Origin of the sequence: Propioniciclava sp. MC1683 (assembly GCF_014164675.1) — a bacterium.
Taxonomy (GTDB): Bacteria; Actinomycetota; Actinomycetes; order Propionibacteriales; family Propionibacteriaceae; genus Propioniciclava.
Map to the genome: position 1 here is coordinate 55,700 of NZ_JACJFX010000007.1, position 57,219 is coordinate 112,918.

The window sequence follows — 57,219 nt, forward strand, 5'->3', positions numbered from 1 at the left end:
GGACACCACCGAGGTCCGCTGGGCCCTGATGTACCCCGACGCCTACGAGATCGGTCAGCCCAACCAGGGCATCGCGATCCTGTACGAGATCCTGAACGAGCGCGACTGGATCCTGGCGGAGCGCACCTACTCGATCTGGCCCGACCTGGCGGCGCTCATGCGCACCCACGGCGTCCCGCAGTTCACCCTGGACAACCACCGCCCGGTGCGCGCCTTCGACGTGCTCGGCCTGTCCTTCTCGACCGAGCTCGGCTACACCAACATGCTGGCCGCGATCGACCTGGCGGGTATCCCGCTCCACGCGGCCGACCGGGGGATCGACGACCCGCTCGTCATCGCCGGCGGGCACGCGGCGTTCAACCCCGAGCCCATCGCCGACTTCATCGACGCCGCCGTGATCGGCGACGGGGAGGAGGCCTCGCTGCGGGTCTCCGAGATCATCCGTGCCTGGAAGGCGGAGGGCCGTCCGGACGGCCGCGACGGGCTGCTGCTACGGCTGGCGTCCGACGGCGTGGTCTACGTGCCGCGGTTCTACGACGTCACCTACCTGCCCGACGGCCGGATCCAGCGGGTCGCGCCGAACCGCCCCGGCGTCCCGTTCAGCGTGGCGAAGCACACGCTCATGGACCTCGACGCGTGGCCGTACCCCAAGGCCCCCATCGTCCCCATCGCCGAGACCGTGCACGAGCGCTACTCGGTCGAGATCTTCCGCGGCTGCACGCGCGGCTGCCGCTTCTGCCAGGCCGGCATGATCACCCGTCCCGTCCGGGAGCGGAACATCGAGACCATCGGCACCATGGTCGCCGGCGGGCTCGAGGCCACCGGCCTGGAGGAGGTGGGCCTGCTGTCGCTGAGCAGCGCCGACCACTCCGAGATCGGCGACGTCACCAAGGAGCTGGCCGACCGGTACGACGGCACCAACGTGTCGCTCTCGCTGCCCTCGACCCGCGTGGACGCCTTCAACATCGACCTGGCCAACGAGCTGTCCCGCAACGGGCGCCGCTCGGGGCTGACCTTCGCGCCCGAGGGCGGCAGCGAGCGCATGCGCAAGGTGATCAACAAGATGGTCACCGAGGACGACCTGATCAACACCGTCGCCACGGCCTTCGGCAACGGCTGGCGCAACGTGAAGCTCTACTTCATGTGCGGCCTGCCCACGGAGGAGGACGAGGACGTGCTGGCCATCGCCGACATGGCGGCCCGCGTCATCGAGACCGGACGCCAGGCGGCCGGCACCCGCGACATCCGCTGCACCGTCAGCATCGGCGGGTTCGTGCCGAAGCCGCACACCCCGTTCCAGTGGGCGGCGCAGGCCTCGGCCGAGACCATCGACCACCGCCTGTTCGCGCTGCGCGACAAGATCCGGGCCGACAAGAAGTACGGCCGGGCGATCGGCATGCGCTACCACGACGGACGCCCCGGCATCATCGAGGGCCTGCTCTCGCGCGGTGACCGCCGGGTCGGCGCGGTGATCGAGGAGTGCTGGCGCCAGGGCGGCCAGTTCGACGGGTGGAGCGAGCACTTCAGCTACGACCGGTGGGTGGCGGCCTGTGAGACCGCGCTCGCCGGCACCGGCGTCGACCTCGACTGGTACACCACGCGCGAACGCGAGTATGCCGAGGTGCTGCCCTGGGACCACCTCGACTCCGGCCTGGACCGCGACTGGCTGTGGGAGGACTGGCAGGACGCCCTCGACGAGCAGCCCGTCGAGGACTGCCGCTGGACGCCGTGCTACGACTGCGGCGTGTGCCCCCAGATGGACACCGAGATCCAGATCGGCCCGACCGGGAAGCACCTGCTGCCGATCACCCCGGTCCGCGGGTGACCGCGGGCCCGCGCCTGCTGCAGACTGGGGGGATGGCAGCCAAGGACCTGTGGACCACCGATCCCCGCGACGCCCTGCGCGTCGGACCCGACTTCGACCTCGCCTCGTTCGACCGCAACGGCCAGCCCGGCTGGGACGGGGACAAGGAGGACGGCGAGGCGTACCTCCCCGAGCGCGGGGAGGAGATGTCCGACCTGCAGGAGCGCCTGTTCGCCGAGGGGCGCGAGGGCGGCACCCGCTCGGTGCTGCTCGTCCTGCAGGGCCTCGACACCGCGGGCAAGGGCGGCATCGTCCGCCACGTCATGGGCATGGTGGACCCGCAGGGCGTGGCGCTGGCATCCTTCGGCGTCCCGACCGAGGAGGAGCGCGCCCACCACTATCTGTGGCGCATCGAGAAGAAGCTGCCCCCGGCCGGCCGCATCGGCGTGTTCGACCGCAGCCACTACGAGGACGTGCTCGTGGTGCGCGTCGACGAGCTGGTGCCCGAGGACGTCTGGCGCGCCCGCTACGACGAGATCAACGCCTGGGAGAAGAAGCTGGTCGAGGGCGGCACCACGATCATCAAGGTCGCCCTCATGGTCTCCTACGCCGAGCAGGGCGAGCGCCTCATGGAGCGCCTCGAGCGCCCCGACAAGCACTGGAAGTTCAACCCCGGCGACCTGGACACCCGCAGCAAGTGGCCGGCGTTCCAGGAGGCGTACTCCGACGTGTTCCGGCTTACGTCGACCGACCACGCGCCGTGGTACGTCGTCCCCGCCGACAAGAAGTGGTATTCCCGGCTCGCGATCACCGAGCTCCTGACCCGCACGCTGGAGGACCTGGACCCGCAGTGGCCCGTCGCCGACTTCGACGTCGAGGAGATGAAGAAGGCCCTGCTGGCCACCGGTGAGGACGCCCCCGCCTGAGTCCGCCCCCCCCCCCCCACCCCCGGGGGGCGCCCCCCGGGGGGGCCCGCCACAGGTGGTTGGAGGAGGCTCAGATGAGGCCGAGCTCCTTGACAGCGGCCTGCTCCTCGGCCAGCTCGGCGACGGAGGCGTCGATCTTGGCGCGGGAGAAGTCGTTGACCTCGAGGCCCTGGACGATCTCGTACTGGCCGTCCTTGACCACGCACGGGAACGAGGAGATCAGCCCCTCCTGGACGCCGTAGGAACCGTCGGACGGCACGGCCATGGAGACCCAGTCGCCCTCGGGGGTGCCCAGCGCCCAGTCGCGCATGTGCTCGATGGTCGCGTTCGCGGCCGAGGCGGCGGACGACGAGCCGCGAGCGGCGATGATGGCGGCGCCGCGCTTGGCGACGGTCGGGATGAAGTCGTTCTCCAGCCACTCCTGGTCACCCACGGCCTCGGCGGCGTTCTTGCCGGCGACCTCGGCGTTGAACAGGTCGGGGTACTGGGTCGCGGAGTGGTTGCCCCAGATCGTCATCTTCTTGATGTCGGTGACGGGGACGTTCAGCTTCGCGGCCAGCTGCGAGATGGCGCGGTTGTGGTCGAGGCGGGTCAGGGCGTTGAAGCGCTCCTTGGGGATGTCGGGGGCGTTGCTCATCGCGATCAGCGCGTTGGTGTTGGCCGGGTTGCCGGTCACCAGGACGCGGATGTCGTCGGCGGCCACGTCGTTGAGGGCCTTGCCCTGCGCGGTGAAGATCGCGCCGTTGGCGGACAGCAGGTCGCCGCGCTCCATGCCGGCGGTGCGCGGGCGGGCGCCCACGAGCAGCGCCATGTTCGCACCGTCGAAGACCTTGGTGGGGTCGTCGCCGATCACGACGTTGGACAGCAGCGGGAACGCGCAGTCGTCGAGCTCCATGACGACGCCCTCGAGCGCCTTCAGGGCCGGGGTGATCTCGAGGAGGCGCAGCTCGACGGGCTGGTCCTTCCCGAGCAGCTCGCCGCTGGCGATGCGGAACAGGATGCTGTAGCAGATCTGGCCGGCGGCACCGGTGACGGCAACCTTGACGGGTGCATTGCTCATGAGATTCCTCCACTTTGAAGACGGCTTCGGGGCAGGCCCTGTGCACCCTGAACCTAGCATCCACCTCCCTCCCGAATCACCTTCGCGTGGGCGGCCACCACCCGGCCCGAGGGGCGTGAATAGGGTGGGTGCATGCGCCTCTACCTCGTCCGCCACGGCCGCACCCCGAGCAACGTCGCCCGCCTCCTGGACACCGCCGTCCCGGGCGCCGACCTGGACGCCGTCGGGCTCGCCCAGGCCGACACCCTCGTCGAGCGTCTGGCCGGCCACCGGGTGGACGCCGTGTACGCGTCCGACCTGGTCCGCACCCAGCAGACCGTCGCGCCCCTGGCCGCCGACCGCGGGCTTGACGTGACCGTGCTCGGCGGCCTGCGCGAGATCCAGGCCGGCGAGGACGAGATGTCGCCGCTGTGGGAGCGCTACGTGGGCTCGTTGCGGTCCTGGGGCGAGGGCGACCGGTCCGCGAAGGTGCCCGGGGGCGAGGACGCGGTCGAGTTCTTCGACCGCTACGACGCCGCCGTCGGCGAGATCGCGGCCGCCGGGCACGACGCCGCCCTGCTGGTCAGCCACGGCGCGGCGCTGCGGATGTGGATCGCCGCACGCGTCGGGGGCATCGACCTCGCCGAGGTCGTCGGCCGCCGCCTGGGCAACACCACCGTGGTGACGCTCGAGGGGAGCCCGGAGGCGGGCTGGACGTTCGTGGACTGGGACGAGATCGACGAGCCCGACGAGTGGCCGGCGTCCCCGACCCCGACCCCCGAGCTGGTCGAGCTCACGCGGGCCGAGGCGTCCGCCGGCGCTCCCGGGTGGCGCCTGCTGCTCGGCGCGCTGCACCTCACCACCGACTGGCCGACCCCCGCGGACGCCGTGGCCTTCGTCGCCGCCGTCGCCGAGCAGGCCGAGGCGCTGGGCCACCACCCCGACGTCGACCTCCGCCACACCCGGGTGCACCTCGCCGCGCGAACGCACGACGTGGGGGCCGTCACGCCCCTGGACGTCGAACTGGCCAACCGGGTCTCGGTGCTGGTCCACCAGCGCGGGGGGCGTCCGGTCGCCGCCGCCCTGACGCAGGTCGAGATCACGATCGACACCATGGACGCCGCCACGATCATGCCGTTCTGGGCCGCGGTGCTGGGCTACGAGCCGGTCGAGGACGACGAGCTGGCCGACCCGCAGCGCCTCGGGCCGCGCGTGTGGTTCCAGCAGCTCGACGAGCCGCGCCCGGTCCGCAACCGGATCCACCTCGACGTGGCCGTGGCGCACGACGAGGTGGAGGGCCGCATCGCGCGCGCCCTGGCCGCGGGCGGGCGCCTGGTCTCCGACGACCACGCGCCGGCGTTCACGATCCTGGCCGACGCCGACGGCAACGAGGCCTGCCTGTGCACGTGGCAGGGGCGCGACGCCGAGGCCGACTGAGCCCACGGCGTCCGAAACGCCCCCGACAACCCCGCAGGGCCGCGACGACACGTGGTCGTCGCGGCCCTGTGGGTGAGTGGGGCCCGACTCAGTGGGCGATGGCCCCGTCGGCGCCGGCACCGGTCATGGAGCGGACCTCCATCTCGGCGGCCTTGCCGCGGTCCGACACCTCCTTGCTCAGGACGGTACCGAGCCAACCGGCGAAGAACGCCAGCGGGACGGACACGATGGCCGGGTTGTCGTACGGGAACCAGGCGAAGCTGGCGCCCGGGAACATCGCGCTCGCCAGCGGCTCGGCGCGCCCGATGGGCGTGGAGACCGCGGGGGAGAAGATGATCAGGCCCAGCGAGCTGATGAGACCCGCGTAGATGGACCAGAGCGAACCCTGGGTGTTGAACCGGCGCCAGTACAGGGAGTACAGGATCGACGGCAGGTTCGCCGAGGCGGCGACCGCGAAGGCCAGCGCCACGAGGAACGCGATGTTCATGCTCTTGGCGAAGATGCCACCGAAGATCGCCAGGGCACCGATCACGATGACCGTGTTGCGGGCCACCTTGACCTCGGCCGCGGGGTCGGCCTTGCCGTCCTTCATGACCGAGTTGTAGATGTCGTGGGCGAAGGAGGCGGACGCGGTGATGGTCAGGCCGGCGACGACCGCGAGGATCGTGGCGAAGGCCACACCGGCGATGACGGCCAGGAAGACCTGGCCACCGATGCCCTCACCGGGCAGGAAGTACGCGAGGGCCGGGGCGGCGGCGTTCGCCTTGCCGGGCAACTTGGCGATCTCGGCCTGGCCGCCGGGCACGATCGCCGCGGCGCCGTAGCCCAGGACCAGGGTGAACAGGTAGAACGCACCGATGAGGCCGATGGCCCAGGTCACGGACTTGCGGGCCTCCTTGGCCGTGGGCACCGTGTAGAAGCGCATCAGCACGTGGGGCAGACCGGCGGTGCCGAGCACCAGGGCGATCGAGAGCGAGATGAAGCCGATCGGGTCCTTGTACTTGTCGCCGGGGGCCAGCATCTGCGGGTGGTTGTTCTTGGCGACGGCCTCGCCCATGACGGCGTCGAGGTTGAAGCCGAACCGGGCCAGCACCCAGACCGACATGATGCCGGCGCCGGCGATCAGCAGCACGGCCTTGATCATCTGCACCCAGGTGGTGCCCTTCATGCCACCGATCATCACGTAGAGGATCATCAGGATGCCGACGATGACGATGACGATGTTCTGCGCCATCTCACCCGAAAGGCCGAGCAGCAGCGACACGAGGCCACCGGCGCCGGCCATCTGGGCGAGCAGGTAGAAGAACGAGATCGCGAGGGTCGAGAAGGCGGCGGCGAGGCGGACGGGCTTCTGCTTCATGCGGAAGGAGAGCACGTCGGCCATGGTGTACTTGCCGGTGTTGCGCAGGGGCTCGGCGACCAACAGCAGTGCGACGAGCCAGGCGACGAGGAAGCCGATCGAGTACAGCAGGCCGTCGTAGCCGTTGAACGCGATGGCGCCGGCGATGCCCAGGAACGAGGCGGCCGACAGGTAGTCACCGGCGATGGCGAAGCCGTTCTGGGTGCCGGAGAAGGAGGCGCCGCCGGTGTAGAACTGGCCGGCCGCCTTGGACTGCTGCGCCGTGACACGGATGACGACCGTCAGGGTGCCCACGACGAACAGCGCGAAGATGATGATGTTGAAGATCGGGTTGCCGAGCGTCGTCTCGAGGAGGATCACTGGGCCGCTCCTTCCAGGCGCTCACGGATGCGGGACGAGATCGGGTCGAGCTTGGTGTTCGCGTGGCGGATGTAGAGCCACGTGATCAGGAACGTGGTGACGAACTGCATCAGGCCGAGGAAGTGGCCCAGGTTGAAGTGGGCCATGCCCAGGAACGGCTGCGACATGAAGTCCTTGGCGTACACCGAGGCGAGAACGTACGCGAAGTACCACGCGAGGAAGGCGATGGTCATCGGGAAGGCGAAGCCGCGGAACGTCTTGCGGAGCTGTTCGAACTCCTCGGACTCCTGCACCTCGATGAACGCTTGCTCAGAGATCTTGGGCTTGGCCTGCCCACCGCTCAATTCGGGAAGTGGGTTGTGGCTGGGAGGAAGGTGGGCCTCCGTGTCGCCCGAGTAACCGGGTGACGGGTTGTGGTCAGTCATGGAACCTCCGTTGGTCAGACCTGCCGACAGGCTGGCAGCCGCACCCTAACGCCCGGGCGGACAGAGTCGTCAATACCACTACACAACGTCGGATTCAATCGTTGTCTTTTCGTGATGTTACTCGACATCAAGTATCTCAGCGTCGAGGCACTTCAGTCTTCAACGGAAGATGACCGTCCGGTTCCCGTCGAGGAACACGCGGTGCTCCGCATAGAGGCGCACGGCCTCGGCCAGGGTGCGGCTCTCCTGCTCCTGCCCCATGGCCACCAGTTCGGGGGTGTCCTTGGTGTGGTCGACCCGGGTCACGTTCTGCTCGATGATCGGCCCCTCGTCGAGGTCCTGGGTCACGAAGTGCGCGGTGGCCCCGATCAGCTTCACGCCGCGGTCGTGCGCCTGCCGGTAGGGGTTGGCGCCCTTGAACCCCGGCAGGAAGGAGTGGTGGATGTTGATCGCGCGGCCGGCCAGCGCGGCGCACAGGTCGGGGGAGAGGACCTGCATGTACCGGGCCAGCACCACCAGCTCGATGTCCTCGGCCTCGACGCGGTCCAAGACGGCGCGCTCGAAGTCCGCCTTCGTCTCGGGCAGCACGACGTGCTCGCTGAAGGGGACGCCGTAGAACGTCGCCAGCGGGCGCAGGTCGGGGTGGTTGGCCATCACGCCGGTGAGTTCGACGGGCAGCAGCCCCGAGCGCTGGCGGAAGAGCAGGTCGTTGAGGCAGTGGGCGGCCTTGCTGGCCAGGACCAGGGTGCGGCGTGGGCGTCCGACCTCGTCGAGGTGCCACCGGGCCTGCAGGTAGGCGGCCAGCGGCCGCACCGACTCCTCGAACGCCGAGCGCTCGAAGCCCGACTGCACCTGGACGCGCATGAAGAAGCGCCCGGAGTCGGAGCTGAACTGCTGCAGCTCGGTGATGTTGCCCTGTGCGGCGGCGACGGCACCGGTCACCGCGTGCACGATGCCGGGCCGGTCGGGGCACTCCAGGGTCAACACCCAGTGGGACGAGGGGCTCACGGCCCGGGACTCTACCCGCGTGGGCGTCACAGACCCGCGGCGTCCAGCGCCTCGGACGCCTTCGCCCGGCCCAGCTCGATGAGCTCCGTGGCGCGGTGGAAGTCGAAGGTCGAGGCCATGTCGAGGGGGAACTCCACCAGCACGTCGGGCGGGGAGGCGGCCATCCGGAAGCGGGTGATCAGCGCCTCCGTGGTCTCCAGCGACCGGGAGACCACGTCGGAGGTGCGCAGCCCCTTCGGCAGTTCCCCGAAGTCGAAGTCCCTCCCCGACACCGCGGGTGCGGCCCCGTCCTCCTCCTGGGCGAACCGCTCGGCCCACCACGACCGGAAGCCGCGGACGGTCTCGGACTCCAGCACCCCCCGGCGCCAGAAGGCGCCCAGCTCGCCGAGGATGCCCTCGGTGTCGGCGCTCTCGGTGACCGGGCGGTTGGAGGTGTCGTCGGCCCGGCGTCCGGACAGGCTCACGGCCAGCGTGCGGTCGGCGTCGACGCCCAGGAGCGCGTCCACCGGGACGGGGTTGAGCAGCCCGCCGTCGGCCAGCAGCCGCCCGCCGACCACGACGGGGGTGAACACGCTCGGGATGCCGATCGAGGCGCGCATCGCCGTGGCCACCGACCCGCGCTGGAACCAGATCTCGCGGCTGTTGGTGAGGTCGGTGGCGACCGCGGTGTAGGGGATGGCCAACTCCTCGATGCGGGCGCCCTCGAGGATGTCGGCGACCCGCTCCATGACGCGCTGGCCCCAGAACACGCCGGGCCCGGTGAACGCCGGGTCGAGCAGGCGCCACACATCGGTCTGCTTCAACGTGCTGACCCATGCGGTGAAGGCGTCCAGCCGGCCGGCCGCCTCGAGGCCGCCGACCACGGCGCCCATCGACGTGCCCGAGATCGCGACGACCTGGTGGCCGCGCTCCCTCAGCTCCTGCAGGACCCCGATGTGGGTGTAGCCGCGGGCGCCGCCGGATCCGAGCGCGAGGGCGATCCGCATGCCGTGATCGCTCACTCGACCGTGCGGGCCGGCTTCTTCTCCACCTTGAAGGTGAGGCCCCGCGCGGCCGAGCCGAGCAGTTTCAGCCGCAGCTTCATGGGCACCGGCGAGCCGCGCCACTGCTTGAGCATGTTCTCCAACAGGGACGCCGCGAGCGTGGGGCTGCGGAACTCGACCGCTGAGGCGATCTGGTTGCGGGCGCCGTACTCGAACTTCCAGAAGTTCTTGTCGTTCACGTCGCCCCAGTTCACGCCCCGGTTCTGGGGGATCAGGTGGTCCACCACCGAGTCGGCCACGAAGATGCCGGGGCGGAACTTGGCCAGCCGCTGGGTGTACTCGGCGTCGTCGTACCAGATGAAGAAGTTCGCCGACGGCAGCCCCACCGCGTGCACTCCCTCACGGGTGACCAGGCACGACACGAAGGAGGCCGACTTGATCAGCGGGTAGGTCGCGCCCAGCGCGAGGGGCCGGGTCCAGTCCCATGTGGTCTCGGGGACGTTCATCTCACAGATGTGGCCATCGGCGTGGTACACGACCATGGACGCCGCGAAGGACGGCAGGAAACCGAGCCGCTCCCGGGCGTCCTCGAGGTCGCGCAGGAGGGGGGCGAGTGCTCCGGGGCGCACGATCGAGTCGTCGTCCATGACCCAGAACGCGTCGAAGCCGAGGCCATAGGCGAGCTCGACGCCGGCCGAGAACCCGCCCGCGCCGCCGGTGTTGGTCGCCAGGCGCTTCACGGTGTGGGGGATGGCGAACTCGCGGGAGGCGAGGTAGCTGGCCGTGTCGTCGGTCGAGGCGTTGTCGATGACGACGATGTGGTCGAGCGGCCGCTCCTGGGATTCGAGGCCGGCCAGGGTCTTCTCCAGCAGCTCGCGGCGGTTGTAGGTGACGACGATGGCGGAGACCTTCACTGGTTGTCCTCTCGTAGGGCGGCGAACAGGGAACTGAAGTAGTCGCGGGCGGGCTCCACCTCGCGCAGGCGATCGTGGATCTCCCGCTGCTCGTCCAACAACCTGGGCGCCAGGGCGGGGTCGGCCGCGAGGCGCGTGAGCATGGCGGAGGCGCGCCGCAGGAAGGCGACGGGCTCGCGGGGTGCCAGCAGGTCGGGCACCACGACCGTCACCTGCGACCCGACGTCGGCCGACAGGACGAGGACGCCGTGGCTGTCGGCCTCCAGCGCCGTGAGGGTGAGCCCCTCGTTGTCGGACGTGATGGCCAAGACGTCGATCGCGTCGAAGAACTCCGACGGCGGCCCCCACGGGCGCCGTTCGATGACGCCGGCCAGGCCGGTGCGCCCCAACTGGCGAGCGACGAACTGCTCCAGGGGGCCCGAGCCCTGCATGACGAAGGTGAAGCGCCCGGGAGCAGCCTTCGACAGCCTGCGGACCAGTTCCAGGAAGAGGAATGGGCGCTTCTGCGGCGCGAGCCGGCCGAGGAACCCGACGCGCAGGGGCTGCCGCGCGTCGGTCCGGGTGGCGCGCGGCGCGCGTTCGTCGGCCTGCCCCCGGAGCCCGGTCAGGGGCCGGTAGGCCACTCGTTCGGCCGGGATCCCGGCTTCGAGCACGTAGGTGTCGCGCAGGGTCGGGCTGATCACGTGGTGCACGTCGAGCAGGTCGCTGTGCTCCAGCGACTGGCGCACGAAGCCGCCCGTGCGGTGCTCGGCGATGTGGGTCGAGTCGATCGCCACGAGGTCGGGCACCAGGTGCCGCAGGCGGGGCAGCGCCTGGTAGGCCATGGCCGAGTGGTGGATGTGGATCGCGACGACGCGATGGCGGTCGAGCACCATGCGGCCGAACCGACTCCAGTCCTCGCCCACGAAGACGTTGGCGCCCAGGTAGACGTGCGGGGTGATCGACAGGGCCCGGGCCAGGTCGCGTTGCGGCGCCGCACGGTCGACCGTGATGACGACCTCCAACCCGGCGTCGCGGGCCAACTCGGCACTCTCGAAGGCCCACGCCTCCGCGCCGCCCGGCTCCAACCAGTGCAGGGCGAACCACGCCGTCGGGGGTCGGGTGGGGTCGGAGGGGGCGGTGGGCCCGACGCGCTCGAGCAGGTCCGCACCCCGCGAGGCGGTGTCCTTCAACCAGGGCTTGCGGTTGTTCCGGTACTGCTTGAACCGGTCGAGTGAGAGCGGGGCGCGGTCGTACACCTGCCCGTACGCCTGGCCGATGCGCCGCCGCAGCCCGTGGCGTCCGTCGACGAAGGCGAACGCGGTGTCGCCGGCCCACAACGACAGCGAGGGGACGCTGACCCGACGGGCCACGCGCGCCATCGCCGGGTTGCCGGCGACGGTGACCATCCCCAGACCGCCCTCCTTGGTGAAGGTGTCGCCCGGCAGGCCCGGTGAGATGTAGCTGCCCGATTCCATCGGCTCGCGTGTGTCGGCGCGCAACACCAGGTCGAAGGACTGTTCGGGGTACGCCACGTCCATCGCGCGCAACACGCCCGCCAGCCAGTCGTAGGAGATCCGGTCGAAGATCTCGCGCCCGGCGCTGGTCAACGACAGGGTCACGTCACGGCCGCCGACGGCGTCCCGCAGTGTCATCAAGATGTCGTCCATGGTCAGCGGCCCTCCCGAAGCCGCGCGATTGCCTCGTGGATGTCTCCGTCGTGCACGACCTCGCCCTTGCGCAGCAGGACGCCCCGGTTGCAGAGCTCGCCGATCATGTCCAGGTCGTGGCTCACGATCACCAGCGCCTTCCCGGACGCCTTGAGCTCGCGGATGCGGGTCAGGCACTTCTTCTGGAAGGGTTCGTCGCCGACCGCCAGGATCTCGTCCACCAGGAAGATGTCGGGGTTGGTGTGGACCGCGACCGCGAACGCGAGGCGCAGGAACATGCCCGACGAGTAGAACTTCACCTCGGTGTCGATGAACTCCTCGATCTCGCTGAACGCCACGATGTCGTCGAAGCGAGCCTTGATCTCGTCCTCGGCCATGCCCAGGATGGCGCCGTTGAGGTACACGTTCTCGCGCCCGGTGAGGTCGGGGTGGAAACCCGCGCCGACCTCGATCAGGCCGGCGACCTTGCCGCGCACGCCGATGGCGCCCGAGTCGGGGGCCATGACCCCCGAGACGAGCTTGAGCAGGGTGGACTTGCCGGAGCCGTTGAGGCCGAGCAGGGCCACCGCCTCGCCGTCCGCCACCGTCAGGCAGACATCCTTCAGCGCTTCGAAGCGGTCGACCGTCGCCTCGCGGCGCCCCTTGATCTTCGAGATGATCCACTCCTTGAGGGAGTGGGTGTGCCTGATGTTGAACGTCTTGCCGACGTGGTCGACCAGGATGCGTGGCGCGGTGTCAGGCATGTCAGAGCTCCTGCGCGAACCGGCCGTCGAGGCGTCGGAACAGTCCCTCGCCGAGCACGAGGATGAGGATGGACGTGAGGGCCGAGGTCGCGACGAAGAGCCACATGCCGGGCGGCTCGAGGTACTCCACGCCGGAGGTGGGCGCCCAGAAGCAGTAGTGGAACAGTTCCACGATGGGTGTCAGCGGGTTGAGCATGTACAGGGTCCAGCCGCGGCCCGTGCCCAGCACCGTCGTGACGTTCTGCCAGTGGTAGAGCACCGGGGAGGTCCAGCTGACCACCATGGCGATGAGGTCGACGATGTTCTCGGAGTCGCGCATCATCACGTTCAGGGCGCCGAACAGCAGGCCCAGGCCCAGGGACAGCACCACGAGGATGAGGAAGCCCAGCACCCCCGCGAGCAGGTTCAGCGGGCCGGGCCGCCAGCCCACCACCAGGGCGCCGACCACCAGCACCACGAGCTGTGGGACGAAGTGCACGACCGCGACCCAGACGGCCGAGATGCTGAACAGCTGGCGCGGCATGTAGATCTTCTTGACCAGCGCCGAGTTGCCGACGATCGACCGGGTGGCGTTGCCGAATGCCTCGTTGAACAGGTTGATCGCGATGATGCCCGCGAACAGGTACACCGCGAAGTTGTGCACCACCCGTTCCATGCCGAGGAAGACGCCGACGGCGAAGTAGAAGACCAGGAACTGGACGGCCGGCTTGACATAGGACCAGAGCATGCCCAGCGCCGAGCCGCGATACCGCACCCGCAGGTCCTTGTTGACCAGCAGGTGGAGCAGGAACCGGTTGTTGAGGGCGTCGAGGAGTCCGCGGCCGGTGCCGGGCCGATCGTAGCCGCTCGGCATCGTCACGTTCTGGGTCACCAGCTGCTGCCCGTCCGACCCAGGAGGGGGGCCAGCTCGTTGTCGAACATCGACAGGGCCGAACCGATCGCCATGTGCATGTCGAGGTACTGGTAGGTGCCCAGTCGCCCGCCGAACAGCACCTGGGGCTCCCGCTTGGCCTGCTCACGGTAGCTGAGCAGCCCGGCCCGGTCGGTTTCCGTGTTGATCGGGTAGTACGGCTCGTCGCCCCGCTCGGCGAAGCGGCTGTACTCGCGCATGATGACCGTGGCGTCCTTGGTGTAGTCCCGTTCCGGGTGGAAGTGGCGGAACTCGTGGATGCGGGTGAACGGGACGTCGGGGTCGGGGTAGTTCATCACCGACGTGCCCTGGAAGTCCTCGATCGGGAGCACCTCCTCCTCGAGGTCGACCGTCCGCCAGCCCAGCTCGCCCTCGGAGTAGTCGAAGTAGCGGTCGACCGGCCCGGTGTAGATGACCGGGACGTTGCCGCGCACGTTGTCGCGGTTGAACTCGTGTGAGGTGTCGAAGAAGTCGGTGTCGAGCCGCACCTCGATGTTGGGGTGGTCGGCCATCCGCTCCAGCCAGGCGGTGTACCCGTCGGTGGGCAGGCCCTCCCACGTGTCGCTGAAGTAGTTGTTGTTGTAGGTGTAGCGCACCGGCAGGCGGCTGATGATGGACGCCTCGAGCTCCTCGGGGTCCGTCTGCCACTGCTTGGCGGTGTAGTGCATGATGAACGCCTCATACAGCGGGCGCCCGATCAGGCTGATGCCCTTCTCGACGAAGTTCGCGGGCTCCTTGCCACCCAGCTCGGCGGCCTGCTCCGCGATGAGCGCGCGCGCCTCGGAGGGGCTGTAGGCGGATCGGAAGAACTGGTTGATGGTGCCGAGGTTGACGGGCATGGGGTACACCTCGCCCTTGTGACGGGTGTAGACCTTGTGCACGTAGTTGGTGAAGCTGGTGAAGCGGTTCACGTACTCCCAGACCCGGGCGTTGCTGGTGTGGAACAGGTGGGCGCCGTAGCGGTGCACCTCGATGCCGGTCTGCTCATCCTTCTCCGAGTAGGCGTTCCCACCGATGTGGGGGCGCTTGTCGAGGATGGTGACCTTGAGGCCCCACTCGGTGGCGGCCCGCTCGGCGATGGTGAGGCCGAAGAGGCCCGAACCGACCACGACGAGGTCTGTGTTCACGCTTGGCTCCTGTCTAGGGTGGTCCCGAGGGACATCGCCGTCCAATCTAGCGCGTGGGGATGATCCCCGAAGACCTTGGTGGCCGTCCGGGGCCGGGTTGCCACGACCAGGGCCGCGCCACGCTCAGCGCCAGCGCGTGAACGCGGCGTAGGCCGGACGCCGCACGCCGGACGGCACGAGCCGCCACAGGCCGCGCACCACGATGTTGCGGACGAACTGGGCCGGGTTGGTGAAGCCGATCCGCAGCATGCGCGCCTGGAGGCGCAGTTCGGAGCGGAGCAGCTCCCAGCCGCCGCGCCGGCGGTAGGCGCCGGCGCCCACCCGGTAGAGCACGAGCGGTTCGGCGACGTTGGTGGCCCGCGCCCCGGCGGCGAGCATGCGCACGAACAGCCAGTAGTCCTCCATGCGTGCCAGGTGCTCGTAGCCGCCCGCCCGGACCACCGCCGAGCGCCGGTACACGACGGCCGGGTGGTTGAACGGGTCAGCCAGGCGGGCCATGCGGGCGATCTCGTCGGGGTCGGCGGGCCAGGCGCGTTCGAGGCCGCGGGCATCCTCGTCGTCCTCGAACTCCACGATGGTGCTCGACAGCAGGTCGATCCCGCCCGCGACCAGCGGCACCTGGCGGGCGAACCGCTGGGGGAGCGCGACGTCGTCGGCGTCGGCCCGTGCCACGACCTCGTGCGAACAGGCGGCCAGCCCGGCCTGCAGCGCCCGCGCCAGCCCCACGTTCTCGGGCAGGGCCACCACCCGGACGCCGACCCCTGCGGTCAGCTCGCCCGCCTCGGCGCGACCCAGGACCGCGGCGATGCCGGCCGGCACCGGCCCGTCGACCACGATGACGAGTTCGTCGGGCCGCAGCGTCTGGTCCTCGGTGACCGAGCGGACCGCGCGCTCGAAGAACGCGGGCCGGTCGCCCCGGTACACGGGGAGGAGGACCGAGAACGGGGTCCGGTCAGGCACGTCCGGCACCCCGCTCCACCAGGTCCACGTCGGCGGACACCGGCGTCCCGGCCAGCACCTCGCTGGTCGGTCGCGGCGCGTGGACGCCCTCGGTGAGCCCGCGGCGTCCGTACCCCGCCAAGGCGCGGCGGTCGGCCGAGCGGAGCAGCATCCGCGCCCAGCGCACCGCCGTCGACCCGGCGTACAGGGCGCGGTCGAGGGGGCCCAGCGCGTCCGACCGGGTGAAGACCCAGACCTTGTTGCGGACCTCGTTGGTGAACCGGGGACCGGGGTCGGCGTCCGAGCTGCCGAACACCTTGGTGAGGTGGTAGACCCGCGAGGCGGGCACGTACAGGCCCACGCCGTCGCGCAGCAGGCGGGCGGTGTACTCGAAGTCGTCGTTCCAGAGGAAGTAGTCGGCCTGGGGCAGGCCGTGACGGCGGATCGCCTCGGCGTCGATGAGGATCGAGACGAAGGACGCCGAGCGGATCGGGTACGCGGCCCCGGCCATGCGCGCCGCGCCGCGCGCCACCCGCGACGAGCCGGGCCGCGGGCGCGGCCGGTTCATCGGGTGCTCGCGGCCGTCGGTCCAGTCCGCGCGCGACGCTGCGACCGTGACCCGCCCCGGGTGGCGTACCCGCGCCGAGACGAGTTCGGCCAGGGCGGTCGGGGTGGGCACGGTGTCGTCGTCCATCACCCAGACCAGGTCGGCGTCGTGGGAGGCGACGGCCCGGGCGATGCCCGCGGCGAAGCCGCCCGCGCCCCCGGTGTTGGTGGGCAGGGTGACGACCTCGGTCACCACGGGGTGGGCCCGAGCGAGGTCGGCAGAGTCGTCGGTGGAGGCGTTGTCGATGACCACGACCGCGTCGAGCGGCCGGGTCTGGGCGGCGAGTCCGTGGAGGGTCTGGGCCAGCAGGTCGCGCCGGTTCCACGCGACCACGACGGCCACGATGCGGGAGGTCCCCCGCGCGTCAACACCCATACGGGGAACCCTAGCGCGGGCACCGCTAGGCTGGCCGCCGTGAGTCCGACGCTGTCGAACGTGTTGCTGATCTTCCTGTTCATCCTGATCGGCGGGGTGTTCGCCGCCGCCGAGATGGCCCTGGTGTCCCTGCGGGACAGCCAGGTGCGCGGGCTGGCGTCCAAGGGCAAGCGCGGCGGGACGGTGGCGAGGCTGGCGGCCGACCCCAACATCTTCCTCTCCGCGGTGCAGATCGGCGTCACCCTGTCGGGCTTCCTCGCCGCCTCGTTCGGTGGCGCCACGCTCGCCGAGGACCTGGCCCCCGTGCTCGTCGGGTGGGGCCTGCCCGAGGCCGCGTCCGGCACGCTCGCCCTGGTGCTCGTGACGGTCGCCATCTCCTACTTCTCGATCGTGCTCGGCGAGCTCACCGCCAAGCGCCTGGCCATGCAGCGCGCCGAGACGTTCGCCCTGACGCTCGGGCCGCTGGTCAACGTGATCGCCACCATCACCCGGCCGGTCATCTGGTTCCTGGGCTTCTCCACCAACATCGCGGTCCGGCTGCTGGGCGGCGACCCCAAGGCGTCCCGCGAGGAGGTGACCGACGAGGAGCTCCGTGCCATGGTCTCCAGCTCGGCCACCCTCGGCGACGAGGAGCGCCAGATCGTGGACGAGGTGTTCGCCGCCGGCCAGGTCACGCTGCGCGAGGCGATGGTGCCCCGCACCGAGGTCGACTTCCTCGACGGTGACATGCCCGCGCACAAGGCCATCCGCCTGATCGCCGATGGCGCGCACTCCCGCTACCCGGTGGTCGGCCGCGACGTCGACGAGGTGCTCGGCTTCCTGCACATGCGCGACCTGTTCGACCTCGACCCGGCCGCGCGCCAGGCACCCGTCAGCCAGCTCGTCCGCCCGGTCAACGCCCTGCCCGGCACCGTCCGCATCCTGCACGCGCTGTCCGTGATGCAGGCGGCCGGCGACCACATGGTCATCGTCCGCGACGAGTACGGCGGCACCGCCGGCATCGTCACCATCGAGGACCTCGTCGAGGAGCTCATCGGCGACATCACCGACGAGTTCGACCTGGAGGACCCCGACGGCCACGCCGGCGGCGCCGACGAGCTGGACGGCCTCACCACGCTGGAGCAGTTCGCCGAGCGTTTCGACCTCGTCCTGCCCGAGGGCCCCTACGACACCGTGGCGGGCTGGCTCATGGCCGAGCTCGGCAGCCTGCCCCAGCTCGGGGACACCGTGGCCCGGGCGCTGCCGGCGGCCACCGAGGGCGACGCCGCGCCCCAGGACGTGGAGTTCACCGTCACCGAGCTCGACGGACGCCGGGCGGCCCGCCTGCGCCTCGAACGGCTCGGCGCGGGTGCGACGGGGGAGCCCATCCAGTAGCCTGCGCACGCACGGCGACGGTCAGGGGAGGGCTATGTCGAGCGACGACGGTGCCGCCCTGCTCACCTCCGAGGGGGTGGGTGGGCTGCTCAGCGCTGCCGTGACCCACGCGGGCGGCACGCTGGTCGCCTGGGCGCTCGACCACGTGGACGCCAACCCGAACCAGTCGACCACCGCCACCTACTCCGCGATCGTGGACTGGCCCTTCGGGCGCCGTGACGAGCTGCTGGGGGTGAGCGCGCGCGCCAACGGCCTGTCGGCGTCCGACAGCCGCGCCGAGATCTTCGCCGACGGCGACCGCGAGGTGGCCGTGTGGCTCTACCCCAACGACCCCGACCTGCCCGGCCTCGCGCGCGCCGCCTACCCCAGCTCGATGGCCGCCGTGCTGAACGCCTACAAGGCGCTGCCCGAGCCGATCGCCGCCGACCGCCTCGACCTCTCGATGGTGACCTACCGCCCGCGCCGCCGGGCGGTGCTGCGGGCGTCGGTGGCGGACGGCCCCACGTTCTTCGTGAAGGTGCTGCGCGAACGGCTGTTCCACGACGTCTCGCGCCGCCACAAGATGCTGCTGGACGCCGGCGTCCCGGCCCCGCCGATCGCCGCCGGGACGGCCGACTTCCTCCTCGTGCTGGGGGAATTGCCCGGCCGCCCGCTGGCCCGCGCGGTGTTCGACGCGACCCCGCCGTGCAGCGCCGAACAGCTCATCGACGTGCTGGATGCCTTCCCGGCCGGGGTCGCCGACCTCGAGCGGCGTCCGCCCTGGGCCGACTCGATCGACCACTACGCCCGCATGGTCGCCGCGGCGGTGCCCGCGGAGGAGGAGCGGTTGGGCCGGCTCGTCGCCCGCGTGCAGGCGGGGCTGGCCGGCATCCCGCCCGGGGACGAGCCCACCCACGGCGACTTCCACGAGGGGCAGGTGCACGTCGCCGACGGGCGGGTGGTCGGCATCCTCGACGTCGACACGATCGGTCCCGGACGCCGCGCCGACGACCTGGCCTGCCTCATCGCCCACCTCTCGACGATCCAGCGGATGAACGCCGAGCAGGAGGCCCGCGTGCACGGGCTGCTGCGCTCCTGGGTGCCGGTGTTCGACGAGCGGGTCGACCCCGTCGAGCTGCGCCTGCGGGCCGCCGCGGTCATCATCTCGCTGGCGACCGGGCCCTACCGCGGGCAGGAGCCGGACTGGGAGCGCGAGACGATCCGCATGGTGGACTCGGCCGAAGCCCTTGTCCGACAGGTGAGTTAACCTAATAACAAAGCCGTATCAACCACTCCGGAGGGCCATCCGGGGCAGGTGTTCGAGAGGGTGCGCCGGTTATGCTGCCCCTCAGCCCGGGTTCACAAAACCGGCTCGAGACACGTGCCTAGGAGGCATCAAGTGAAGAAGTCCCTCATCGGTTCCGGTCTGGCCGCCGCCCTGCTGCTGGCTGGCTGCGCCACCCCTCCTCCCGCGAACACGGCGGCCCCGTCCGCCCCGGCCGGCGGTGCCTCCACGGCCGCGGCCCCCGCTTCCGACTTCACCGCCTGCATGGTCTCCGACGCGGGTGGCTTCGACGACAAGTCCTTCAACCAGACCTCCCACAAGGGCCTGACGGACGCCGTCGCCCAGCTGGGTGTCAAGCAGAACGAGGCGCAGTCCAAGACGACCTCCGACTTCGCGACCAACATCGACCAGATGGTCAACGCCGGCTGCAACATCGTCGTCACGGTCGGCTTCATGCTCGGTGACGCCACCGAGGCCGCCGCCAAGGCGAACCCCGACGTCGACTTCGCGATCGTCGACTACGCCTACGACGCCCCGGCCGAGAACCTCAAGGGCCTGGTCTTCAACACCGGTGAGCCCGCCTTCATGGCCGGCTACGTCGCGGCCTCGCTGTCGCAGACCGGCAAGGTCGCCACCTTCGGCGGCGCCAAGATCCCGAGCGTGACCGCGTTCATGGAGGGCTACGCCCAGGGCGTCAAGTACCACAACGAGAAGAAGGGCACCAACGTCGAGGTGCTCGGCTGGAGCTCCGAGACCCAGGACGGCCAGTTCATCCCCGGCGCGAGCCCCTTCGAGGACCTCGCCGGTGGCAAGCGCGTCGCCGACACCCTGGTCTCCCAGGGCGCCGACGTGATCCTGCCCGTCGCCGGCCCGGCCGGTGAGGGTGGTCTGCAGGCCGCCCAGGCCTCCGGTGGCAAGGTCGTCGGCATGTGGGTCGACACCGACGGCTACGTGAGCATGCCGTCCTACTCCTCGATCATCGCGACCTCGGTCGGCAAGGCCATGGACGTCGCCGTGTTCGAGGCCATCAAGGCGTCGAAGGAGGGCACCTTCAACAACGAGGTGTACGTCGGCACCCTCGAGAACGAGGGCGCCTACCTGGCCCCGTTCCACGACTTCGACTCGAAGGTCTCCGCCGAGACGAAGGCTGAGCTCGAGCAGATCAAGGCCGACATCATCTCCGGCGCGATCAAGATCGAGGCGTGACCCGCACCACCTGACACCGCGAGGGGAGGCCGAAACGGCCTCCCCTCGCGCGTCCCCCCATCCGCCACCGAGCCCCATGGAAGGATTCCGCCCGTGAGCAACGAGGACACGGCCGGCCTGCGACTGCGCGGCATCACCAAACGCTTCGGCACCTTCACCGCCAACGACGCGGTCGACCTGGACGTGGTCCCCGGCGAGATCCACTGCCTCCTGGGCGAGAACGGGGCCGGCAAGTCCACCCTCATGAACGTCCTGTACGGGCTCTACCAGCCCGACGGTGGCGAGATCCTCATCGACGGGGTCCCCCAGAAGTTCACCAACCCGAAGCAGGCCATGGCGGCCGGCATCGGCATGGTCCACCAGCACTTCATGCTGGTCGAGGTCTTCACCGTGGCCGAGAACATGATGCTCGGCAACGAGGGCGGATTCGTCCTCGACAAGAACGCCGCGCGCACCAAGGTGCGCCAGCTGGCCGAGCGCTACAAGATGCCGGTCGACCCCGACGCCGTGGTCGAGGAGTTGCCGGTCGGCGTCCAGCAGCGCGTCGAGATCCTCAAGGCGCTCGCCAACGACGCGAAGTACCTCATCTTCGACGAGCCGACCGCCGTGCTCACCCCGCAGGAGATCGACGAGCTCATGGCCGTCATGCAGGTCCTGCGCGACGAGGGCAAGGCGATCGTCTTCATCACCCACAAGCTGCGCGAGGTCCGGGCCATCGCCGACCGCATCACCGTCATGCGCCGCGGCAAGATCGTCGGCCACGCCGAGCCGGGCACCTCCGAGGCCGACCTGGCCGAGCTCATGGTGGGCCGCGCCGTCGACCTGCGCATCGCCAAGGAGGCACCCGCCGCGCGCGACGTCCGCCTCGAGGTGCGCGACCTGAAGGTCGCCAACGCGGCCGGCGGCATCGTGGTCGACGGCGTGAGCTTCGACGTGCGCGGGGGCGAGATCCTCTGTGTCGCCGGCGTCCAGGGCAACGGCCAGTCCGAGCTCGCCGACACCCTGCTGGGCAACATCCCGCCCCTGTCGGGGACCCTGATCCTCGACGGGGTGGACATCACCCGGGCCCGCCCCGCGGCCACGATCGGCGCCGGCATGGGGTTCGTGCCCGAGGACCGTGAGGACGACGGCTTCGTCAGCACCTTCTCGGTCGCCGAGAACCTCGTGCTCAACCGCGTCACCCAGCCACCGTTCAGCAAGGGCGTCGCGCTCGACCTGGGCGCGATCGCCGAGAACGCCGAGAAGCTGAAGGACGAGTTCGACATCCGCACCCAGGCGGTGTCCAGCCCCATCTCCTCGCTGTCGGGCGGCAACAAGCAGAAGGTCATCCTGGCCCGGGAGCTCTCCCGGGACCTGTCGCTGCTGGTGGCCAGCCAGCCGACCCGCGGCGTGGACGTGGGCGCCATCGAGTTCCTGCACCGCCGCATCGTCGACGAGCGGGACAAGGGCACCGCGGTCCTGCTGGTGTCGACCGAGCTCGACGAGGTCGAGGCGCTCGCCGACCGGGTGCTGGTCATGTACCGCGGCAAGGTGGTGGGCATCGTGGGCCCCGACACCCCGCGCGACGTGATGGGCCTGATGATGGCCGGCGCCAGCCACGAGGAGGCGTTCCGGGCGGCCGCTGAGCAGCCCACCCCGTCGGTGGAACAGGTGCACGAGGCCGAGGTCCACCGGACCGAGGCGCCCGAGGGCCAGGAGGGGAACCGATGACCGAACTCACGACTCCGGCGACCAAGCATCGTGCCACCTTCCAGTGGCGCGGCATCGCGATCACGGTGGCGGCCTTCGTGCTGGCGCTGCTCGCCGGCGCGATCCTGATGATCGTCAGCGACCCTGAGGTGGCCGGCCAGTTCGCCTACCTGTTCACGGCCCCCGCCCTGCCGCTGGGGGCGGCGTGGGGCAAGGTCTCCTCGGCCTACTCGGCGCTGGCCGTGGGTGCGATCGGGTCCCCGGCCGCGCTGGCCGCGACCACGCGCGAGGCGGCCCCGCTGATCTGTGCCGGCCTCGGCGTCGGCCTGGGCTTCCGCGCCGGCCTGTTCAACATCGGTGCGCAGGGCCAGGCGATCATCGGCGCGATCCTGGCCGCGTGGGTGGGCTTCGCCCTCCAGCTGCCGCCCGTGCTGCACCTCATCGTCGCCCTGACCGCCGGCGTCATCGGCGGTGCCGTGTGGGGTGGCATCGTCGGCTACCTCAAGGCCAAGACCGGTGCCCACGAGGTCATCGTGACCATCATGTTCAACTACATCGCGGTGGGCATCCTGGCCTGGCTGCTCACCACCAAGGCGTTCCTGCGCCCCGGCCGCCAGGACCCGATCTCGCCGGCCGTCCACGACACCTCCACCTTCCCGAGCATCTTCGGCCAGCTCCACGTCGGCTTCCTCGTGGCGCTGCTCGCGGCCCTCGGCACCTGGTGGCTCATCGAGCGCTCCACGATCGGCTTCACGATCCGGGCCGTGGGCGCCAACCCGCACGCCGCCGGCACGGCCGGCATGGACGTCGCCCGGACCACGATCATCACCATGGCGATCGCGGGCCTGCTCGCGGGCTTGGCCGGCGTCCAGTCCGCGATCGGCCCCGCCGCCAACGGCGTCCCGACGCCGCTGAGCCAGGGCATCGTCGGCTCGGTCGGCTTCGACGCCATCACGGTCGCGCTGCTCGGTCGCTCGCGGCCGCTGGGCATCGTCTTCGCCGGGCTGCTGTTCGGCGGCCTGCACGCCGGTGGTCTCTCCATGCAGAGCATCGCCGGCACCCCGTTGACCCTCTCGATGGTGCTGCAGGCCCTCATCGTGCTGTTCGTCGCCGCCCCCGGCCTCGTCCGCACGCTCGTCCCGTTCCTGCGCGAGCGTCGCGCCGTCGTCGCCGGAGGTCAGGCATGAGCACCACCACCATCGCCCCCCGTGACGAGGTCATCCACCTCGACCACACCGAGTCCCGCGAGGCCCGGCGCGCGCGCCTGTCCTCCGGCGGCCTGATGGCCGGCATCGGCCTCGTCCTGCTCATCCTGGCGTTCCGCACCAAGGGCGAGGCCCAGTACGCGCTGTCGGGGTATTTCGACGCCGTCCAGCTGCCCACCTTCTCGCTGCCCGGCCTGGCCACCGTCCTGGTCTGTGGCCTGGTCACCCTGGCGGTCGGCGTGGGCTTCCTGAGCGGACGCCTCAATGCGCGGCTGCGCACGGGGGCGGCCGCGCTGGCCGGCATCGCCGTGATGCTCGGCCTGATCACGTGGGCCGCGTCCGGCGTCGGGCTGCCGTTCCAGGTCAGCAACCAGCTCGCCGGCACCATCGCCCTGGCCACCCCGCTGGTGCTGGGCACCCTGGGCGGCGTCCTGTGCGAGAACTCCGGCGTGGTCAACGTCGCCATCGAGGGCCAGTTCCTCGTCGCGGCGTTCACGGCGGCGACCGTGGGCTCGGTGACCAAGTCGATCCCGATGGCCCTCGTGGCCGCCATGATCGCGGGCGTCCTGATGGCCGCGATGCTGGCGGTGTTCGCGATCCGCTACATCGTCGACCAGGTCGTCCTGGGCGTCGTGCTCAACCTGTTCGCGTCCGGCCTGACGGGCTTCATCTTCGACCAGCTGGTCCAGCCGAACTCGGGCGCGCTCAACAGCGCCCCGATCATGCAGGCGATCCCGATCCCGGTCCTGTCGGCCATCCCGCTGCTGGGCCCGGTGCTGTTCAACCAGACGATCCTGGTCTACCTGGCGATCCTGTCGGTGTTCATCGTCGCCTTCCTGCTCTACCGCACCCGCTGGGGCCTGCGCGTCCGCTCCGTCGGTGAGCACCCCGCGGCGGCCGACACGGTCGGCATCTCGGTGCGCGCGGTCCGCTGGCAGGCGGTGCTGCTGGGCGGCGTGTTCGCCGGCCTCGGCGGCGCGTTCTTCACGATCGGCTCCACGGGCGCCTTCAACAAGGACATCACCGTCGGTAACGGCTTCATCGCCCTGGCGGCGCTGATCATGGGCCGCTGGCACCCCGTGCGCGCGGCGCTGATGGCCGTGTTCTTCGGCTTCGTCACCCAGCTGGCCACCCAGCTGCAGAGCCTGTCCACGCCGATGCCCAGCCAGTTCCTGCTGATGCTGCCCTACATCGCGACCGTCATCGCGGTGGCCGGCCTCATCGGGCGCTCGCGCGGCCCGGCCGCCGACGGCGTGCCTTATACGAAGTGAATGCGATGCGTGGAGCGGATCGCATGAGCGACGTCATCGACTGGGCCGTCCTGCGCGCCACGGCCCGCGAGGCGTGTGCCACGGCGTACGCGCCCTACTCCGGCTACCCGGTGGGCGCGGCCGCGCTGGTGGACGACGGCCGGGTCGTGTCGGGCTGCAACGTCGAGAACGCCGGGTACGGCGTCACGCTGTGCGCCGAGTGCGGCCTGGTCTCCGACCTCGTGCGCGGCGGGGGAGGGCGCCTGCTCGCGTTCACGTGCTGCAACGGTGAGGGCGACGTGATCATGCCCTGCGGCCGTTGCCGCCAGCTGCTCTGGGAGCACGGCGGGGCCGACCTGCTGGTCGAGACGCCTGAGGGCGTCCTGTCGATGACCGAGGTGCTCCCGCAGGCCTTCGGGCCCGAGGCACTGGGGAAGTGACCACCGTGGACCGGGCAATCGGAAGGCTGCCGAAGGTCGCCCTGCACGACCACCTCGACGGCGGGCTGCGGGCGGCCACGGTCGCCGAGCTGGCCGCCGAGGCGGGCCACCCCCTCCCGGCCCCCGGCGGGGCGCTGGGGGACTGGTTCTTCGACGCCGCTGACTCCGGCTCGCTGGTCCGGTACCTGACGACCTTCGAGCACACCATCGCGGTCATGCAGACCGCTGACCAGCTGCGCCGCGTGGCGCGCGAGTGGGTCGAGGACCTGGCCGCCGACGGCGTCGTGTACGGCGAGGCGCGCTGGGCGCCCGAGCAGCACACGCGCGGGGGCCTGTCCCTCCCGGACGCCGTCGCCGCGGTCGGCGCCGGCCTGGCCGACGGCATGGCCGCGGCGGAGGCCGCTGGGACGCCCTTCGTGGCGCGTCAGCTGGTGACGTCGCTGCGGCACACGCCTCCCAACCCGGAGGTGGTCGAGCTCGCGGTCGCGGGGGAGCACCTCGTCGCCGGCTTCGACCTCGCCGGGCCCGAGGACGGCTTCGGTGCCGAACTGCACGCGGCGTCGTTCGCCCGGCTGCGCCAGACGTTCACCCCGTTCACGGTGCACGCGGGCGAGGCGGCCGGGGTGGCCTCCATCGCGGGCGCGCTCCACGTGGGGGCGCTGCGGCTGGGGCACGGTGTGCGGGTGGTCGAGGACATCACCCGCGACGCGTCCGGCTACCGGCTGGGGCCGGTGGCCCGCTGGGTGCTGGACCGACGCATCCCGCTCGAGGTGAGCCCGAGCTCCAACCTGCAGACGGGCATCTGCGGGACCGTGACCGAACACCCCTTCGGGCTGCTCGAGCGCCTCGGCTTCGTCGTCACGGTCAACTGCGACAACCGGCTGATGAGCCGCACGTCCTCCACGCGCGAGACCGAGCTGCTGGTCGAGGCGTTCGGGTACGGCCCGGCCGACCTCGAGCGGTTCGCCACGGACGCCGCGCGCGCGGCCTTCCTGCCCCACGAGGAGCGGGAACGGCTGGTCGCCGAGGTCATCGCCCCGGCGTACGAGGGCCTCTGATCAGAAGAACAGCTTGACGCCCAGGCCGTGGGCCACGATGCCGGCGATGCCGAGGGTCACCGCGGCGCCGACCACGACGAACGCGGCCCACCCCAGGGCCTTGTGCAGCGCCACGTTCGCGCCGGGCTCGGTCGCGACGGCGAGCTGGCGCACGCCGAGGGAGAACAGGGCCGGCAGGCCGGCGCCCAGCAGCAGGCCGATCGCGAGGACCTTCCACACGGCGTCGAGCGCCGCCATGGCCTGGCTCATCGGGCCACCTCCTCGGTCTGGAGGGCGGCCGGGGTGTCCGGGGCCTCCCAGTCGTCGTTCACGTTGTGGTGCCCGATCGGCTTGATGCGGGAGTGCAGCCACATCCTCAGCGCCAGCCCGCACAGGATCGCGAAGATCGTGACCGGGCCGAGCCAGGGGCCGAGGGTGGTGCCGATCCACCACATGACGGCGCCCACGACGGCCGCGGACGGCAGCGTGATCAGCCAGGCCAGGCCCATGCGGCCGGCGATGCCCCAGCGGACCTCCGCGCGGCGGCCGAGGCCCGAACCCAGGATCGAGCCCGTCGCCACGTGGGTGGTCGAGAGCGCGAAGCCGAGCTGCGAGCTGGACAGGATGACCGCGGCCGAGGAGGCCTCGGCGGCCATGCCCTGCGGCGAGGAGATCTCGACCAGGCCCTTGCCCATGGTGCGGATGATGCGCCAGCCGCCCAGCCAGGTGCCCAGGGCGATGGCGGACGCGCAGGTGACCTTCACCCACAGCGGGATGGCGTGGGTGTCGACCCAGTGCCCGGACGCGATCAGCGCGAGCGTGATCACACCCATGGTCTTCTGGGCGTCGTTGGCGCCGTGCGCCAGGGAGACGAGGGAGGCGGTGCCGACCTGGCCCCAGCGGAAGCCCTTGTCCATGACGGACTCGGCGACGCCGCGGGCGATGCGGAACACCAGCCAGGTGCCGACCATCGCTACGAACACGGCGATGAGCGGGGAGGCAAGGCCGGGGAGGATGATCTTGCCGACCACGCCGTCCAGCTTGGCGCCCTCGCCGACCCACTTGACGCCGTCGACGCCCATGCCGGCGATCGTGGCGCCGATGAGGCCGCCGAACATGGCGTGGGACGAGCTGGAGGGCAGGCCGCGCAACCACGTGAAGAGGTTCCACACGATGGCGCCGATCAGGCCGGCCAGGAGGATCATCAACAGCGGGCGGCCGCCGTCGGTGAGGAGTTCGGTGCGGGGCGTCCCGTCGGGGTTCTGGATGCGGATGACCGCGTTGGTGACCGTGAGGGCCACCTCGACCGACAGGAACGCGCCGATGAGGTTCAGCACGGCGCACAGACCCACGGCGAACTTGGGTGTCAGCGCCTTCGTCGCGATGGACGTCGCCATCGCGTTGGCCGTGTCATGGAAACCATTGGTGAAGTCGAAGGCCAGTGCCGTCACGACGGCCAGCACCAGCAGGACCAACTCAGGGGTCACATCACGAAAGCGTAGCCCGAAGTTCACCCGGAGTTCACCTTCAGGTGGTGGTTGCAGCGACCAATTGAACAGGTAACGTGGGGCGGTGGGCCCGACGGGGTGCAATAGACTCGCGCGCATGACTTCTCGGATCCTCACCGCCGCTGCCTGGCCGTACGCGAACGGGCCGCGCCACATCGGGCACGTGTCCGGCTTCGCCGTGCCCGCGGACGTGTTCTCCCGCTACCAGCGCATGGCGGGCAACGACGTCCTCATGGTGTCGGGGACCGACGAGCACGGCACGGCGATCCAGGTGAAGGCCGACTCCGAGGGCCTGACCGCGCGCCAGACCGCCGACAAGTACCACCAGGTCATCGTCGAGGACCTCCAGGGCCTGGGGCTGTCCTACGACCTGTACACCCGCACGACGACGCTGAACCACCGCGCGGTCGTGCAGGAGCTGTTCACCTCGCTGCACCGCAACGGCTACGTGGTCGCCAAGACCCAGCAGGGCGCGATCTCCCCGTCGACCGGGCGCACGCTGGCCGACCGCTACATCGAGGGCGAGTGCCCGCACTGCGGCTTCGACGGGGCCCGTGGCGACCAGTGCGACAACTGCGGCCGCCAGCTCGACCCGACCGACCTGAAGAACCCGCGCAGCCGGATCAACGGGGAGGTGCCCCAGTTCGTCGAGACCGAGCACTTCTTCCTCGACCTGCCGGCCCTCGCCGAGCAGCTGCAGCAGTGGCTCGCCACCCGCACCGACTGGCGTCCGAACGTCATCCGGTTCAGCGAGCAGTTCGCCAAGGAGCTACAGCCCCGCGCGATCACCCGCGACCTCGACTGGGGTGTCCCGATCCCGCTCGAGGGCTGGTCCGACGCCGCCATGAAGCGCATCTACGTGTGGTTCGACGCGGTCATCGGTTACCTGTCCGCCTCGGTGGAGTGGGCCAAGCGCGCCGGCGACCCCGACGCCTGGAAGAAGTGGTGGCACGACGGTGGCTCCGAGTCGTACTACTTCATGGGCAAGGACAACATCACCTTCCACACGGTCATCTGGCCCGGCATCCTGCTGGGCGCCAACGGCGCCGGCTCACTCGGAGGCACCCCGTCGGAGGTCCTCGGCACCCTCGACCTGCCCACCGAGATCGTGAGTTCGGAGTTCCTGACCATGTCGGGCTCGAAGTTCTCCAGCTCGCGCAACAAGGTGATCTACGTGCGCGACTTCCTCGCCGAGTTCGGCCCCGACGCCCTGCGCTACTACATCGCGGTGGCCGGCCCCGAGAACCAGGACACCGACTTCACCTGGGACGAGTTCGTCCGCCGCACCAACTACGAGCTCGCCAACGAGTGGGGCAACCTCGTGAACCGCTCGGTGTCGATGGCGCACAAGAACGTGGGTGCGATCCCCGCCGCCGGCGAGCTGATGGACACCGACCGCGCCCTGCTGGACGCCTGCCGCACCGGCTACGACACCATCGGCGAGCTGCTGGGCCGGGCCAAGTTCAAGCAGGCGATCACCGAGGCCATGCGCATCGTGTCGCTGGCGAACAAGTACCTCTCCGACGAGGAGCCCTGGAAGAAGAAGGACGACCCGGCCCGCCGGGACACCATCCTCCACGTGGCGCTGCAGGCCGTGCAGGACTGCAACACCCTGCTGACGCCGTTCCTGCCCCACGCCGCTCAGAAGGTGTACGAGGCGCTTGGCGGCACGGGCGTGTGGGCGGCCCAGCCCGAGATCGTCACCGTCTCCGAGGAGGGCGCGCCCGACTACCCGGTGCTCATGGGCGACTACGCGTCCGAGGGGGCCCGCTGGGCGTCGACGCCGATCGCGGTCGGGACGAAGCTGGCCAAGCCCACGCCGATCTTCGCCAAGCTCGACGACAAGCTGGGCGAGACCGGGCCCGCCTGGGCCCCCGTCCAGGCGGACTGAGCCGTGACGGCGTCCGGGCCGGAGCAGTGGGCCGCCGTCGACGAACGGCTGGCCGTCTTCGCCCGCGAGGACGCCGTGCTCGCCGCCGCGCGCACCTCGACCGAGGTCTCCAGCCCGGGCATCCAGGTGTCGCGGCAGATGGGCCGGATGCTGCACATCCTGGCCCTCGCCTCGGGTGCGCGCCGGGTGCTGGAGTTCGGCACGCTGGCCGGCTACTCCACGATCTGGCTCGCGCGCGCGGTGGGCCCGTCGGGACGCGTGGTCTCGATCGAGCTCGACCGCGCCAACGCCGCGGTCGCGCGGGGCCACCTCGAGGACGCCGGCGTCTCGGCCTGGGTCGACATCCACTGCGGCCCCGCCGCGGAGGTGTCCGGGCGGATGGTGGCGGCCGGGGTCGAGCCCTTCGACCTGGTGTTCATCGACGCCGACAAGCAGAACCTGCCCACCTACGTGGAGCGGGCCCTCGAACTCACCCGCCCGGGGGCCCTGATCGTCATCGACAACATCGTCCGCGGCGGGAGGGTCCTCGACCCGGGTGACGACCCGCAGGTGCAGGGCGTGGTCCGCGCGCTGGCGGCGCTCCAGGGCGACGACCGCGTCCAGGTCTCGATCACGCAGACGGTGGGGGAGAAGGGCTGGGACGGGTTCGCGCTCGTGCGGCGGGTGTCCTGACGCGGGGTCAGGCCGGGGCCACGGCGTCCGGCTCGGGGTCGCGCGCGTAGCGGGCGGCCAGCCAGGAGCACGCCATGAGCTGCGCCTGGTGGAACACCATCAGCGGGAGCATGATCAGGCCGATCGGCTGCCCCGCGAAGAGCACCGTGGCCATCGGCAGGCCGGTGGCCAGCGACTTCTTGGTGCCGCACATCTGGATGGCGATGGCGTCCGCGCGGTTGAAGCCCAGGCGCCTGGCGGTGAACCAGGTGAACCACAGCATGAACGCCAGCAGGACAAGGCACACCACGACGAGCGCGACGATGTCGACCCAGCCGACCATCGACCAGATGCCCTCACGGATGCCCTGGGAGAACGCCGCGTACACGACCATCACGATGGACGCCTGGTCGAAGAGCTTGAGCTTCTTGTGCCGGGCGACGAAGTCGGCGGTCCAGCGGCGGGACAGCTGGCCGAGGATGAACGGCAGCAGGATCTGCACGACGAGGTCGACGATCGACCCCAGGCCGACGTTCGCGTTGCCGGTGGTGTTCATCAGCGCGATCGCGAGCAGCGGGGTGAGGAACACGCCCAGGAGGTTCGAGGCCGACGCGCTGACGATCGCTCCGGCCACGTTGCCGCGCGCGATCGAGGTGAAGTTGATCGAGCTCTGCACGGTCGAGGGGCACAACGTCACGTACACCATGCCGGGGATCAGCGCGGGGGCCAGCGCCCAGCCGGGCAGCAGGCCGATCGCCAGGCCGATCAGGGGGAACACGACGAACGTGAACGCCAGGATCGTCAGGTGCAGCTTCCAGTGCTTGAGGCCGCGCAGCGCCTCCTCGGGGTGTAGTCGGGCGCCGTAGAGGAAGAACAGGCAGAAGATGGCCACCTTGGTGGCCACCGACAGCACCTGCGCACCGATCCCGGTCGTGGGCAGGAAGGACGCCACGACCGCCGCGGCGATGATCGCCATCAGGAAGGGGTCGAGCTTGATCCGTGCCGTGCGTGCCACGCGGCCACCCTAGTGGCTACGACCGGTGCGACCTCCGTCTGGCCGGGGGTCGACCCGGGGAGCGGGCACCGTGGCCCCGCGCCGGTTCCACCCGACCGGATGGCTTCAGCAAGGTGGGGGACATGACGAACACGATCACCCCCACCGGTTCCTGGGCCCCGCCCGCCGCCCCCGTCCCCGCCGCCCCCGTGCCGCTCGAGCCGGCCCCCGGCACCCCCTACCAGCACGTCTTCCGCGAGCCCGGCCGCCGCTGGTGGCGTCCCTTCGCCTCGTTCGGTGTGTTCGCCGCCGTCTACCTCGGCATCTCGATCGCCATGGGCCTCGTGCTCGGCCTGGTCGTCGTGGCCGGCCTCAGCGCCGCACCCGACCCCGAGGCGCTCGTGACCGGCGTCGGCCTGTCCGGCTGGACGAGCGTCGGCGCCCTGCTGGCCATGAACCTCGCCTTGGCCGCGCTCATCCCGTCGGTGCTCATCGCCAACAAGGTCGCGCACCGCCGGCCCGCCGGCTACACGCACTCGGTGACCGGCCGCTTCCGGTTCGGCTGGTTCGGGATCGTCACCGCCGTCCTCACGCCCATCTGGCTGCTCTACGTCGTCATCGCCTGGTTCCTCGAGCCCGTCCCGCTGTTCACCCACGTCGAGTCCCTCGGCGTCACCGCCGCCCTCATCGCGGTCTGCCTGCTCACCACCCCGCTCCAGGCCGCCGGCGAGGAGTACTTCTTCCGCGGCTGGCTCGTGCAGAACATCGGCGTCGCGATCCCGCGTCCCGTCGTCGCCCTCGTCGTCCCCACCGTCGTGTCGGCCGGCCTGTTCGCCCTGGCCCACGGCAGCTTCGACCCGTGGATCATCGTCTCGCTGGCCGCCATGGCCGTGGCCGCCTGCTGGCTGACCTGGCGCACCGGCGGCCTCGAGGCCGCGGTGGCCCTCCACACGGTCAACAACGTGGTGATCATCGTCGGCCAGGCCGCCCTCGGCGTCCCGCTGATGGCGAACATGGTCACCGAGCAGAGCCAGGGCACCGTGACCGGCGCCGTCCTCGGCGTCGTGTCCTCGCTCGTGGCCGTCGGGGTCGTGGAGCACCTCGCCCGCCGACGCGGCATCACCCCCACCCGCTGACCCTCCCACCCACCCCCGGGGCCCGCACCGAGCACGGTGCGGGCCCCGCTAAGGTTTCGGCCATGGTCGAGGTGATGGACTTCCGGGAGATGGGCGAGGCCCTCGGGGACGCGTGCGCGGTGTTGCGCAGCAACGCGGGGACGGCGGGTCTGGCCGCGCCGGTGCCGACGTGCCCCGGGTGGACCGTGCACGACCTCGTCGCCCACCAGGGCCTGGTCCACCGGTGGGCGGCCGCCTACATCGCGCGGACGGGGCGCCCCGCGCCCGACGCGATCGTGCTCGCCGAGGCCGACGCCGCGCCCGACCTGCTCGACTGGTTCGACGAGGGCATGGTCGTACTCCTCAACGCCGTGGCCAACGCGCCGGCCGACCTCGACGTGAAGTTCTTCCTGCCCGACGCCCCGCCCCCGCGCGACGCCTGGCTGCGCCGCCAGGTCCACGAGACCACGATCCACGCCGTCGACGCGATGGCCGCCCGGCTGGGCCGCGCCCCGCGAGCCGACGAGGTCTGGGTCAAGCCGTGGCTGGCGGCCGACGGTGTCGACGAGGTGCTCACCGGGTTCGTGGTGCGCCGCAACCCGCAGACGTCGCTCCCGCGCACGCAGACCGTGCTGTTCAAGGCGACCGACGTCGACCGCTCGTGGCTGGTCCGGTTCACCCACGACGGCGCGGTGACCACGCGCGACACCCCCGACGAGCCCGCCGACGTCACGGTCACCGGGACCGCCCGCGAGCTGTACCTGTCCGTGTGGAACCGCGGGCGGGAGGCCGAGGCGTCCGACCCCACCTGGTGGGACGACTGGGCCGAGCACGTCAAGGTCACCTGGGCGTGAACCGCGTCCCGGTCACGGACGCCGCCGACCCGCGCCTGTCCGACTACGTCGCCCTGCGCGACACGTCCCTCCGCAAGAGCCTCGAGTCCGAGCGCGGCCTGTTCATCGCGGAGGGCGAGAAGGTCATCCGACGGGCGATCGAGGCCGGGCACCGCCCGCGCTCGTTCCTGCTCGCCGAGCGCTGGATCCCCGGCCTGGCCGACCTGATCGACCTGCACCCCGACGCCCCGGTCTACGTCGTCAGCGAGGACCTGGCCGAGGCCGTCACGGGGTTCCACGTGCACCGCGGCGCGCTGGCGTCCCTGCACCGCGCCGAGCCCACGCCGATGGCCGACCTGCTCGGCCTGCGCCGGCTCGTCGTGGCCGAGGACATCGTCGACCACACCAACGTGGGGGCGATCCTCCGCAACGCCGCCGGCCTCGGCTGGGACGGCGTCCTGCTCGCCCCGCGGGCGGCCGACCCGCTCTACCGGCGCTCGATCAAGGTCAGCATGGGCACGGTGTTCTCCCTGCCGTGGGCCCGCGTCGACGACTGGGCGACCGCCATCCCGTCGCTGCGGGCGGCCGGCTTCACCGTGGTCGCGCTCGCGCTCACCCCGGACGCCGTCGGCCTGGACGACCTCGTGGCCGCGGGCGTGCCCGACAAGCTGGCGATCGTGGTCGGCACCGAGGGGGAGGGGCTGTCGCGCCGCTGGATCGAGCAGGCGGACGCCGTGGTCTCGATCCCCATGGCCCACGGGGTCGACTCGCTCAACGTCGCCGCCGCCACGGCCGTGGCGTGCTGGGCGCTGCGCTGAGCCGCGGTTCGGCCGGGCTCAGTCCTCGTCGGCGAACTTCTTCTTGGGGGTGACCGGCCAATCCTCGGGGTAGAGGTGGGCCAAGTCGTTCTTCTGCTGCTCGAGGTGGCGGTAGCTGCGCGAGGACAGCCGGTCGCCGAAGACGATGCCGTTGAGGTGGTCGGTCTCGTGCTGCAGGCAGCGGGCCAGCGTGCCGTCGCCGGTCACGGTGACCTCGTTGCCCCACGGGTCCAGACCGGTGCAGGTGGCGGTGTCGGGACGCGCCAGCGGCTGGTAGCCGCCGGGGAAGGAGAGGCAGCCCTCCTCGGACTTGTCCAGCGAGCGGTCCTTGCCCGTCGGGGTGGTCACGACAGGGTTGCAGATCGCTCCCACGTGGATGCGCTCGTCGGCGTCGGGGCACTCGTACACGAACAGCGAGATGCCCAGGCCGACCTGCGTCGCGGCCAGCCCCACGCCGCGGGCGGCGCGCATCGTGGCGAACATGTCGCGCACCAGCTGGTGCAGCTCGTCGTCGAAGGACGTGACCGGCTTCGTCTCCTCGTGCATCACCGGGGTGCCCCACCGGGTGATGGGCAGCACGGTGCCGCCGGTCATGAGGTCCTCGATCGCCATGTCTTCTCCGTTCGCGTGGCTGGTCGTCGGGCAACCCGTCCATTCTGGCACGCTGGCCGACATGGACCCCGCCCAGCCCGACGCCGGCCTCCTCGCCGACCTCGACGCTTGGGGCGAGCACCTGCGCCTGGGCCGCAACCTGTCCCCGCACACCCTGCGTGCCTACGCCGGCGACCTGCTCGACCTCGCCACGTGGGTGGCGACCCGGGGGGTCTCGGCCTGGGGGCAGGTCGACCACCGCCTCCTGCGGGCCTGGCTGGCCGACCTGCACCGCCGAGGGGCCGAGCGCACCACGATGGCCCGGCGGGCCACCGCCGCGCGGGTGTTCCTCGCCTGGGCACACGCCGAGGGCCGCATCCCCACCGACCCGGGCAGCGCGCTGCAGGCACCGCGGGCGTCCCGCACGCTGCCGCCCACCCTCGACCAGGGCGTCGTGGACGCCGTGTTCGACCACCTCGCCGCCCGGGTCGAGGCCGCCGAGGACACCGCCGCCCGCGCCACCGCGCTGCGCGACCTCGCCATGGTCGAGGTGCTGTACTCCTCGGGGTTGCGCGTCGCCGAGCTGTGCGGGCTCGACCGCGACGGGATCGACGAGGCCCGCGGGCTGTTGCGCGTGCGAGGCAAGGGCGACAAGGAGCGCTCCACCCCGCTCGGCGACCCGGCACGACGGGCGCTGGCCGACTGGCTCGGCGTGCGGTCCCTCCTCGCCGGGCCGGACGCCGGGGCGGCCGTGTTCGTGGGCTCGCGCGGGGCGCGCATCGACCCCCGCGTGGTGCGCCGGGTCGTGCACGCCGCGCTCGACGCTGTGCCGGACGCCCCCGACCTGGGCCCACACGGACTGCGCCACGCGATGGCCACCCACCTGCTCGAGGGCGGCGCCGACCTGCGCTCGGTGCAGGAGATCCTCGGGCACGCCTCGCTGGGCACGACGCAGATCTACACCCACGTCACCAATGAAAGACTCCGGGACGCCTTCCGCCAGGCGCACCCCCGGGCGTGAGAGGCTGCGCGGATGGCGCACGAGACGAGGACCACACCGCGCGAGGGCGGCGTGCTGGCCGCGACGCCTGAGGGGCGCGGCCTCACCCAAGCCACCGCTGCGGGTCGACGTGCCGCCCGTCGGCCTTGACGCCGAAGTGCAGGTGGCAGCCGGTCGACCAGCCGGTCGTGCCCATCGTGCCCACCAACTGCCCGCGCGCCACCCGTTCGCCCGTGCGGACCCGGTAGCCCTGCGCGTGCAGGTACACGGTCTCGAGGCCGACCCCGTCCACCGGCCCGTGGGCCAGCACCAGCCGCCACCCGCCCGAGGCGTCGAACCCCATGTGCCGCACCACCCCGTCGGCGGCCGCGTACAGCGGGGTGCCGCACGGCGCGGAGAGGTCGATGCCGTTGTGCATGCGCCACTGCTTGAAGATCGGGTGCAGCCGCATCCCGAACACGCTGGTCACCCGCCCGGCCGACGGGCGGGTCAGGGGGCCGCTCCCGCCCGGACCACCCGGGCCGGTGCCCAGTGCGGCCGCGGCTCGCTCGCGCCCGGCGGCCCGCTCCTCGACCTCGGCCACCGCGCTGTCGGGCAGCAACCGCAGGGACGCGGCGACCAGCGACAACGGGTCGAGGTAGTCCTGGCCCCGCCGCAGGCCCCAGTGCAGGCAGGCGGCGGCCGGGCACGGCGCGTGGCCGGCCGCGAGGCGTCCGACCTCGTCGCCGGAGGCGACCGCCTGCCCGACCGCGACGTTCGCGTGCACGGGCTCCAGCGTCGTCCGCTCCGCCCCGTGGCTGACGACCACGACCGGCTTGCCGCCGACCTGGCCGGCGAACGACACGACCCCGGCGACCGGGGCGCGCACCACCTCACCCGGCTCGCCGGCCAGGTCGACGCCCCGGTGCCCTGCCGCCCAGCGCACCTCGGGCGGGTCGAAGCCCCGCACCACCGCTCCGGGCAGCGGCCACCCGCCGCCGGACGCCCCCGCGGGCGGGGCCCCCGCCACCGCCAGCACGACCCCGAGCACCACCAGCCACGCCACCGACCTCGTCATGCCCCTTAGGTTTAGGCGGCGCCTGTCAACCGGTTTGGCGGGCGGGTGCACGGGGCCGTAGCATGGCCCCAGCGACCCGGCAGATCCGGGTCGACTTCGCGTGCAGGCCACGTCGAACCCCTTCAGGTCCCCGGTGACGGGGTGGGGGAGCGGCGCTGCACCAGGCGGGGCTGATCGTCAGCCCCACGAACCGAACCAGGCGGTCTCGCCCGGGCGCGTGAGCGTGCCGTGGCCCGTCCGCCGAGAAAGGAACGGCCATGGCCGTCGTGACCACGCGTCAGCTGCTCGAGAGCGGTGTCCACTTCGGGCACCAGACCCGTCGTTGGAACCCCAAGATGAAGCGCTTCATCTTCGGTGAGCGCAACGGCATCTACATCATCGACCTGCAGCAGTCCCTCACCTACATCGACAAGGCCTACGGCTTCGTCCGCGACACCGTCGCGCGCGGCGGCCAGATCCTGTTCGTCGGCACCAAGAAGCAGGCCCAGGAGGCCATCGCCGAGCAGGCCACCCGCGTCGGCATGCCCTACGTGAACCAGCGCTGGCTGGGCGGCATGCTCACCAACTACGCCACCATCTCCAAGCGCACCGCGAAGATGAAGGAGCTCGAGGCGATCGACTTCACCAACGTCGCCGCCTCCGGCCTCACCAAGAAGGAGCTCCTGCAGCAGGAGCGCAAGAAGGAGAAGCTCGAGAAGACCCTCGGCGGCATCCGCGACATGCACAAGCTGCCGCAGGCGCTGTGGGTCGTCGACACCAAGAAGGAGCACCTCGCGATCGACGAGGCGCGCAAGCTGCGCATCCCGATCGTCGGCATCCTCGACACCAACTGCGACCCCGACGAGGTCGACTACGCCATCCCGGGCAACGACGACGCGATCCGTTCCGTCGCGCTGCTGACCCGCATCATCGCGGACGCCGCGGCCGAGGGCCTGCTGGCCCGCAGCTCCGGCGGTGTGGCCACCGGTGCGGCCGAGGCCGAGCCGATGGCCGAGTGGGAGCGCGAGCTCCTGGGTGCCACCGAGGAGGCCCCGCGCGTCCACACCGAGACAGCCGCCGAGGGCGTCGCCGCCCTGGCCGACCCCGAGGTGCCGGTCGACGCGGCCCCCGAGAGCGTCCACGCCCAGGACCCGGCCGAGGGCCCGGCGTCCGTCGAGTCGCCCGAGTCGGCCGACTCCCCGGAGTCCGCGGACTCGCCCGAGTCGCCGGCCAGCCCGGCGTCGGCGTCCGACGACGAGTGACCTGACCCCCAAGCGAACCAACCAAGGAAGCGAGACAGCACATGGCAATCACTGCCGCTGACGTGAAGAAGCTCCGCGACGCCACGGGCGCCGGGATGATGGACGCCAAGAAGGCCCTGACGGAGGCGAACGGCGACTTCGAGGCCGCCACCGAGATCCTCCGCGTGACCGGTGCCGCCAAGGTGTCGAGCCGCTCCGACCGTGAGGCCACCAACGGCCTCGTGGCCGCCGCCGGCACCACGCTGGTCCAGCTGGGCGCCGAGACCGACTTCGTCGCCAAGAACGACGAGTTCGTCGCCCTGGCCAACGAGATCGTCGCCGCCGTGGACGCCGCGGGCGCCACCGACCTGGAGGCCGCCAAGGCCGTCAAGCTCGGCGAGGGCACCGTCGAGGAGGCCGTCCAGGCCCTGGCCGCCAAGATCGGCGAGAAGCTCGAGCTGGCCGCCGTGGCCCACTACGAGGCCCCGGTCGCGATCTACCTCCACCGCCGCAGCCAGGACCTGCCCCCGCAGGTCGGCGTGATGGTCGAGTACGAGGGCGGCACCGAGGAGTTCGTGCGCGGCATCGGCATGCAGATCGCCGCCATGCAGCCGCAGTGGCTCTCCCGCGAGGACGTCCCCGCCGACGTCATCGAGAAGGAGCGCCACGTGGCCGAGCTCACCGCCAAGGAGGAGGGCAAGCCCGAGAACATCATCCCCCGCATCGTCGAGGGTCGTCTCGGTGGCTTCTACAAGGAGGTGACCCTGCTCGAGCAGGCGTCCGTCTCCGACGACAAGAAGAACGTGGGGCAGCTCCTCAAGGAGAACGGCGTGACCGTCAAGCGCTTCGTGCGCCTGTCGGCCGGCGCCTGAGCGACGACCGGCTCGGCCCTCGGGCCGATCCACTAGAGTGGCGTGCGCCGCGGAGACGCGGTGCACGCCACTTCGCACACCCGGCCACCGACGAAGGAGAACCCATGCCCGCGTACGACCGCATCCTGCTCAAGTTGTCGGGAGAGGCGTTCGGCGGGGGATCGGTGGGTGTCGACCCCGACATCATCGCGGGCATCGCCGGTGAGATCGCCGAGATCGTGGCCGCCGGCACGCAGGTCGCGATCGTGACCGGTGGCGGCAACTTCTTCCGCGGGGCCCAGCTGCAGCAGCGGGGCATGGACCGCCGTCGCGCCGACTACATGGGGATGCTCGGCACGGTCATGAACTGCCTGGCCCTGCAGGACTTCCTCGAGCAGGCCGGCGTCCCCACGCGCGTGCAGACCGCCATCACGATGGGCCAGGTCGCCGAGCCGTACATCCCGCTGCGCGCCGTGCGCCACCTCGAGAAGGGCCGCGTGGTCCTGTTCGGCGCCGGCTCCGGCATGCCGTTCTTCTCCACCGACACCGTCGCCGCCCAGCGCGCCCTCGAGATCGGCGCGAACGTGCTGCTGATGAGCAAGAACGGCACCGACGGCGTCTACGACTCCGACCCGCGCACGAACCCCGACGCGCGTCGCTACGACGACCTCAGCTACACCGACTTCCTCGCCCAGGACCTGAAGGTGGCCGACGCGACCGCCGTCAGCCTGGCCCGCGACAACGGCCTGCCCATGGTCTTCTTCGACCTCGGCGTCCGTGGCAACATCGCCCGGGTCGTCAATGGTGAGAAGATCGGTACCACCGTCCACGCCTGAGACCCGACCGAGACCGAAACGACGAAGGAGCATTCGACGATGATCGCCGACATCCTGAAGACCGCCGAGAGCAAGATGCAGGGCACGATCGAGCACGTCAAGGAGGAGCTGGGCGGCATCCGGACCGGTCGCGCGCACCCCGCCATGTTCAACAAGATCATGGTCGACTACTACGGCACGCCCACGCCGCTGCAGCAGCTGGCCACGTTCCAGGTCCCCGAGGCCCGCACCGTGCTGATCAGCCCCTTCGACCGGGGCTCGATGAACGCCATCGAGAAGGCGATCCGCGACTCCGACCTCGGCGTGAACCCGGCCAACGACGGCCAGCACATCCGCCTGGTGCTGCCGCAGCTCACCGAGGAGCGCCGCAAGGAGTACATCAAGCTCGCCCGGCACAAGGCCGAGGAGGCCCGCATCGCCGTGCGCAGCAACCGCCGCCACGCCGTCGACTCCATCAAGAAGCTGGAGAAGGACAAGGAGGTGGGCGAGGACGACGCCCGCCACGGCGAGAAGCAGCTCGACACGCTCACCAAGAAGTACGAGGAGCAGGTCAACGAGTTGCTGAAGGCCAAGGAAGCCGACCTCCTCGAGGTCTGAGTGACCGACCAGGCGGCCGTCGCGCCCAAGAAGAAGCGGTCCGCGGGCAGGGACCTGCCCGCGGCGATCGCGGTGGGCGTGGGCCTGCTGGCCCTGCTCGTCGTCACCCTGACGTGGTGGCACTGGGGCTTCATCCTGCTCGTCGCGCTGATGCTCAGCCTGGGCGCCATCGAGGTGCACCAGGCGCTGAAGCGCCTCGGCATGAACGCCGCCGTGGTGCCGATCGTGATCGGGACGATCGGCATGATCGTGGGCACCTACGCCGCCGCCACCGGCGTCGGCACGCAGCTGGAGGCCCAGCTCGGCACCAACTTCGGCATGCCGTGGCACTCGGTGCTGCTGATGTTCCTCGGCGCCACCGTGCTGGCCGCCCTCATCGTGCGGTTCCCCAAGGGTCACGAGAACTTCGTCCGGGACGCCGCCGCCTCGGTCTTCATCATCGGCTACATCGCCCTGCTGGGCTCCTTCACCGCGCTCATCCTCGCCGGCGAGCACGGCGCCGCCCGCATGGTCACCTTCCTGCTCTGCGTGGTCGCCAACGACACCGGCGGCTACGCCGTGGGCGTCCTGTTCGGCCGGACGCCGCTGGCCCCGGCCATCAGCCCCAAGAAGACGTGGGAGGGCCTGGCCGGTTCGCTGCTGTTCGCGATGGCGACCGGCGCCGCCCTGGCCCACTGGGTGCTGGACGTGGACTGGTGGGTGGGCGTCCTCCTGGGGGCGGCCTGCGTGTTCTTCGGCACGTGCGGTGACCTGATCGAGTCGTCGATCAAGCGCGACGTCGGCATCAAGGACATGAGCTCGATCCTCCCGGGCCACGGCGGCGTGATGGACCGCCTCGACTCGATGCTCGTCGCGGCCGCCCCCGCGTGGCTGGTCATGTACCTCTTCGTCCCCGGCGGGTAGCCTTCGGTGCGATGACCGAGGGACTGACCGACGCCGAGCGCTCACGCGCCGACGAGCTGGACGCCCACGCCCGCGCCGGGCGTGTGCTCCCGCTCGTCTTCGACGCCCCCCGACGCGGCAAGCCGCCGCGCCACTGGGCCGACCTCGCCCCCGCCGAGCGGAAGCCCGCGGCGGTCGAGGCGGGGCTGCCCGGGTTCCGGGCCTCCCAGTTCGACACGCACTACTACGCCCAGGCCAGCACCGATCCCACGTCGTGGACCGACCTGCCCGCCGCCCTGCGGGAGCAGGCGAAGGTCACCTTCTTCCCCGACCTGCTGACCGAGGTGCGGGTGCAGACCGCCGACGAGGGCACGACGGTCAAGACCCTGTGGCGCCTGCACGACGGCAACCTCGTCGAGAGTGTGCTCATGGAGTACGGCGTCCCGGGCAAGCGCTCCAGCGGCAGCGGGCGGCACCGCGCCACCCTGTGCATCTCCTCCCAGGCGGGGTGCGGCATGGCCTGCCCGTTCTGTGCGACCGGCCAGGGCGGGCTGCAGCGCAACCTGTCGACCGCCGAGATCGTCGAGCAGGTCGTCGCTGCGATGCAGCGGGTCCGGCTCAACAACATCGTGTTCATGGGTATGGGCGAGCCGATGGCGAACTACAACGCGATCATGGGTGCCATCCGTCGCATGACCGACGACCTGGGCCTCTCGGCGCGCGGCATCACCGTCTCCACCGTCGGGCTCGTGCCCCGCATCGAGCAACTGGCCACCGAGGGCCTGCCGCTGACCCTCGCGGTCAGCCTGCACGCGCCCGACGACGAGCTCCGCGACACCCTGGTGCCGATCAACACCCGCCACAAGGTCGGCGAGGTCGTCGACGCGGCCCACCACTACTTCACGACCACCGGGCGACGCGTCTCGATCGAGTACGCGCTCATCCGCGACGTCAACGACCAGGCCTGGCGCTCCGACGCCCTGGCCGACCTCCTGACCAAGAACGGACGCGGCGCGGGCTGGGTCCACGTGAACCCGATCCCGCTCAACCCGACGCCCGGCTCGAAGTGGACGGCCTCGCGCCGCCACGACGAGCAGGAGTTCGTGCGCCGCCTCAACGCGCGGGGCATCGCGGCGACGATCCGGGACACCCGGGGTCAGGAGATCGACGGCGCCTGCGGGCAGCTCGCGGCCAAGGAACGCTGATGGGCTACTTCTCCGCCCGCCCCGTCGGGCCGCCCTTCAGGCTGTTCGGGACCCGCCACCTCCTCGCGCTGGCGGGGACCGGGCTCGGCGTGGCCGGGACCATCGCCCTGGGCCGTCGCCAGGGCGAGGCCGGACGCCGGGCCACCAAGGCGGCCATCATCGCCGGGCTGTGGGGCCAGGAGGTGGCCTACCACGCGTGGAAGGCCCGCCACGGGGCCTGGAACCTCCAGGAGATGCTCCCGCTCCACCTGTGCTCGGTCCTGGTGTGGGCCGGCGGGACCAACCTCATCCGTCCCACGCAGTTGGGCGACGACATCACCTGGTTCTGGGGGCTGTCGGGCGCGCCCCAGGCGCTGCTCACCCCCGACCTGGCCGACTTCGGCGACCGGCACTTCCGGTTCCACCAGTTCTTCGTCAGCCACGGCTTCCTGCTGACGGTGCCGCTGTGGCAGGTCTTCGTCGAGGGGCGTCGGCCGACCGCGGCCGGGGGCGTCCGGGCGTTCGGGATGCTGCTCGCCCAGGCCGCGCTGGCGCACGCGGTCAACCGCAGGCTGGGCAGCAACTACATGTTCGTGACGCGCAAGCCGGACACGGCCAGCATCCTCGACAAGCTGCCGCCCTGGCCGGGCTACATCCCGTGCCTGGCGGTGATGGCGGCGGCGGTGTTCGCCGCCGAGTACGCCCCCTTCACGGTCGCCGACGCCCTGCGCGCACGGCGCCCGCGCCGGCGCGACGCCTGATCACCCCAGCAGGGCGAGCACCTCGTCGACCGAGTCGACCAGGTGGATGTGCGGCTCCATGATCCGGCCCTTCGCCAGCGCCTTCAGCAGCGGCCAGGCCGGCACCACCCGCGTCCAGTAGTCGTGCCCGAGCAGCACCATCGGGCGCAGGTCCAGCTCCTCCAGGGCGTAGTAGTTGCGGGTCAGCGCCTGGAAGATCTCCTGCGTCGTGCCCGCACGCCCGGGGGAGTAGACGATCCCCGCCCCGCACAGGCGCAGCAGGATGTCCTCGCGGATCGCGTTGTCGAAGTACTTGGCGATGCCGCCGGCGAACACGTTGGGCGGCTCGTGGCCGTAGTACCAGGTGGGCACTCCGACAGACAGCCGCGAGCAGTCCCAGCGCTCGCGGACGGTGAATCCCGCCGCGGCCCACACGCCGGGGTCGGGCGTGAAGGAGGGCGTCGCGGCGAGCGCCGCGCAGGCCTCGACCAGGGCCTCCGGCCCGTCGCGGAAGCTCGCGCCCAGGTTGGCCGCCTCCATCAGGCCGGGGCCGCCGCCGGTCAGCACCAGGTGGCCGGCCTCGGCCAGCCCGTGGCCCAGCCGGGCGGCCTGGACGAACTCGGGCGCGCCGCGCACCACCGAGTGGCCGCCCATCACCCCGACGCCGCTGCGGGGGTCGGTGACGACGTCGTTGAGTGCGTCGCTGATGAAGTGGTCGTGGAGCGACTGGGCCAGCGTGGCGTCCAGCAGCCGGGCGCGGTCGCGCAGCGTCCAGCCGTAGACGCGCGCATCCGGGGTGCCCGCGTAGCCCTCGGCGAGGCCGGCGTAGAGGTCCTCGGGCGCGTACAGCCGCGACGGGTAGGCGTCGAAGGGCAACTGCGGCAGGCGGGGGAAGATGGACGCCCCGCGGCCGGCCAGGTCGGCCGCCACCCGGTGCTTGAGCCGGCAGCCGAGGAAGAACGCGTTCTGCACCGGGACGCGCTCGAGCACGTCGCCGCGCCCGCGCAGGTCCAGCGCGTGCACCACGCAGCCGGCGAGGGACTTCTCGGCGCGGAGGTGGGCGTCCAGGGCCTCGATGGTCTCGATCTCGGCGCGCATGGTGAGAGACTAGCTCCCGTGCGTGACGTCGTGATCCTCGGCAGTACCGGTTCCATCGGCACCCAGGCGCTGGACGTGATCGCGTCCCGGCGCGACCGGTTCACCGTGGTCGCGCTGACCGCCGGCGGGTCGCAGCTCGAGCTGCTGGCCGAGCAGGTGCGCACCTTCGCCCCCCGCCTCGTCGCGGTGCCGGACGCCGCGGTCGCGCCCCTGCGCGGGCTCCTGACCGGCGTCGAGGTGGAGATCCTCGGCGACGGCGGCAACGCGACCGCCGCCCGCCTGCCCTGCGACGTCGTGCTCAACGCGATCACCGGCGCCGCCGGCCTGCTGGCCACGCTGGCCACCCTCGAGGCCGGGACGACGCTGGCGCTGGCCAACAAGGAGTCCCTCGTCATCGGCGGCCGCCTGGTGACCGACGCCGCGGCCCCGGGCCAGCTGGTCGCCGTCGACTCCGAGCACTCGGCGTTCGCCCAGGCGCTGCGCGCCGGCCGCGCCGAGGAGGTCCGCCGGCTGGTGCTCACGGCGTCCGGGGGGCCGTTCCGCGGCCGCTCGCGCGCCGAGCTGGTCGACGTCACGCCCGAGCAGGCGATGGCGCACCCCACCTGGAACATGGGCCGGGTCATCACCATCAACTCGGCCACCCTGGTCAACAAGGGCCTCGAGCTGATCGAGGCCGCCCTGCTCTACGGCGTCGACTACGACGCCATCACCGTCGTGGTGCACCCGACCTCCGACGTGCACTCGATGGTCGAGTTCGTCGACGGCTCCACCATCGCGCAGGCGTCCCCGCCCGACATGCGCCTGCCGATCGCCCTCGGCCTGGCCTGGCCCGAGCGGGTGCCCGACGCGGCCGCCGCCTACGACTGGTCGGTGCCGCGCAGCTGGTCGTTCGAGCCCCTCGACTCCGAGGCGTTCGGCGCGGTCGAGCTCGCCCGCCGCGCGGGGAAAGCAGCGGGCACCGCCCCGGCCGTCTACAACGCCGCCAACGAGGTGTGCGTCGACGCCTTCTGCGCGGGCCGGATCGGCTTCTTGGGCATCGTGGATACCGTGGGTGCCGTGCTCGACGAACACCTCGCCGGCGACCACGTCGCCGATGCCGACCTGACCGTGGCGGCCGTGCTGGCCGCTGACGGGTGGGCGCGCGGGCGGGCCGAGGAGCTGTGCGGCCGAGAGGGTGCGGGGCGGCGCTGATGGAGCTGTTCTGGACGATCGTCTTCGGGCTGCTGTTCTTCGCCCTGCTGATGGCCTCGGTGGCGCTGCACGAGGTGGGCCACCTGCTGCCGGCCAAGCTGTTCGGCGTCCGGGTGCCGCAGTACTTCGTGGGCTTCGGCAAGACCCTGTGGTCGACCCGACGCGGCGAGACCGAGTACGGCGTGAAGCTGTTCCCCCTGGGCGGGTTCGTCCGCCTGCTCGGCATGTACCCGCCGACCCGGCCCGGGGCGAATCAGACCTGGCTGCAGCGCTTCGCCGACGACGCGCGCAGCTACGAGTGGGACGACATCCGCCCCACCGACGACGGCCGGCTGTTCTTCCAGAAGAAGACCCACCAGAAGCTGATCATCATGGCCGGCGGGATCACGATGAACCTGGTCCTGGCCTTCCTGCTGTTCTGGGCGGTCCTGGGCGGGGTGGGGACCTACCAGCCGCAGCCGGTGGTGGCCGGCGTCCAGCCCTGCGTGCTCACCGAGCAACGCGAGTGCACGGCGTCCGACCCCCTGACGCCGGCCGCGCAGGCCGGGCTGAGGGAGGGCGACCGCATCGTCTCCTTCAACGGCACGCCCATCACCCGCTACGCCGAGCTGACCGACCTGATCCGGCGCAACCTCGACGGCCCGGCGACGTTCGTGGTCGAGCGCGGCGGCCAGCAGGTGACGCTGCCGACCGTGAACACCATCATCAGCGGCGTCCGCGACGACCTGGACCCCTCGAAGCTCGTGCCCGCCGGCTGGATGGGGCTCTACCCCCAGCTCGCGCGCGAGCACGCCGGGCCGGTGGGGGTGCTGCGCCACATGGGCCAGATGACCGCGCAGTCCGCGGTGGCGCTGGCGCAGTTCCCGGTCAAGGTGTGGAACGTGGCCGTCGACATGGTCACCGGCCAGCCGCGCGACGTCTACGGCCCGATCTCGATCGTCGGGGCCAGCGCCATCGCCGGCGAGGCGGCCGTGCAGGACGCCCCGGTGCTGGAGAAGGCCGCCATGTTCGCCAGCCTGCTGGGCTCGATCAACCTGTTCCTGGCGCTGTTCAACCTGGTCCCGCTGCCGCCGCTGGACGGCGGCCACATCGTCGGGGCGCTGTGGGAGTGGCTGCGCCGCACCGCGGCCCGCCTGACCGGACGCCCCGACCCCGGCCCCGTCGACACGGCCAAGATGGTGCCGGTCGCCTACGCGGTGGGAGGATTCCTCCTGCTGTGCGGCATCGTGTTGATCGTGGCCGATATCGTCACACCGGTGAAGATCTTCTGAGGAGAACCATGACCGTGAACCTGGGCATGCCCGCCACGCCGGCCCCCGTCCTGGCGCCGCGCCGACCCACGCGCCGCATCAACGTGGGCAAGGTGGCCGTCGGTGGGGGAGCGCCGGTCTCGGTGCAGTCGATGACCACGACGAAGACCACCGACATCAACGCCACCCTGCAGCAGATCGCCGAGCTCACCGCGACCGGGTGCGACATCGTGCGCGTGGCCGTCCCCAGCCAGGACGACGCCGACGTGCTGCACATCATCGCCAAGAAGAGCCAGATCCCGGTCATCGCCGACATCCACTTCCAGCCGAAGTACGTGTTCGCCGCGATCGACGCCGGCTGCGCCGCGGTGCGCGTCAACCCGGGCAACATCAAGCAGTTCGACGACAAGGTGGGCGAGATCGCCAAGGCGGCGGCCGACGCGGGCGTCAGCCTGCGCATCGGCGTCAACGCCGGCTCGCTCGACAAGCGCCTGCTGGCCAAGCACGGCGGCCCGACCGCCGAGGCGATGGTCGAGTCGGCGCTGTGGGAGGCGTCCCTGTTCGAGGAGCACGGCTTCGGCGACTTCAAGATCTCGGTCAAGCACCACGACCCGGTCGTCATGGTGAACGCCTACCGCCAGCTCGCCGCCCAGTGCGACTACCCGCTCCACCTCGGGGTCACCGAGGCGGGCCCGGCGTTCCAGGGCACCATCAAGAGCTCGGTCGCCTTCGGCGTCCTGCTCGCCGAGGGCATCGGCGACACGATCCGCGTCTCCCTGTCGGCCCCGCCGGTCGAGGAGGTCAAGGTCGGCCAGAAGATCCTGGAGGCCCTGAACCTGCGCCAGCGCCAGATGGAGATCGTCTCCTGCCCGGGCTGCGGCCGCGCGCAGGTCGACATCTGGGGCCTGGCCAACGACGTCACCGACGGTCTGGAGGGCCTGACCGCCCCGCTGCGCATCGCCGTGATGGGCTGCGTCGTCAACGGCCCCGGCGAGGCCCGCGAGGCCGACCTCGGCGTGGCCGCCGGCAACGGCAAGGGCCAGATCTTCATCAAGGGCGAGGTCATCAAGACCGTGCCCGAGTCCGAGATCGTCGCCACGCTCATCGAGGAGGCCAACAAGCTGGCCGCCGAGATGGAGCACACGGGCGAGTCCCCGACGGTGAGCGTGGTCTGATGCGGAGCCGGGTGCTCGACGCGGGCGATCGGGCCCTCGTCACCCGGCTGCTCGACGCCGACCCCGTCGGCAACTGCTTCGTGGCCTCGCGCGTCGAGGCGGGCGTGCTCGATCCCTCCGGGGTGGGGGAGTTGTGGGGCTACCCTGCGCACGCGCCCCGTTCCCTGCTACACGTCGGCGCCAACATCGTCCCCGTCGCCGCCGATGCCGAGGCCCTCGACGCCTTCGCCCTCGACATCGGCCGGTGGCGCTCCTTCGTCGCGATCGTCGGGCCCGTGGCCCAGGTCTTCGGGCTGTGGGACCGCCTGTCGGCGGAGTGGCCGCACGCCTACGCCGACGCCCGTGTCGTCCGTGAGCGCCAGCTGCTGATGGCCTGCACCGGCCCGACGGCGGTGGACGCCGACCCGCGCCTGCGCCCCGCCCGGGCCGAGGACTTCGACTCCTACTTCGCGGGGGCCGTCCACATGTACCGCGAGGAGCTCGAGGAGGACCCCCTCACCACCAACCCCGTCGGGTACCGGCGCTACGTGCGCTCGCTCATCGACGACCGGCGCGCCTTCGCGATCGTCGAGGACGGGCGCGTGGTGTTCAAAGCCGACCTCGGGGCCATGTCCCGGCGGGTGGCGCAGGTCCAGGGCGTCTGGGTGGCCCCCGACCTGCGCGGCCGCGGCCTCTCCGTGCCCGCCATGGCCGGGGTGACCGACGCGATCCTCGCGGGCGGGCGGATCGCCTCGCTGTACGTGAACGACTTCAACGCCCCCGCCATCGCCTGCTACGAACGCGTCGGCTACGACGTGGTCGGCGAGCTCACCACCGTGCTGTTCTGAGGGCCGGTCCGGTTGGGTCGACCCAAGCGGGCCGACCTATGATGGGCGGGATGCTCACCTCCCGTTCCCTGGCCCCGCTGGCGTGCGCCCTCGCCCTGGCGGTGGCCGGGTGCGCCCAGGTGCAGCCCGCGCCCGCCCCGACGCCCGACCGGCCGCAGCCCGCGGCGTCCGGGACACCGACGCAGGCGGCACCCACTCCGAGCACGACGCCCAGCCCCACCCCGACGCCCACGCCCACGTCCGAGCCCGAGCGACTGACGATCACGGTCAGCGGCGACCTGCTCTGGCACCGCGGCCTCATCGCCGACGCCGCGCAGGCCGGCAAGGACGTCGGTGCCGCGTACGACTTCGTGCCGGTCTTCGAGCACATCCGTCCCCTCATCGAGGACGCCGACGTGTCGATCTGCCACGTCGAGGTCCCGGTCGCGCCGCCGGGCGTCAAGCCGGTCGGGTACCCCGTGTTCGCCGCGCCGCCCGAGACGATCGAGGCGGCCAAGGAGGTGGGCTTCGACTACTGCACGACGGCGTCCAACCACACCTTCGACCAGGGCATGGCCGGCATCGACGCCACGCTGGACGCCCTCGATGCGGCCGGCATCGTCCACACCGGCGCCTACCGGGAGCAGGCGGACGTGGGCAAGCCCGCCATCCTGACCACGGCGTCCGGGGTGAAGGTGGCCGTCGTGGCCGGGGCGTACGGCTCGAACCTGAAGGCACCGGGCGGCCGCACCTGGGCGTTGGACCTGCTCGACGCCGAGGCGATGGTCGCCCGCGGTGAGGCGGCGCGCGAGGCCGGCGCCGACATCGTGCTGGCCGCCATGCACGCCGGGACCGAGCAGCAGCACCAGCCCAACGGGCAGCAGGTGGCGGCGGCCACCACCCTGGCCGAATCGGGCGTGTTCAACCTGGTCTACGGCCACCACGCCCACGTCGCCCAGCCGTGGGACCGCATCAACGACACGTGGGTCGTCTACGGCGGTGGCAACCTGATCGGCCAGATGAGGGTCGCCACGCCCCGCTCCTGGGAGCAGTACCTGGGTCGCCTCACGTTCGAGCGGCAGGGCGAGGCCTGGGTGGCCGTCGAGGCCGAGTACGTGCCGCTGCTGGTCACGCTGAGCCGCCCCGGGGCGCCCGCCCGCGTGCTCGACGTCAACAAGGCGCTGGCCGAGGGCCGCGGGGACGCCGAACGGCTCAAGGTCGCCAAGCAGCAGGTCGCCAAGGCGGTCGGGATGCTCGGCGCGGAGGTGACCGAGGTCGGCTGAGGCCGCCCGCATCGTTTAGGCTTGGCCCTCGTGATCACACGCATGTCCGAGCTGTTCGTCCGTACCCTCCGCGAGGACCCCGCCGACGCCGAGGTGCCGAGCCACCGCTGGCTCGTCCGCGCGGGCTACATCCGCCGCGTCGCCCCGGGCATCTACAGCTGGCTGCCGCTGGGCCTGAAGGTGCTGCACAAGGTGGAGCAGATCGTCCGCGAGGAGATGGACGCCATCGGCGCGCAGGAGGTTCGGTTCCCCGCCCTGCTGCCCCGCGAGCCCTACGAGGCGACCGACCGCTGGACCGAGTACGGCCCCAACCTGCTGCGCCTGACCGACCGCAAGGGCGCCGACATGCTGCTCGGGCCCACGCACGAGGAGATGTTCACCCTGATGGTGAAGGACCTCTACTCCTCGTACAAGGACCTGCCGCTGAGCCTGTACCAGATCCAGACGAAGTACCGCGACGAGGCCCGGCCCCGCGCGGGGCTGCTCCGCGGGCGCGAGTTCGTGATGAAGGACTCCTACAGCTTCGACATCGACGACGCCGGGCTCGCGGCGTCCTACGACGCCCACCGGATCGCCTACCAGCGGATCTTCGACCGCCTGTGTCTGGAGTACGTCATCGTGTCCGCCACCTCGGGCGCCATGGGCGGCTCGGCCTCGGAGGAGTTCCTGGCCGTCGCCGAGATCGGCGAGGACACCTTCGTCCGCAGCCCCGGCGGGTACGCGGCCAACGTCGAGGCCGTGAAGCGCCCGCTCGCGCCCGAGCAGGACGCCTCCGGCGTGCCCGCAGCCCACGTCGAGGACACCCCCGACTCGCCGACCATCGAGACTCTCGTCGCGCTGAGCAACGAGCGCTTCCCGCGCGCCGACCGGGCCTGGGCGGCCGCCGACACGCTGAAGAACGTCCTGTTCATGCTCAAGCACCCCGACGGCACCCGCACGCCCCTGGCCGTCGGCCTGCCCGGTGACCGCGAGGTGGACGCCAAGCGGCTCGAGGCGGCCGTCGAGCCGGCCGAGGTCGAGGCCTTCGGCGACGCCGACTTCGAGAAGTACCCCCAGCTGGTGAAGGGCTACATCGGCCCCGGCGCGGCCACCGGCGGCGCCCTTGGCCTGGACGCCGACGGCAAGGGCGTGCGGTACCTGACCGACCCCGCCGTCGTGCCCGGCACCCGCTGGATCACCGGCGCCAACGCGCCCGGCCGGCACGTGTACGACCTCGTCTGCGGCCGTGACTTCACCTCCGACGGCGTGCTGGACGTCGCCGAGATCCGTGAGGGCGACCCCGCCCCCGACGGCTCCGGCCCGCTGACGCTGGCCCGCGGCATCGAGATGGGCCACATCTTCCAGCTCGGCCGCAAGTACGCCGACGCGCTGGGCCTGAAGGTGCTCGACCCCAACGGCAAGCTGGTCACGGTCACCATGGGCTCCTACGGCGTGGGCGTGTCCCGCGCCGTCGCCGCCGTGGCCGAGACGACCTGCGACGACAAGGGCCTGGCCTGGCCGCGCAACCTGGCGCCGTTCGACGTGCACATCGTCGCCACGGGCAAGGACGCCGCCGCGCTCGACTTCGCCACCGCGCTGGCGCACGAGCTGGACGAGGCGGGCGTGAGCGTGCTGCTGGACGACCGCAAGGCGTCCCCGGGCGTGAAGTTCGCCGACGCCGAGGTGCTCGGCATGCCGACCTCGGTGGTCGTCGGCCGCACGCTGGCCGACGGGGTCGTCGAGGTGCGTGACCGCGCCAGTGGCGAGAAGACCGAGGTGGGTGTGGACGTCGTGGCCAACCACGTCGTCGCGCTCGTCAAGGGGTGACCGGCCTCGAGCTGCCCCTGCTGACGATCGCCCTGCTCGTCGCCGCCTCGTTCCTGGCGGGGTGGGTCGACTCGATCGTCGGCGGTGGCGGGCTCATCCAGCTGCCATCGCTGCTGATCGGCCTGCCCGCCGACACGCCCGTGCCGACGATCGCCGGCACCAACAAGCTGCCCAGCGCGATGGGCACGGCGGTCGCGGTCATCACCTACCTCCGGCGGGTGCGCATCCCGTGGGCGGCGCTCCTGCCCTTGATCGCCTTCTCCTACCTCGGGTCCTCGCTGGGCGCCCAGCTGACGCACTTCCTCGACCGCGCCGCCTTCACCCCCCTCGTGCTGGCGGCCATCGTCGGGGTGGGCTGGTACACGTGGCGGCGTCCGCAGCTCGGCCTGCACCACGAGGTGCGGCACAGCGGCTGGCGCGGCTTCGCGTGGCTGGCGCTGATCGGGCTGGTCGTCGGCCTGTGGGACGGCTTCATCGGCCCCGGCACCGGCTCGTTCTTCCTGATCCTGATCGTCGCGGTGATGGGCTTCGACTTCCTCACCTCCACCGCGCTGGCCAAGATCGCCAACCTGACGACCAACGTCGCCGCGATCGTCGTCTTCGGCCTGTCCGGCAACATCCTGTGGGGGCTCGGCGCCGCGATGGGCGTGGCCAACCTGCTGGGCGGCTTCCTCGGCGCCACGATGGCGCTCAAGCACGGCAACGGATTCGTCCGGAAGGTGTTCCTGGTCGTGATCGTCGCCCTCGGCCTCAAGCTCAGCTGGGACATGGTCGCCCCGCTGTTCGCCTGACGCGTCAGGTCGAGGGCAGCCCCGGCCAGCGCTCCAGCAGCCCGCCCCACACGGGGACGTCGGCGGCCGTGGCGCCCAGCGCGTCGATCAGGAGCGGGCGCAGGTCCGCGGGCCCGTGGGCGATCGTGCGGCCCAGCACGGGCAGCGCCGCGGCCTGGACGCGCGCGGCGAGCGCCCGCCCGGCGGAGGCGTCGGCGACGGGCGGCACCGCGTACCACGGGGGACCGGGCGTGGGGGACGCCGACGCCACCCGCGCTTGGGCGGTGAGGTCGTGGCGCAGGCCGGTCCACGACGTCAGCCGGGCGCGCAGGGCGCCGACCTCCGCCTCGGACAGCCCCGGCGCACCGGCGGCGACCTGCAGCCCGTACACGGCCGCGGACGCCGCGTCGAGGGCGGCCTGCGCGGCGGCCTGCGGTTCCTGCGGGGCCGGCAGCCGGACGCCCCGGGCCGGCTCACGCGCCCCCGGCGCGTCGGGGAGCTGGGCGGCGACCGCGACGCACCAAGCGGCCATGGACGCCCAGACCAGCGGCCGGGCGGTGGTCGGGTCGAGGGCCTGCTCGGTGAACGCGGACCGGGCCGTGCCGAGGGCACCGGTCAGGGAGCCCAGGTCGGCGGGCGTGGCCGCCGGACTCGGTGTGGGGCGGGGGTCGGCCGGCGGGGCCAGGGACGTCGCCTCGTACTGGTCGTCGTTCACGTCGAGCGCCCACGCCAACAGGTCGGCCTGGGCGCGGTCGAGGGGGCCGGACGCCGCGGCCGTCAGGGCGTCGCGCAGCGCCTGCAGGGCGCGGTGGCCGGGGACCGACGGGTCGGGGGTGGGGGCGATGCGGGGGTCGCCCTGCTCGGGGAGCACGCCACAGCCGGCGAGCGTCGCCAGCGCGACGCCACCCAGCAGGACGCGGCGGCTCAGCACGCCAGCGAGGCTACACCGGTGGCTGGGGGCGGGGGCCTTGGCTAGACTGGCGCGAACAACTGCACGACCACAACAGGAACGGAGCACCATGAAGCAGCAAGCCATCGAAGCAGTCGTGGGCCCCGTTGTGGAGCAGTGTGGCCTCGAGGTCGACCGCATCGAGATCGCGAGCGCCGGCAAGCGCAGCGTCCTGCGCGTCTACCTCGACGGTGACGGCCCCGAGGGCCGCGGCCCCAGCCTCGACGAGATCGCCGACGCGACGCGCGCGGTGTCGGCGGCCCTCGACGAGTCGGACGCCACGGGCAACGCCCCCTACACGCTCGAGGTCTCCTCGCGTGGGGTGAGCCGCCCGCTCACCGAACCCAAGCACTTCCGCCGCAACGTCGGACGCCTCGTGGCCCTCACCCTGGCCGACGGCTCGGTGACCGGGCGCATCAGCGCCGCCGACGGCGACGGGATCGACCTGGACGTCGACGGCGCCGTGCGGCGCGTCGACCTCGCCAGCATCAGCAAGGCCGTCGTGCAGGCCGAGCTCCGCAAGGATTCCCCTGCGGACGACGCCGACGCCGAGGGTGTGGACCTTTTCGACGAGGAGTGAGACATGGACATCGACATGGCGGCGCTGCGCGCCCTGGAGCGGGACAAGGACATCCCGATGGAGGTGCTCGTCGGGGCGATGGAGGAGGCCATCCTCAACGCCTACGAGAAGTCCGGCGCCGAGGTGAAGGGCGCCCGCGTGGAGCTCGACACCAAGACCGGCCGCTTCGCGGTGTACGCCCCGGAGCGTGACGAGGAGGGCGAGGTCGTCGGCTGGTACGAGGACACGCCCGAGGGCTTCGGCCGCGTCGCGGCCGCCACGGCGCGCCAGGTCATCTTCCAGCGCCTGCGCGAGGCCGAGGACGAGCAGAAGTTCGGCCACTTCTCCGCCAAGGAGGGTGACATCGTCACCGGCGTGGTCCAGGCCGACCGCGACTCGCGCACCGTGCGCGTCGACCTCGGCCCGCTCGAGGCGATCATGCCGCTGGCCGAGCAGGTGCCCAACGAGAAGTACAACCACGGGGACCGCATCCGTGTCTACGTCGTGGCCGTGCGCCGCGAGCCCAAGGGCCCGCAGGTGGTGGTGTCGCGCACGCACCCCAACCTCGTGCAGCGGCTGTTCCGCCTCGAGGTGCCCGAGATCGCCTCGGGCGTCGTGGAGATCAAGGCGCTCGCCCGCGAGGCCGGGTTCCGCACCAAGATCGCGGTCGTCAGCCACGACGCGAACGTCTCGGCCAAGGGCGCGTGCATCGGCCCCATGGGCCAGCGCGTGCGCGCGGTGATGAACGAGCTGGGCGGGGAGAAGATCGACATCATCGACTGGTCCGAGGACGGCTCGCGCTTCGTCGCCGAGGCCCTCTCGCCGGCCAAGGTGTCCTCGGTCACGGTGACCGACCAGTTCGCCAAGGCCGCCCGGGTGATCGTCCCCGACTACCAGCTCTCGCTGGCGATCGGCCGCGAGGGCCAGAACGCGCGCCTCGCCGCACGCCTCACCGGCTGGCGCATCGACATCCGCCCCGACACCCAGGCCTGACCGGCCGCTCGACCGCCGCCGCGGGCGGCCGAGCAGTACTGACACGGATCGCTCCCAACCTGATGCAGCCACGCATCAGGTTGGGAGCGATCGTCGTGTGGAGGTCAAGGACTGTCGGAGGCTCGCGCGAAGCTGCCGCCATGGGTGAGACGAAGGTGCTGGTGGACGTTCCCGGGCTGGTGCGCCGTGCGCGGCGCGAGGGTGATCTGAGCCAGCGCGAGCTGGCGGCGCTCCTGGGCGTGGACCAGGCGACGGTGTCGCGGTGGGAGACGGGGCAGGCCGTGCCCGACGTGCTGACGTTCGCGCGGGTGCTGGCGCTGGGCGGTCTCGACCTCGCAGTGCTCGACGCCGAGGGCGAACCGGCCGTGCCGATGTCGGAGGCGCCGCCGCGCGACGGTCAGGGCCGACACTACCCGGCGCACCTGGACCTGGGGGAGGAATACCACCCGGTGACCTGGGAACTGCGGCTCACCACGCCCCACCGGCGGCGCCGGGACGCGCGCCGGACCCTGTGCGTGGCTGACCACCCCACGCGGGCGGAGTTGGACGCGGCGCGGCGCCGGGGGCGGGAGGAGCGATGCGCGCAGCGGGTGGCAGAACTGCACGCACGGCGGGGGACGTGCGGGCACCCGCACCCGGAGGAACCGCCCTGCTCCTGCCCGGTCGGGTGTGAGGAGCAGGCGCGGTCCCTGCCGGCGTGCGGGTGCCGGTGCGAGTCCGGGTGGCTGGGAGAAGGGCCGGTCGGGCTCGCGGGGTGACGGGTCAACGGGTGACGGTCACCGGGGGAGAGGATCAGCGGTTGCCGCGTCCCATCCCCTTGCCGTGGCCACCGGGGCCGCCGGGTCCGCCCGGGCCACCGCCGCCGATGACGCCGGCCTCGACGGCCTTCTTGACCGCGTCGGCCTCGGTCTGGGTCAGCTTGCCGTCGGTGACGGCCTGATCGAGCCGGTCCTGCAGCGCGGCGGCACGCGTGGCGTCGCGCTCGGCGTCCAGGGCCGTGAGGGCCTCGGTCACCGTGGCCTCATTGACGCCGAGGGCCTTCGCAAGCTCAGCGGCCAGCTCGGCACGACGCTCCTCGAGCGTCGGGCGCGTGGTGGTGTCGTCGGCCTGGTGGGCCTCGCGGAGGGCGTCGTGGGCGGCCTGCAGGGCATCGGCGACCTTGTCCTCGTCGAGGCCGAGCTTCTCGGCCAGCTGCGCGGCCTGCATGCCCCCGCGCATCTCGCCGCGCATCTCAGCGCGGCCCCAGCCCTGCTGCTGGCCGGCGGCCGGCGTGGTCGCCGCGGGGGTCGGGTCGGCGGTCGGGTCCGCGGCCTGGGCGATGCCGGCGAAGCCAGCGGCTCCACCCAGCACCAGGGCCGTGGCGCCGAGGCCGAGGCCGATCTTCTGGATGTTCTTCATGGTGAATCCCTTCCTGGGTTCGTCGATGACACCATTCAGCACCCGCGCACTTTCAGGAGGCTGCGGCGTCCCTGTCAGGAAGCTGTGAGTGCGTGCCCCGGGAACGCCGGACGGCCGGCCCCACGAGGGGACCGGCCGTCCGGGAGAGCGGTGACCGAGGGTCAGTGGGCGATGGCCTCGCCCGCGCCCGCACCGGTCATGGAGCGGACCTCCATCTCGGCCGCGAGCTCCTGGTCGCCACGCACCGGCGAGGTGATCGTGCCGATGTAGCCGGCCAGGAAGGCCAGCGGCACCGAGACGAGCGCCGGGTTGGTGAGCGGGAACCACGCGAAGTTGATCGCCTCGCCCAGCATCGCGGACTTGGAGCCCGAGATGGAGGGGGAGAACAGGATCAGGACGACCGAGCTGATGAGGCCGGTGTAGATCGACCAGACCGAACCGCGGGTGTTGAACCGGCGCCAGTACATCGTGTACAGGATCGACGGCAGGTTCGCCGAGGCGGCGACCGCGAAGGCCAGGGAGATCAGGAAGGCGATGTTCTGGCCGTTGGCGAAGATGCCGCCGACGATCGCCAGGGCGCCGATCACGATGGAGGTGATGCGGGCGACCTTGACCTCCTGCTCGGGGTCGGCCTTGCCGCCCTTGAGGATGGAGTTGTACACGTCGTGGGCGAAGGACGCCGACGCCGTGATCGTCAGGCCGGCGACGACCGCGAGGATCGTCGCGAAGGCGACACCGGAGATGATGCCCATGAAGATCTCGCCACCGAGCTCGAGGGCGAGCAGGGGGGCTGCAGCGTTCGCGCCACCGGGGGCGGCGAGGATCGCGGCCGGGCCGACCAGCTTGGCGGCACCCATGCCGAGGACCAGCGTGATCAGGAAGAACACGCCGATCAGGGCGATGGCCCACACGGCGGAGCGGCGGGCCTCCTTGGCGGTGGGCACCGTGTAGAAGCGCATGAGCACGTGGGGCAGGCCCGAGGGGCCGGCGACCAGCGCGATCGACAGGGAGAGGAAGGACAGCTTGGTCCACTCGGAGGCGCCGTACTGCTGCATCGGGACGAGGAGGTCCTTGCCGTTGCCGTAGGCCGGGTCGAGGGCGG

At 71.6% G+C, this 57,219-nt stretch carries 55 protein-coding genes (2 of these 55 only partly in view); 34 read left to right on the forward strand and 21 right to left on the reverse strand.

What is annotated here, in order from left to right:
• Positions 1–1,825: the 3' portion of a TIGR03960 family B12-binding radical SAM protein gene (locus tag H5397_RS06175; RefSeq protein ID WP_182815707.1), read on the forward strand. It extends 122 nt beyond the left edge of the window; only the last 1,825 of its 1,947 coding nucleotides appear in the window; its start codon lies off the left edge, out of view; it ends in the stop codon at positions 1,823–1,825.
• A gap of 32 nt (positions 1,826–1,857) precedes the next feature.
• Positions 1,858–2,730 (forward strand): polyphosphate kinase 2 family protein, encoded by an 873-nt coding sequence (locus H5397_RS06180; protein WP_182815709.1) that lies wholly within the window; start codon positions 1,858–1,860, stop codon positions 2,728–2,730.
• A gap of 70 nt (positions 2,731–2,800) precedes the next feature.
• Here H5397_RS06180 and H5397_RS06185 read toward each other — a convergent pair whose 3' ends face one another.
• Positions 2,801–3,790 carry a malate dehydrogenase gene (locus H5397_RS06185; RefSeq protein WP_182815711.1) on the reverse strand — a complete coding sequence of 330 codons (990 nt, stop codon included), beginning with the start codon at positions 3,788–3,790 and terminating at the stop codon, positions 2,801–2,803.
• Positions 3,791–3,922: 132 nt separating this feature from the next.
• Between H5397_RS06185 and H5397_RS17600 the strand changes: the two genes are divergently transcribed.
• Positions 3,923–5,206: a histidine phosphatase family protein gene (locus H5397_RS17600; protein ID WP_220492057.1), complete on the forward strand. Its 1,284-nt coding sequence runs from the start codon at positions 3,923–3,925 to the stop codon at positions 5,204–5,206.
• A gap of 88 nt (positions 5,207–5,294) precedes the next feature.
• On the opposite strand, the gene H5397_RS06200 is transcribed toward H5397_RS17600, so the two are convergent.
• The 11 genes from H5397_RS06200 to H5397_RS06250 form a co-directional block, all read right to left on the reverse strand.
• Positions 5,295–6,926: a cation acetate symporter gene (locus H5397_RS06200; protein WP_243760779.1), complete on the reverse strand. Its 1,632-nt coding sequence runs from the start codon at positions 6,924–6,926 to the stop codon at positions 5,295–5,297.
• Complete coding sequence (locus H5397_RS06205) at positions 6,923–7,351, reverse strand: DUF485 domain-containing protein (protein ID WP_182815713.1); 429 nt, start codon at positions 7,349–7,351, stop codon at positions 6,923–6,925. The genes H5397_RS06200 and H5397_RS06205 overlap by 4 nt, the downstream gene beginning before the upstream one ends.
• Before the next feature lie 159 nt (positions 7,352–7,510).
• Entirely contained in the window at positions 7,511–8,359 is an 849-nt protein-coding gene (gene purU / locus H5397_RS06210; protein WP_182815715.1) for a formyltetrahydrofolate deformylase, read from the reverse strand.
• 26 nt (positions 8,360–8,385) lie between these two features.
• Positions 8,386–9,345: a patatin-like phospholipase family protein gene (locus H5397_RS06215; RefSeq protein WP_182815717.1), complete on the reverse strand. Its 960-nt coding sequence runs from the start codon at positions 9,343–9,345 to the stop codon at positions 8,386–8,388.
• A gap of 11 nt (positions 9,346–9,356) precedes the next feature.
• On the reverse strand, positions 9,357–10,256 hold the full coding sequence (locus H5397_RS06220) for a glycosyltransferase family 2 protein (protein WP_182815719.1): 900 nt from the start codon (positions 10,254–10,256) through the stop codon (positions 9,357–9,359).
• Positions 10,253–11,905, reverse strand: coding sequence for a glycosyltransferase (locus H5397_RS06225; protein WP_182815721.1), 1,653 nt, complete (start codon positions 11,903–11,905; stop codon positions 10,253–10,255). The genes H5397_RS06220 and H5397_RS06225 overlap by 4 nt, the downstream gene beginning before the upstream one ends.
• A 2-nt stretch (positions 11,906–11,907) precedes the next feature.
• Positions 11,908–12,648, reverse strand: coding sequence for an ABC transporter ATP-binding protein (locus H5397_RS06230; RefSeq protein ID WP_182815723.1), 741 nt, complete (start codon positions 12,646–12,648; stop codon positions 11,908–11,910).
• Position 12,649: 1 nt separating this feature from the next.
• The gene (locus tag H5397_RS06235; protein WP_309224296.1) at positions 12,650–13,519 is read right to left on the reverse strand and encodes an ABC transporter permease; all 870 of its coding nucleotides are present in this window, start codon (positions 13,517–13,519) and stop codon (positions 12,650–12,652) included.
• Positions 13,516–14,685, reverse strand: a complete 1,170-nt coding sequence (gene glf / locus H5397_RS06240) for a UDP-galactopyranose mutase (protein WP_182815725.1) — start codon at positions 14,683–14,685, stop codon at positions 13,516–13,518. The genes H5397_RS06235 and glf overlap by 4 nt, the downstream gene beginning before the upstream one ends.
• Before the next feature lie 123 nt (positions 14,686–14,808).
• Complete coding sequence (locus H5397_RS06245; RefSeq protein ID WP_182815727.1) at positions 14,809–15,645, reverse strand: glycosyltransferase; 837 nt, start codon at positions 15,643–15,645, stop codon at positions 14,809–14,811.
• The gene (locus H5397_RS06250) at positions 15,638–16,606 is read right to left on the reverse strand and encodes a glycosyltransferase (RefSeq protein ID WP_182815729.1); all 969 of its coding nucleotides are present in this window, start codon (positions 16,604–16,606) and stop codon (positions 15,638–15,640) included. The genes H5397_RS06245 and H5397_RS06250 overlap by 8 nt, the downstream gene beginning before the upstream one ends.
• A gap of 39 nt (positions 16,607–16,645) precedes the next feature.
• On the opposite strand from H5397_RS06250, the gene H5397_RS06255 reads away from it, so the two are divergent.
• The 8 genes from H5397_RS06255 (at position 16,646) to H5397_RS06290 (ending at position 26,092) form a co-directional block, all read left to right on the forward strand.
• Positions 16,646–17,980, forward strand: coding sequence for a hemolysin family protein (locus H5397_RS06255; RefSeq protein ID WP_182815731.1), 1,335 nt, complete (start codon positions 16,646–16,648; stop codon positions 17,978–17,980).
• 34 nt (positions 17,981–18,014) lie between these two features.
• Positions 18,015–19,226 carry a phosphotransferase family protein gene (locus H5397_RS06260; RefSeq protein WP_182815733.1) on the forward strand — a complete coding sequence of 404 codons (1,212 nt, stop codon included), beginning with the start codon at positions 18,015–18,017 and terminating at the stop codon, positions 19,224–19,226.
• 132 nt (positions 19,227–19,358) lie between these two features.
• Positions 19,359–20,450, forward strand: a complete 1,092-nt coding sequence (locus tag H5397_RS06265; RefSeq protein ID WP_182815735.1) for a BMP family protein — start codon at positions 19,359–19,361, stop codon at positions 20,448–20,450.
• Between the two features lie 84 nt (positions 20,451–20,534).
• Complete coding sequence (locus H5397_RS06270; protein ID WP_182815943.1) at positions 20,535–22,160, forward strand: ABC transporter ATP-binding protein; 1,626 nt, start codon at positions 20,535–20,537, stop codon at positions 22,158–22,160.
• Complete coding sequence (locus H5397_RS06275) at positions 22,157–23,326, forward strand: ABC transporter permease (RefSeq protein ID WP_182815736.1); 1,170 nt, start codon at positions 22,157–22,159, stop codon at positions 23,324–23,326. The genes H5397_RS06270 and H5397_RS06275 overlap by 4 nt, the downstream gene beginning before the upstream one ends.
• Positions 23,323–24,615, forward strand: coding sequence for an ABC transporter permease (locus H5397_RS06280; protein ID WP_182815738.1), 1,293 nt, complete (start codon positions 23,323–23,325; stop codon positions 24,613–24,615). Before H5397_RS06275 ends, H5397_RS06280 begins: the two co-directional genes overlap by 4 nt.
• Before the next feature lie 23 nt (positions 24,616–24,638).
• Positions 24,639–25,034 carry a cytidine deaminase gene (locus H5397_RS06285; protein WP_182815740.1) on the forward strand — a complete coding sequence of 132 codons (396 nt, stop codon included), beginning with the start codon at positions 24,639–24,641 and terminating at the stop codon, positions 25,032–25,034.
• A 5-nt stretch (positions 25,035–25,039) separates the two neighbouring features.
• Positions 25,040–26,092, forward strand: coding sequence for an adenosine deaminase (locus tag H5397_RS06290; protein WP_375539418.1), 1,053 nt, complete (start codon positions 25,040–25,042; stop codon positions 26,090–26,092).
• On the opposite strand, the gene H5397_RS06295 is transcribed toward H5397_RS06290, so the two are convergent.
• Together H5397_RS06295 and H5397_RS06300 are read right to left on the reverse strand one after the other, a co-directional pair.
• Positions 26,093–26,341: a hypothetical protein gene (locus H5397_RS06295; protein WP_182815744.1), complete on the reverse strand. Its 249-nt coding sequence runs from the start codon at positions 26,339–26,341 to the stop codon at positions 26,093–26,095. It abuts the gene before it with no gap.
• Entirely contained in the window at positions 26,338–27,558 is a 1,221-nt protein-coding gene (locus H5397_RS06300) for an inorganic phosphate transporter (RefSeq protein ID WP_182815746.1), read from the reverse strand. The genes H5397_RS06295 and H5397_RS06300 overlap by 4 nt, the downstream gene beginning before the upstream one ends.
• A 118-nt stretch (positions 27,559–27,676) precedes the next feature.
• Between H5397_RS06300 and metG the strand changes: the two genes are divergently transcribed.
• Both metG and H5397_RS06310 read left to right on the forward strand, forming a co-directional pair.
• Complete coding sequence (gene metG, locus H5397_RS06305) at positions 27,677–29,470, forward strand: methionine--tRNA ligase (protein WP_182815748.1); 1,794 nt, start codon at positions 27,677–27,679, stop codon at positions 29,468–29,470.
• A gap of 3 nt (positions 29,471–29,473) precedes the next feature.
• Positions 29,474–30,142: an O-methyltransferase gene (locus tag H5397_RS06310; RefSeq protein ID WP_182815750.1), complete on the forward strand. Its 669-nt coding sequence runs from the start codon at positions 29,474–29,476 to the stop codon at positions 30,140–30,142.
• Between the two features lie 7 nt (positions 30,143–30,149).
• Here the strand turns inward: H5397_RS06310 and H5397_RS06315 are convergent, their stop codons facing one another.
• Positions 30,150–31,097, reverse strand: coding sequence for a bile acid:sodium symporter family protein (locus H5397_RS06315; protein WP_182815945.1), 948 nt, complete (start codon positions 31,095–31,097; stop codon positions 30,150–30,152).
• A gap of 161 nt (positions 31,098–31,258) precedes the next feature.
• On the opposite strand from H5397_RS06315, the gene H5397_RS06320 reads away from it, so the two are divergent.
• The 3 genes from H5397_RS06320 to H5397_RS06330 all read left to right on the forward strand — a co-directional run bounded on the left by H5397_RS06320 (position 31,259) and on the right by H5397_RS06330 (position 33,881).
• Entirely contained in the window at positions 31,259–32,251 is a 993-nt protein-coding gene (locus H5397_RS06320) for a CPBP family intramembrane glutamic endopeptidase (protein ID WP_182815752.1), read from the forward strand.
• A gap of 62 nt (positions 32,252–32,313) precedes the next feature.
• Positions 32,314–33,084 (forward strand): maleylpyruvate isomerase family mycothiol-dependent enzyme, encoded by a 771-nt coding sequence (locus tag H5397_RS06325; RefSeq protein ID WP_208090930.1) that lies wholly within the window; start codon positions 32,314–32,316, stop codon positions 33,082–33,084.
• The gene (locus H5397_RS06330; RefSeq protein WP_309224298.1) at positions 33,081–33,881 is read left to right on the forward strand and encodes an RNA methyltransferase; all 801 of its coding nucleotides are present in this window, start codon (positions 33,081–33,083) and stop codon (positions 33,879–33,881) included. Before H5397_RS06325 ends, H5397_RS06330 begins: the two co-directional genes overlap by 4 nt.
• An 18-nt stretch (positions 33,882–33,899) precedes the next feature.
• Here H5397_RS06330 and def read toward each other — a convergent pair whose 3' ends face one another.
• Positions 33,900–34,493: a peptide deformylase gene (def, locus tag H5397_RS06335; RefSeq protein ID WP_182815754.1), complete on the reverse strand. Its 594-nt coding sequence runs from the start codon at positions 34,491–34,493 to the stop codon at positions 33,900–33,902.
• A 61-nt stretch (positions 34,494–34,554) separates the two neighbouring features.
• On the opposite strand from def, the gene H5397_RS06340 reads away from it, so the two are divergent.
• Positions 34,555–35,493: a tyrosine recombinase XerC gene (locus tag H5397_RS06340; RefSeq protein ID WP_182815950.1), complete on the forward strand. Its 939-nt coding sequence runs from the start codon at positions 34,555–34,557 to the stop codon at positions 35,491–35,493.
• 82 nt (positions 35,494–35,575) lie between these two features.
• Here the strand turns inward: H5397_RS06340 and H5397_RS06345 are convergent, their stop codons facing one another.
• Entirely contained in the window at positions 35,576–36,529 is a 954-nt protein-coding gene (locus H5397_RS06345; RefSeq protein ID WP_182815755.1) for a peptidoglycan DD-metalloendopeptidase family protein, read from the reverse strand.
• A 257-nt stretch (positions 36,530–36,786) separates the two neighbouring features.
• Between H5397_RS06345 and rpsB the strand changes: the two genes are divergently transcribed.
• The 7 genes from rpsB (at position 36,787) to H5397_RS06380 (ending at position 42,860) form a co-directional block, all read left to right on the forward strand.
• Positions 36,787–37,770, forward strand: a complete 984-nt coding sequence (gene rpsB, locus H5397_RS06350) for a 30S ribosomal protein S2 (RefSeq protein WP_182815757.1) — start codon at positions 36,787–36,789, stop codon at positions 37,768–37,770.
• 41 nt (positions 37,771–37,811) lie between these two features.
• A complete protein-coding gene (tsf, locus tag H5397_RS06355) occupies positions 37,812–38,621 on the forward strand; it encodes a translation elongation factor Ts (protein WP_182815759.1) in 810 nt (269 codons plus the stop codon).
• A 104-nt stretch (positions 38,622–38,725) separates the two neighbouring features.
• Positions 38,726–39,436 carry a UMP kinase gene (pyrH, locus tag H5397_RS06360; protein WP_182815761.1) on the forward strand — a complete coding sequence of 237 codons (711 nt, stop codon included), beginning with the start codon at positions 38,726–38,728 and terminating at the stop codon, positions 39,434–39,436.
• Positions 39,437–39,478: 42 nt separating this feature from the next.
• The gene (gene frr, locus H5397_RS06365) at positions 39,479–40,033 is read left to right on the forward strand and encodes a ribosome recycling factor (RefSeq protein ID WP_182815952.1); all 555 of its coding nucleotides are present in this window, start codon (positions 39,479–39,481) and stop codon (positions 40,031–40,033) included.
• Positions 40,034–40,936, forward strand: a complete 903-nt coding sequence (locus H5397_RS06370; RefSeq protein WP_182815763.1) for a phosphatidate cytidylyltransferase — start codon at positions 40,034–40,036, stop codon at positions 40,934–40,936.
• An 11-nt stretch (positions 40,937–40,947) separates the two neighbouring features.
• Positions 40,948–42,120 (forward strand): 23S rRNA (adenine(2503)-C(2))-methyltransferase RlmN, encoded by a 1,173-nt coding sequence (rlmN, locus tag H5397_RS06375; protein ID WP_182815765.1) that lies wholly within the window; start codon positions 40,948–40,950, stop codon positions 42,118–42,120.
• Positions 42,120–42,860 (forward strand): TIGR02206 family membrane protein, encoded by a 741-nt coding sequence (locus H5397_RS06380; RefSeq protein ID WP_182815767.1) that lies wholly within the window; start codon positions 42,120–42,122, stop codon positions 42,858–42,860. Before rlmN ends, H5397_RS06380 begins: the two co-directional genes overlap by 1 nt.
• Here the strand turns inward: H5397_RS06380 and H5397_RS06385 are convergent, their stop codons facing one another.
• The gene (locus H5397_RS06385; protein WP_182815769.1) at positions 42,861–43,937 is read right to left on the reverse strand and encodes an LOG family protein; all 1,077 of its coding nucleotides are present in this window, start codon (positions 43,935–43,937) and stop codon (positions 42,861–42,863) included.
• A gap of 18 nt (positions 43,938–43,955) precedes the next feature.
• Here H5397_RS06385 and dxr point away from each other — a divergent pair, with 18 nt between their 5' ends.
• The 7 genes from dxr to H5397_RS06420 are packed head-to-tail and all read left to right on the forward strand — an operon-like array spanning position 43,956 to position 52,239.
• Complete coding sequence (gene dxr / locus H5397_RS06390) at positions 43,956–45,128, forward strand: 1-deoxy-D-xylulose-5-phosphate reductoisomerase (protein WP_182815771.1); 1,173 nt, start codon at positions 43,956–43,958, stop codon at positions 45,126–45,128.
• Entirely contained in the window at positions 45,128–46,399 is a 1,272-nt protein-coding gene (locus tag H5397_RS06395; RefSeq protein WP_182815773.1) for an RIP metalloprotease, read from the forward strand. The genes dxr and H5397_RS06395 overlap by 1 nt, the downstream gene beginning before the upstream one ends.
• 8 nt (positions 46,400–46,407) lie before the next feature.
• Positions 46,408–47,553, forward strand: coding sequence for a flavodoxin-dependent (E)-4-hydroxy-3-methylbut-2-enyl-diphosphate synthase (ispG, locus tag H5397_RS06400; protein ID WP_182815775.1), 1,146 nt, complete (start codon positions 46,408–46,410; stop codon positions 47,551–47,553).
• Entirely contained in the window at positions 47,553–48,380 is an 828-nt protein-coding gene (locus tag H5397_RS06405) for a GNAT family N-acetyltransferase (RefSeq protein WP_182815777.1), read from the forward strand. Before ispG ends, H5397_RS06405 begins: the two co-directional genes overlap by 1 nt.
• Positions 48,381–48,430: 50 nt before the next feature.
• Positions 48,431–49,642, forward strand: coding sequence for a CapA family protein (locus H5397_RS06410; RefSeq protein ID WP_182815779.1), 1,212 nt, complete (start codon positions 48,431–48,433; stop codon positions 49,640–49,642).
• A 30-nt stretch (positions 49,643–49,672) separates the two neighbouring features.
• A complete protein-coding gene (locus H5397_RS06415; RefSeq protein WP_182815781.1) occupies positions 49,673–51,448 on the forward strand; it encodes a proline--tRNA ligase in 1,776 nt (591 codons plus the stop codon).
• Positions 51,445–52,239, forward strand: a complete 795-nt coding sequence (locus H5397_RS06420; protein WP_182815783.1) for a TSUP family transporter — start codon at positions 51,445–51,447, stop codon at positions 52,237–52,239. The genes H5397_RS06415 and H5397_RS06420 overlap by 4 nt, the downstream gene beginning before the upstream one ends.
• A gap of 4 nt (positions 52,240–52,243) precedes the next feature.
• On the opposite strand, the gene H5397_RS06425 is transcribed toward H5397_RS06420, so the two are convergent.
• Positions 52,244–53,149 (reverse strand): DUF4439 domain-containing protein, encoded by a 906-nt coding sequence (locus tag H5397_RS06425; protein ID WP_182815785.1) that lies wholly within the window; start codon positions 53,147–53,149, stop codon positions 52,244–52,246.
• 88 nt (positions 53,150–53,237) lie between these two features.
• On the opposite strand from H5397_RS06425, the gene rimP reads away from it, so the two are divergent.
• From rimP to H5397_RS06440, 3 genes are all read left to right on the forward strand, one after another.
• Complete coding sequence (rimP, locus tag H5397_RS06430; protein ID WP_182815787.1) at positions 53,238–53,747, forward strand: ribosome maturation factor RimP; 510 nt, start codon at positions 53,238–53,240, stop codon at positions 53,745–53,747.
• Between the two features lie 3 nt (positions 53,748–53,750).
• Positions 53,751–54,719: a transcription termination factor NusA gene (gene nusA, locus H5397_RS06435; RefSeq protein WP_182815789.1), complete on the forward strand. Its 969-nt coding sequence runs from the start codon at positions 53,751–53,753 to the stop codon at positions 54,717–54,719.
• Positions 54,720–54,859: 140 nt separating this feature from the next.
• Positions 54,860–55,477: a helix-turn-helix domain-containing protein gene (locus H5397_RS06440; protein WP_182815791.1), complete on the forward strand. Its 618-nt coding sequence runs from the start codon at positions 54,860–54,862 to the stop codon at positions 55,475–55,477.
• Between the two features lie 34 nt (positions 55,478–55,511).
• Here H5397_RS06440 and H5397_RS06445 read toward each other — a convergent pair whose 3' ends face one another.
• Positions 55,512–56,117 carry a hypothetical protein gene (locus H5397_RS06445; RefSeq protein WP_182815793.1) on the reverse strand — a complete coding sequence of 202 codons (606 nt, stop codon included), beginning with the start codon at positions 56,115–56,117 and terminating at the stop codon, positions 55,512–55,514.
• Positions 56,118–56,278: 161 nt separating this feature from the next.
• A protein-coding gene (locus H5397_RS06450; RefSeq protein ID WP_208090929.1) for a cation acetate symporter crosses the window boundary here: on the reverse strand, positions 56,279–57,219 show its 3' portion. Its footprint extends 682 nt past the window's final position; the window shows 941 of its 1,623 coding nt (coding positions 683–1,623); its start codon lies off the right edge, out of view — the gene reads right to left on this strand; it ends in the stop codon at positions 56,279–56,281.

Bases quoted from the DNA above. Each gene is read 5' to 3' on its own strand.
- pyrH (WP_182815761.1), top strand. From the start codon at position 38,726: ATGCCCGCGTACGACCGCATCCTGCTCAAGTTGTCGGGAGAGGCGTTC.
- H5397_RS06315 (WP_182815945.1), bottom strand. From the start codon at position 31,097: ATGGCGATCATCGCCGCGGCGGTCGTGGCGTCCTTCCTGCCCACGACC.
- H5397_RS06295 (WP_182815744.1), bottom strand. From the start codon at position 26,341: ATGAGCCAGGCCATGGCGGCGCTCGACGCCGTGTGGAAGGTCCTCGCG.
- H5397_RS06250 (WP_182815729.1), bottom strand. From the start codon at position 16,606: ATGGGTGTTGACGCGCGGGGGACCTCCCGCATCGTGGCCGTCGTGGTC.
- H5397_RS06345 (WP_182815755.1), bottom strand. From the start codon at position 36,529: ATGACGAGGTCGGTGGCGTGGCTGGTGGTGCTCGGGGTCGTGCTGGCG.
- rlmN (WP_182815765.1), top strand. From the start codon at position 40,948: ATGACCGAGGGACTGACCGACGCCGAGCGCTCACGCGCCGACGAGCTG.
- H5397_RS06215 (WP_182815717.1), bottom strand. From the start codon at position 9,345: ATGCGGATCGCCCTCGCGCTCGGATCCGGCGGCGCCCGCGGCTACACC.
- H5397_RS06320 (WP_182815752.1), top strand. From the start codon at position 31,259: ATGACGAACACGATCACCCCCACCGGTTCCTGGGCCCCGCCCGCCGCC.
- H5397_RS06230 (WP_182815723.1), bottom strand. From the start codon at position 12,648: ATGCCTGACACCGCGCCACGCATCCTGGTCGACCACGTCGGCAAGACG.
- H5397_RS06325 (WP_208090930.1), top strand. From the start codon at position 32,314: ATGGTCGAGGTGATGGACTTCCGGGAGATGGGCGAGGCCCTCGGGGAC.
- H5397_RS06395 (WP_182815773.1), top strand. From the start codon at position 45,128: ATGGAGCTGTTCTGGACGATCGTCTTCGGGCTGCTGTTCTTCGCCCTG.
- H5397_RS06405 (WP_182815777.1), top strand. From the start codon at position 47,553: ATGCGGAGCCGGGTGCTCGACGCGGGCGATCGGGCCCTCGTCACCCGG.
- H5397_RS17600 (WP_220492057.1), top strand. From the start codon at position 3,923: ATGCGCCTCTACCTCGTCCGCCACGGCCGCACCCCGAGCAACGTCGCC.
- H5397_RS06205 (WP_182815713.1), bottom strand. From the start codon at position 7,351: ATGACTGACCACAACCCGTCACCCGGTTACTCGGGCGACACGGAGGCC.
- H5397_RS06280 (WP_182815738.1), top strand. From the start codon at position 23,323: ATGAGCACCACCACCATCGCCCCCCGTGACGAGGTCATCCACCTCGAC.
- H5397_RS06260 (WP_182815733.1), top strand. From the start codon at position 18,015: ATGTCGAGCGACGACGGTGCCGCCCTGCTCACCTCCGAGGGGGTGGGT.
- ispG (WP_182815775.1), top strand. From the start codon at position 46,408: ATGACCGTGAACCTGGGCATGCCCGCCACGCCGGCCCCCGTCCTGGCG.
- H5397_RS06340 (WP_182815950.1), top strand. From the start codon at position 34,555: ATGGACCCCGCCCAGCCCGACGCCGGCCTCCTCGCCGACCTCGACGCT.
- nusA (WP_182815789.1), top strand. From the start codon at position 53,751: ATGGACATCGACATGGCGGCGCTGCGCGCCCTGGAGCGGGACAAGGAC.
- H5397_RS06380 (WP_182815767.1), top strand. From the start codon at position 42,120: ATGGGCTACTTCTCCGCCCGCCCCGTCGGGCCGCCCTTCAGGCTGTTC.
- H5397_RS06275 (WP_182815736.1), top strand. From the start codon at position 22,157: ATGACCGAACTCACGACTCCGGCGACCAAGCATCGTGCCACCTTCCAG.
- rpsB (WP_182815757.1), top strand. From the start codon at position 36,787: ATGGCCGTCGTGACCACGCGTCAGCTGCTCGAGAGCGGTGTCCACTTC.
- rimP (WP_182815787.1), top strand. From the start codon at position 53,238: ATGAAGCAGCAAGCCATCGAAGCAGTCGTGGGCCCCGTTGTGGAGCAG.
- H5397_RS06385 (WP_182815769.1), bottom strand. From the start codon at position 43,937: ATGCGCGCCGAGATCGAGACCATCGAGGCCCTGGACGCCCACCTCCGC.
- H5397_RS06410 (WP_182815779.1), top strand. From the start codon at position 48,431: ATGCTCACCTCCCGTTCCCTGGCCCCGCTGGCGTGCGCCCTCGCCCTG.
- H5397_RS06180 (WP_182815709.1), top strand. From the start codon at position 1,858: ATGGCAGCCAAGGACCTGTGGACCACCGATCCCCGCGACGCCCTGCGC.
- H5397_RS06440 (WP_182815791.1), top strand. From the start codon at position 54,860: ATGGGTGAGACGAAGGTGCTGGTGGACGTTCCCGGGCTGGTGCGCCGT.
- metG (WP_182815748.1), top strand. From the start codon at position 27,677: ATGACTTCTCGGATCCTCACCGCCGCTGCCTGGCCGTACGCGAACGGG.
- tsf (WP_182815759.1), top strand. From the start codon at position 37,812: ATGGCAATCACTGCCGCTGACGTGAAGAAGCTCCGCGACGCCACGGGC.
- H5397_RS06185 (WP_182815711.1), bottom strand. From the start codon at position 3,790: ATGAGCAATGCACCCGTCAAGGTTGCCGTCACCGGTGCCGCCGGCCAG.
- H5397_RS06225 (WP_182815721.1), bottom strand. From the start codon at position 11,905: ATGGACGACATCTTGATGACACTGCGGGACGCCGTCGGCGGCCGTGAC.
- def (WP_182815754.1), bottom strand. From the start codon at position 34,493: ATGGCGATCGAGGACCTCATGACCGGCGGCACCGTGCTGCCCATCACC.
- H5397_RS06445 (WP_182815793.1), bottom strand. From the start codon at position 56,117: ATGAAGAACATCCAGAAGATCGGCCTCGGCCTCGGCGCCACGGCCCTG.
- H5397_RS06285 (WP_182815740.1), top strand. From the start codon at position 24,639: ATGAGCGACGTCATCGACTGGGCCGTCCTGCGCGCCACGGCCCGCGAG.